Source organism: Nostoc sp. UHCC 0251, from assembly GCF_034932245.1.
Lineage (GTDB): Bacteria > Cyanobacteriota > Cyanobacteriia > Cyanobacteriales > Nostocaceae > Nostoc.
Genome location: NZ_JAYGHD010000012.1, coordinates 1 through 49,324 on the forward strand (window position 1 = coordinate 1; position 49,324 = coordinate 49,324).

At 41.8% G+C, this 49,324-nt stretch carries 40 protein-coding genes and 2 pseudogenes; 22 read left to right on the top strand and 20 right to left on the bottom strand.

Features of this window, described 5'->3' with window-relative positions:
- The 5 genes and pseudogenes from VB740_RS02895 to VB740_RS02915 form a co-directional block, all read left to right on the top strand.
- Nucleotides 1-194: hypothetical protein (locus VB740_RS02895; protein WP_323198579.1), on the top strand; the 194-nt coding region annotated here is incomplete at its 5' end.
- Nucleotides 195-257: 63 nt separating this feature from the next.
- Nucleotides 258-875 carry a Uma2 family endonuclease gene (locus VB740_RS02900; RefSeq protein ID WP_323198580.1) on the top strand — a complete coding sequence of 206 codons (618 nt, stop codon included), beginning with the start codon at nt 258-260 and terminating at the stop codon, nt 873-875.
- A 12-nt stretch (nt 876-887) separates the two neighbouring features.
- Nucleotides 888-1,949 (top strand): tRNA lysidine(34) synthetase TilS, encoded by a 1,062-nt coding sequence (gene tilS / locus VB740_RS02905; RefSeq protein WP_323198581.1) that lies wholly within the window; start codon nt 888-890, stop codon nt 1,947-1,949.
- Nucleotides 1,950-1,979: 30 nt separating this feature from the next.
- Nucleotides 1,980-2,278: pseudogene (locus VB740_RS02910) on the top strand (type II toxin-antitoxin system HigB family toxin).
- A complete protein-coding gene (locus tag VB740_RS02915) occupies nt 2,262-2,663 on the top strand; it encodes a hypothetical protein (protein ID WP_323198582.1) in 402 nt (133 codons plus the stop codon). Before VB740_RS02910 ends, VB740_RS02915 begins: the two are co-directional and overlap by 17 nt.
- 56 nt (nt 2,664-2,719) lie before the next feature.
- On the opposite strand, the gene hmpF is transcribed toward VB740_RS02915, so the two are convergent.
- Nucleotides 2,720-4,480, bottom strand: a complete 1,761-nt coding sequence (gene hmpF / locus VB740_RS02920; RefSeq protein WP_323198583.1) for a pilus motility taxis protein HmpF — start codon at nt 4,478-4,480, stop codon at nt 2,720-2,722.
- 392 nt (nt 4,481-4,872) lie between these two features.
- Between hmpF and VB740_RS02925 the strand changes: the two genes are divergently transcribed.
- From VB740_RS02925 to VB740_RS02955, 7 genes are all read left to right on the top strand, one after another.
- On the top strand, nt 4,873-6,051 hold the full coding sequence (locus VB740_RS02925; protein WP_323198584.1) for a response regulator: 1,179 nt from the start codon (nt 4,873-4,875) through the stop codon (nt 6,049-6,051).
- A 250-nt stretch (nt 6,052-6,301) separates the two neighbouring features.
- Nucleotides 6,302-6,667 carry a response regulator transcription factor gene (locus tag VB740_RS02930; protein ID WP_069073698.1) on the top strand — a complete coding sequence of 122 codons (366 nt, stop codon included), beginning with the start codon at nt 6,302-6,304 and terminating at the stop codon, nt 6,665-6,667.
- Nucleotides 6,668-6,680: 13 nt separating this feature from the next.
- Nucleotides 6,681-7,211, top strand: coding sequence for a chemotaxis protein CheW (locus VB740_RS02935; RefSeq protein WP_190891733.1), 531 nt, complete (start codon nt 6,681-6,683; stop codon nt 7,209-7,211).
- On the top strand, nt 7,208-10,156 hold the full coding sequence (locus VB740_RS02940; RefSeq protein WP_416289093.1) for a methyl-accepting chemotaxis protein: 2,949 nt from the start codon (nt 7,208-7,210) through the stop codon (nt 10,154-10,156). The genes VB740_RS02935 and VB740_RS02940 overlap by 4 nt, the downstream gene beginning before the upstream one ends.
- A 146-nt stretch (nt 10,157-10,302) precedes the next feature.
- Nucleotides 10,303-16,281 (top strand): response regulator, encoded by a 5,979-nt coding sequence (locus VB740_RS02945; RefSeq protein WP_323198585.1) that lies wholly within the window; start codon nt 10,303-10,305, stop codon nt 16,279-16,281.
- A gap of 719 nt (nt 16,282-17,000) precedes the next feature.
- A complete protein-coding gene (locus VB740_RS02950; protein WP_323198586.1) occupies nt 17,001-17,585 on the top strand; it encodes a hypothetical protein in 585 nt (194 codons plus the stop codon).
- 1,186 nt (nt 17,586-18,771) lie between these two features.
- Nucleotides 18,772-19,116 (top strand): DUF1815 family protein, encoded by a 345-nt coding sequence (locus tag VB740_RS02955; protein ID WP_323198587.1) that lies wholly within the window; start codon nt 18,772-18,774, stop codon nt 19,114-19,116.
- A gap of 434 nt (nt 19,117-19,550) precedes the next feature.
- Here the strand turns inward: VB740_RS02955 and VB740_RS02960 are convergent, their stop codons facing one another.
- Nucleotides 19,551-21,620, bottom strand: a complete 2,070-nt coding sequence (locus VB740_RS02960; protein WP_323198588.1) for a CHAT domain-containing protein — start codon at nt 21,618-21,620, stop codon at nt 19,551-19,553.
- 116 nt (nt 21,621-21,736) lie between these two features.
- On the opposite strand from VB740_RS02960, the gene VB740_RS02965 reads away from it, so the two are divergent.
- A complete protein-coding gene (locus VB740_RS02965) occupies nt 21,737-22,237 on the top strand; it encodes a thioesterase family protein (protein ID WP_323198589.1) in 501 nt (166 codons plus the stop codon).
- A gap of 96 nt (nt 22,238-22,333) precedes the next feature.
- Here VB740_RS02965 and VB740_RS02970 read toward each other — a convergent pair whose 3' ends face one another.
- Nucleotides 22,334-22,531 (bottom strand): hypothetical protein, encoded by a 198-nt coding sequence (locus VB740_RS02970; protein WP_323198590.1) that lies wholly within the window; start codon nt 22,529-22,531, stop codon nt 22,334-22,336.
- Nucleotides 22,532-23,012: 481 nt separating this feature from the next.
- On the bottom strand, nt 23,013-24,209 hold the full coding sequence (dxr, locus tag VB740_RS02975) for a 1-deoxy-D-xylulose-5-phosphate reductoisomerase (RefSeq protein ID WP_323198591.1): 1,197 nt from the start codon (nt 24,207-24,209) through the stop codon (nt 23,013-23,015).
- Between the two features lie 434 nt (nt 24,210-24,643).
- Here dxr and VB740_RS02980 point away from each other — a divergent pair, with 434 nt between their 5' ends.
- Complete coding sequence (locus tag VB740_RS02980; RefSeq protein ID WP_323198592.1) at nt 24,644-25,951, top strand: mannosyltransferase family protein; 1,308 nt, start codon at nt 24,644-24,646, stop codon at nt 25,949-25,951.
- Nucleotides 25,952-25,982: 31 nt separating this feature from the next.
- Entirely contained in the window at nt 25,983-27,914 is a 1,932-nt protein-coding gene (locus VB740_RS02985; protein ID WP_323198593.1) for a DMT family transporter, read from the top strand.
- 56 nt (nt 27,915-27,970) lie between these two features.
- Here VB740_RS02985 and VB740_RS02990 read toward each other — a convergent pair whose 3' ends face one another.
- On the bottom strand, nt 27,971-29,509 hold the full coding sequence (locus VB740_RS02990; protein WP_323198594.1) for a glycosyltransferase family 39 protein: 1,539 nt from the start codon (nt 29,507-29,509) through the stop codon (nt 27,971-27,973).
- A 250-nt stretch (nt 29,510-29,759) separates the two neighbouring features.
- Between VB740_RS02990 and VB740_RS02995 the strand changes: the two genes are divergently transcribed.
- Together VB740_RS02995 and VB740_RS03000 are read left to right on the top strand one after the other, a co-directional pair.
- Nucleotides 29,760-31,001, top strand: coding sequence for a DNA cytosine methyltransferase (locus tag VB740_RS02995; RefSeq protein WP_323198595.1), 1,242 nt, complete (start codon nt 29,760-29,762; stop codon nt 30,999-31,001).
- Complete coding sequence (locus tag VB740_RS03000; RefSeq protein WP_323198596.1) at nt 30,974-31,951, top strand: Bpu10I family restriction endonuclease; 978 nt, start codon at nt 30,974-30,976, stop codon at nt 31,949-31,951. The genes VB740_RS02995 and VB740_RS03000 overlap by 28 nt, the downstream gene beginning before the upstream one ends.
- 72 nt (nt 31,952-32,023) lie before the next feature.
- On the opposite strand, the gene VB740_RS03005 is transcribed toward VB740_RS03000, so the two are convergent.
- The 8 genes from VB740_RS03005 to rimI form a co-directional block, all read right to left on the bottom strand.
- On the bottom strand, nt 32,024-32,293 hold the full coding sequence (locus tag VB740_RS03005) for a hypothetical protein (RefSeq protein WP_323198597.1): 270 nt from the start codon (nt 32,291-32,293) through the stop codon (nt 32,024-32,026).
- A complete protein-coding gene (locus VB740_RS36720) occupies nt 32,241-32,402 on the bottom strand; it encodes a DUF6972 family protein (RefSeq protein ID WP_416289099.1) in 162 nt (53 codons plus the stop codon). Before VB740_RS36720 ends, VB740_RS03005 begins: the two co-directional genes overlap by 53 nt.
- Nucleotides 32,403-32,488: 86 nt before the next feature.
- Nucleotides 32,489-33,316 carry a hypothetical protein gene (locus VB740_RS03010; protein WP_323198598.1) on the bottom strand — a complete coding sequence of 276 codons (828 nt, stop codon included), beginning with the start codon at nt 33,314-33,316 and terminating at the stop codon, nt 32,489-32,491.
- A gap of 234 nt (nt 33,317-33,550) precedes the next feature.
- Nucleotides 33,551-33,820, bottom strand: a complete 270-nt coding sequence (locus tag VB740_RS03015) for a type II toxin-antitoxin system YafQ family toxin (protein WP_323198599.1) — start codon at nt 33,818-33,820, stop codon at nt 33,551-33,553.
- Nucleotides 33,820-34,026: a hypothetical protein gene (locus VB740_RS03020; protein ID WP_323198600.1), complete on the bottom strand. Its 207-nt coding sequence runs from the start codon at nt 34,024-34,026 to the stop codon at nt 33,820-33,822. The genes VB740_RS03015 and VB740_RS03020 overlap by 1 nt, the downstream gene beginning before the upstream one ends.
- 67 nt (nt 34,027-34,093) lie before the next feature.
- A complete protein-coding gene (locus VB740_RS03025; protein WP_323198601.1) occupies nt 34,094-34,366 on the bottom strand; it encodes a hypothetical protein in 273 nt (90 codons plus the stop codon).
- A 212-nt stretch (nt 34,367-34,578) separates the two neighbouring features.
- Nucleotides 34,579-37,047, bottom strand: a complete 2,469-nt coding sequence (locus VB740_RS03030; RefSeq protein ID WP_323198602.1) for an ATP-dependent Clp protease ATP-binding subunit — start codon at nt 37,045-37,047, stop codon at nt 34,579-34,581.
- 544 nt (nt 37,048-37,591) lie between these two features.
- Nucleotides 37,592-38,143, bottom strand: coding sequence for a ribosomal protein S18-alanine N-acetyltransferase (gene rimI, locus VB740_RS03035; protein WP_323198603.1), 552 nt, complete (start codon nt 38,141-38,143; stop codon nt 37,592-37,594).
- A 92-nt stretch (nt 38,144-38,235) separates the two neighbouring features.
- Between rimI and lysA the strand changes: the two genes are divergently transcribed.
- From lysA to VB740_RS03050, 3 genes are all read left to right on the top strand, one after another.
- Nucleotides 38,236-39,645, top strand: a complete 1,410-nt coding sequence (gene lysA, locus VB740_RS03040) for a diaminopimelate decarboxylase (protein WP_323198604.1) — start codon at nt 38,236-38,238, stop codon at nt 39,643-39,645.
- Between the two features lie 101 nt (nt 39,646-39,746).
- A complete protein-coding gene (cdaA, locus tag VB740_RS03045; RefSeq protein WP_323198605.1) occupies nt 39,747-40,670 on the top strand; it encodes a diadenylate cyclase CdaA in 924 nt (307 codons plus the stop codon).
- Entirely contained in the window at nt 40,667-41,416 is a 750-nt protein-coding gene (locus VB740_RS03050; RefSeq protein WP_323198606.1) for an isoprenyl transferase, read from the top strand. Before cdaA ends, VB740_RS03050 begins: the two co-directional genes overlap by 4 nt.
- A gap of 1 nt (nt 41,417) precedes the next feature.
- Here VB740_RS03050 and VB740_RS03055 read toward each other — a convergent pair whose 3' ends face one another.
- Nucleotides 41,418-41,726 carry a type II toxin-antitoxin system RelE/ParE family toxin gene (locus tag VB740_RS03055; RefSeq protein WP_323198607.1) on the bottom strand — a complete coding sequence of 103 codons (309 nt, stop codon included), beginning with the start codon at nt 41,724-41,726 and terminating at the stop codon, nt 41,418-41,420.
- Nucleotides 41,723-41,995, bottom strand: a complete 273-nt coding sequence (locus VB740_RS03060) for a ribbon-helix-helix domain-containing protein (RefSeq protein WP_323198608.1) — start codon at nt 41,993-41,995, stop codon at nt 41,723-41,725. Before VB740_RS03060 ends, VB740_RS03055 begins: the two co-directional genes overlap by 4 nt.
- Nucleotides 41,996-42,252: 257 nt before the next feature.
- Here VB740_RS03060 and VB740_RS03065 point away from each other — a divergent pair.
- Nucleotides 42,253-42,831 (top strand): annotated as a pseudogene (locus tag VB740_RS03065) (N-acetylmuramoyl-L-alanine amidase family protein); the annotation flags it as partial.
- A 43-nt stretch (nt 42,832-42,874) separates the two neighbouring features.
- On the opposite strand, the gene VB740_RS03070 reads toward VB740_RS03065, so the two are convergent.
- The 5 genes from VB740_RS03070 to dnaK form a co-directional block, all read right to left on the bottom strand.
- Nucleotides 42,875-43,147, bottom strand: a complete 273-nt coding sequence (locus VB740_RS03070; RefSeq protein WP_069071493.1) for a DUF3143 domain-containing protein — start codon at nt 43,145-43,147, stop codon at nt 42,875-42,877.
- A gap of 37 nt (nt 43,148-43,184) precedes the next feature.
- Entirely contained in the window at nt 43,185-43,706 is a 522-nt protein-coding gene (locus VB740_RS03075; protein ID WP_323198614.1) for a J domain-containing protein, read from the bottom strand.
- Between the two features lie 222 nt (nt 43,707-43,928).
- Complete coding sequence (locus tag VB740_RS03080; protein WP_323198609.1) at nt 43,929-44,753, bottom strand: DUF3800 domain-containing protein; 825 nt, start codon at nt 44,751-44,753, stop codon at nt 43,929-43,931.
- Nucleotides 44,754-44,853: 100 nt separating this feature from the next.
- Nucleotides 44,854-45,852 carry a DnaJ C-terminal domain-containing protein gene (locus tag VB740_RS03085; RefSeq protein WP_323198610.1) on the bottom strand — a complete coding sequence of 333 codons (999 nt, stop codon included), beginning with the start codon at nt 45,850-45,852 and terminating at the stop codon, nt 44,854-44,856.
- A gap of 121 nt (nt 45,853-45,973) precedes the next feature.
- Nucleotides 45,974-48,055 carry a molecular chaperone DnaK gene (gene dnaK, locus VB740_RS03090; RefSeq protein ID WP_323198611.1) on the bottom strand — a complete coding sequence of 694 codons (2,082 nt, stop codon included), beginning with the start codon at nt 48,053-48,055 and terminating at the stop codon, nt 45,974-45,976.
- A gap of 277 nt (nt 48,056-48,332) precedes the next feature.
- On the opposite strand from dnaK, the gene VB740_RS03095 reads away from it, so the two are divergent.
- Nucleotides 48,333-49,181: a M28 family peptidase gene (locus VB740_RS03095; protein ID WP_323198612.1), complete on the top strand. Its 849-nt coding sequence runs from the start codon at nt 48,333-48,335 to the stop codon at nt 49,179-49,181.
- The last annotated feature ends 143 nt before the right edge of the window (nt 49,182-49,324 follow it).

Below are 49,324 nucleotides of genomic sequence, written 5' to 3' on the forward strand. Positions count from 1 at the left end.
GGGGAAAATTCAAAGTCTCTCTCCTTTTAGGAGAGAGATTTAGAGAGAGGTTTTCTAGATGCCGTGAAAAGTCAGACGCAGAGAGTATTGCAAAATTATTACTTTGTGTTCAAGAATTGCCTAAAATAAGGCAACAGACACAAACCTGGAAATCCAGATTGAATCTGACTTTCAAAAATTACGAATTACGTTAGCAATTTAGGAGCGTCATTATCAATTACAAATTACTTTAAGTCCTTTTTTAGCAAGTGAACAATATGGTTCAGACTCCAGTTAAAAAACTAACTTTTGAAGAGTTTCTAGAGCAATACCCTGATGGTGGCATTTACGAACTGATCAACGGAGAGATTATACCAGTGGAGCCAACTAGAGCGCATAAGAATGTGGCAAGGTTTTTAATGCTTGGCTTCAATGATGAAATTAGGCGCTTGGGACTAGATTATATTGCTGATAAAGATATCATTGTTAGGACGTTTACTGATACTGGGGAAGAACGAGGTAGAAATCCAGATGTAAGTGTAGTTAATGCATCACAGTGGAATACCAATGTTCTCGCATACGGTGCGCTGATTGAGCCTATCCAACTTGCTGTAGAAGTCACCTCAACAAACTGGGATGATGATTACGTTGACAAGCTAGATGAGTATCAGCGACTCGGTATCTCTGAATATTGGATTGTAGATTATCTAGCGATCGCTTCTCGCGCTTATCTTGGTAATCCGAAACTCCCCACAGTTTTTGTTTACCAATTGGTCGAGGGTCAATACCAAGTCCAAAAGTTTACAGGCAATGACCGTATTATTTCTACTACTTTCCCCGAACTAGCGTTAACTGTTAAACAAGTTGTGGCTGCAAGTCAAATCCAAAAACTATGAGAAGTTCTAAAAATGGCATGGACTCCTCTACACGCAAAAATTCATCGCACAATCCGATCGCGCCACTTATTTGAACGCAACCAGCGTCTATTAGTCGCTGTCTCTGGCGGACAAGATTCTCTGTGTTTAATAAAATTACTTTTAGATTTACAATCCAAATGGGGATGGCATTTAGGTATTGCTCACTGCGATCATCGCTGGCGTTCTGACTCTGAAGTTAATGCTCATCATGTCGAAAACTTAGCTAAAACTTGGGGTACATCCTTTTATTTAGAAACAGCGAACGAACCGATAAATAGTGAAGCTGCTGCACGCGATTGGCGCTATCAAGCTTTAAGTGCGATCGCCAAAGCAAATAATTATCAATATATAGTTACAGGACACACCGCAAGCGATCGCGCCGAAACTCTCCTCTACAATTTAATTCGCGGTACTGGTGCTGATGGCTTACAAGCCCTAACTTGGCAACGCCCCCTAACTACAGGCATTATGCTAGTGCGTCCACTGTTAGAAATTACTCGCTCACAAACAGAGCAATTTTGTCAAGAATTTAAATTGCCAATTTGGGAAGATTCTACCAATCAAGATTTGCAATATGCCCGCAACCGCATTCGCCAAGAGTTAATACCATATTTGCGGGAAAATTTTAATCCTCAAGTAGAATCAGCCTTAGCTCAAACAGCAGAACTTCTCCAAGCAGAAGTAGAATATTTAGAACAAGCTGCCCAGCAGTTACGGAATGGGGCATTGGGCATGGGTGAGAATGAAAAATTACCTCTTTCTCCTCTGCTCCCTGCTAAGAGTTCGCCTGCTTTTTCCTCATCTCCCCTACTCCCCACTCCCTACTCCCCACTCCCCTTACGCTTAAATCGTCGGGTATTGCAGAAAGCACCATTGGCACTGCAACGTCGGGTGATGCGTCAGGTGTTGCAGCAAATACTTACTGATGCGCCCAGTTTTGAACACATCGAGAAATTAACGGCTTTAATTATAGCGCCAAACCGATCGCAAACTGATCCATTTCCTGGTGGTGCGATCGCTCAAGTAGAAGGTGACTGGATCTGTTTTAAATAGTTATTTAAAGTCTTTTTGTTATCAGGGACGATGCACATTATTAGTTTCAGAATCTTAAGAGAATATGCAGAAAATCATTCATATTGTCAGGAAGCATTAAGCAATTGGTATAAGGTTGCTACCAAAGCGAAATGGCAAAATTTAGTTGAAGTACAGCAGGTTTTTTGAAAGCTGAAGCTGTTGGTAATTTTACAGTTTTCAATATTAAAGGAAATAAATATCGCTTGATTGTTAGTATAGATTATCAAGGACAGTTAATTTATATTAAATATATCCTCACCCATGCGGAATATGATAAGGATAACTGGAAAGATGACCCTTACTTTTAATCCAGATAAATACAAGGAATTATTAACAGCTTATCTTCCCAAACTGATAAAAAGTGAGCTTGAAAATGAGCAAGCTTTAAAGATAGTGGAAGATTTAATGCACCGGGAACGTACCCCAGAAGAAGACGAACTTTATCAGTTATTAATTACTTTAATTGAGAAGTTTGAACAAGAATATTATCGGCCAATTCAACAGAATAATCCTGTATCTATGTTGTTATTTATTTTAAATGAATCTGAAAGAAGTAGAGATGATTTAGTAGCGGTTTTAGGGACAGAAGATTTGCTTAATAATATTTTAAATGGACAAGAGAAGATAAATACAGAACAAGCGCGTAAGCTGGGAGAGTTTTTTCATATAGAATCTAGCTTATTTATGGAATAATAACTCAGCTTATAGTTCGTACTGGGGCTTTAGCTTGGCTAAAGCCCCAGTACTTGTTAAGACGCTAGTAATTCTGGCTGAGGCATTAAACTCTGGAGAGTATGACGCATCTGAGCGATCGCTTGGACTTGAGAATCACCAGTTTCCTGGAATTGATCCAAAGATTCTGCAATTCCTTGCAGCTTTTGCCGTAATCCATCTAGAGAATCCTGAATCGGTTGTAGTGCTTCTTGATAGAGATTCACTCGACCACAGCATTCAGCAGTTGTTCTTCTTAGAGATAGCAAGTTTTCCTCAATTGCTTTCAGTTCTTGGCGCTTTTCATCCAAATCGTGGGTTTGATTGTCAATCATTCCCTGATTTAGTTCAACACCAGAACGAATCTGCTCAATCTCACGTTCCAGCTTTTGGATTTCTTGTGAATATTGTTGTCGCTGGGTTTCAATCTGTAACAGAATCGGTTCTAAATTAACTTTATTACCTTCTTCTTCATCAACAACAGTATGCCCTTGTCGCCGTAGCAATACAGCTTGGTGTTGCTTAAGAAACTTCTGATGCTGTAGCATATTGCGGCGTTGTCCCACCAAACTGGAGTTTAGCATCTGATAAAGGTCTTTTTCATCATTTAGTTCCAGTTCCAAATTCATGTGGTCATGGTCAGATGCATTATTTATTTTAGTTTGTAGCTCTTCTATAGCTTCTTGTTTATATTTCAGTTCTTGTTCTTGATCGTGAACAAAGCTAGCGTCTATTTCTAACTTATATTGCAAATCTTGCACTATCTTTTGTAATTCTTCTAAAGACATTTTATTCAAAGCTTCCACATCAGCTTGCTGTCCGAGAACTACATCACCAGATGTCGCAGCTAAAGAGTGAATTTGTTGATATAACTCTTCGGCGTTTCGTAACTGCTCTTTGATTAACCGAGCATACTCTTGCTTACTAGTGAGGTCTGCTGTATTTATCTGCAATTGGGCTGTTTGCTGAACTAGAGAATTTTGTGCTTCTTGCAATGCATTTTGGCGATCGCTAAATGTTTGTGACAAACGCTCAACTTCTTCTTGTTGTTGTGCGATCGTAGTTTTTTGCTCCTCCAGTTTTTGCCAGTGTGGAGCAAGAGTAACTTGCTGCTTTTCGACCAATTCAAAGGCCAGATGCAACTGTTCTCTGACAGTCTCCGTGGGAGCAACACGGCTAGATAAGCGATCGAGTAACTCACTCATTACCCGACTTTGCTCCTCATCTAAAACCGTCCCCTGTTGAAAATCCGCTTGACGTTCCTCCAGGCGACGCTGCTCACCCCGCAAATGCTCCCAAGCGCCTTCCAATTCTAGGCGGTTGCGTTCAACTTCTGTTTGTAACCGTTCAATTTCCTGGCGGGATGTGTCAACTTCCTGTTTTTGCTCCTCTAGTTGTTGCAACTCATCCTCTAATTGTTGCAACTGTTCTGAGCGTACTTCCATGTCCATTTCACGGCGATTCAACTCTTGCGCCTGAAACGTCAGCGATTGCTTCCACTGATCAATCTCATCTTCCTTGAGCTTAAATTTCTCCAATTGGCGGGAAAAATTCTGCAAAATGTTGACTAGTGGCCGTCCTGCTTCTTGAATCCGCTGCACTTGACGATTCGGATTCAGTTCAACCAGTACCAAAGCACCATCATTTAATTTGCTTGCGTCCTCAGCGGCAATCACTTCTTCCGACACAGTACTCCAATTCTGGTCAGTTCGCTGACAAGCTAGCAGTTTCAGTTCAGTTTTGGCACCGCCACTGAGTAAACCACCTTTCTGTTTTTGTACTTCTGCTAAATACAGCACACCGTTAGTCCTTTATTGATGCACTTAAAGTTCGTGTTTTGGGATATACCTTAAATAATTCTGTTAACTTGTCTCACCGAACCGAAGTTTAGGAGAACAAGACAGACAAAACTATAGACGCGAGATATTACGTCTTGATACTTATAAAAGCGAGTTAGTCGCGCCTTTATATTTTGTACTGATGACAGTGATGATGACTTCCGTGTTAACACTAGCTTTGTCGAAGTGTATTACGAAAAATTAAGGTTTATAACTGAATCTATTACTTAATGACAACAAGGAACAGGGTAAAAATCTTGGCAATACTCCATAATCAATACTTAAAGAAGAAGTCAGAATTCAGAATTCACAATTCAGAATTCAGCAATACCGAAGGAGCACTTTTTAGATAAATGCAGGGAAATCTAAATGAAATTGATATTTGCAGTATCCTGCAATTGATCGAGTTGGGACAACGAACTGGGCAACTATGGGTGAGAGCTACTAGCTCTCACCATAACAACAAACTGGGTGGAGACGGAGCAAGCATTTATCGCCCCAAACAACAGTCTTGGTTCGTCTTTTTCCTTAATGGTCAAATTATCTATTGTCAAGAAGGCGAGAGTAGTTTATCTAGAATAAACGATTATTTACGTCATTACCGAGTTGAGATGCGACTCACCGACAAACAAATTGCCTCCTTACCATCAACCGACGCGCCAGAGTATGCCTATCTTTGGGCACTTTTGGAGCGGAATATTATCAACCCCAAGATCGCTGGTAGTATCATTCACAGCTTGGTGTATGAAACCCTCTTTGATCTGCTGAGTTTACACCAAGGTAACTTCATTTTCCATCAGGGTGCGGCACTTGCCCCACAATTAAACACTTTCGAGATTGCTCCCTTTGTTACAAAAATTACGAAGCAGGTGCAAGAGTGGAAGCAGCTATATCCACATATTCAGTCTCCAGAACAATTGCCAGTGCTCTCTGACAAAGTTCAGCTACAATCATCGCTACCAGAAGCAACCGTAAGTAAGCTACAACAGTGGGCTGATGGTAAAACATCCTTGCGTCAACTGGCTCGCTATCTTAACCGAGACATTTTAACAGTCGCTAAGGCAATATATCCATATGTGCAGCAGAGTTGGTTACAACTAGTATATTCAACCACAGTTAAATCAGATACCCATACTGATAGCTGGGAATTGCAAGGAAAATCCAAGGGGCGGGTAGTATGTATTGACGATGCGATCGCCATCGGTGAGACTATAAATTCGATCTTACAACCACAAGGTTATGAAGCGATCGCTCTCACCAATCCTTTAGAGGCACTGAGTCTGGTTTTTCAACTCAAACCGGATTTAATTTTATGCGACATTGCCATGTCGCAATTGGAAGGATACGAGGTTTGCGCCATGCTGCGACATTCAACAGCATTTCGGCTCATACCGATTATTATGCTCACTGGTAAAGATGGATTTATTGATCGAGTCAAAGCTAGTATGGTCGGGGCAACAGATTATTTAACAAAACCATTTACAGACACTGAGTTACTTATGCTTGTGGAGAAATATATCAACAACCAATGAAAATAGGGCATTGGGCATGGGGCATTGATCATTTCTCCCTCATCTATGGAGCATATAAAGAGATCGAAGATTTGTTGATCTACTAAAAGATCAGGTAAAAGATGTTATCACAGAGTCAGCCATCTCAGTAAAACGTCAATATCCAGGAAAATAGTGAAACTCTAGAATTAATTTATACAGTTAATATTTGCGGAGGAATCAGGGAATGTTCCAAATAGGAACGTTTACATCAGGAGGTAAATAGACATTTATGAGTACAGTTCTGATTGTGGAAGACAGTATCGCGCAAAGGGAGATGATTACAGACCTCCTGAAAGCAACTGGCCTAACAGTAACCCATGCCAGCGACGGATTAGAAGCATTGGAGGCAATTCAAATAGCACCTCCCGATTTAGTGGTATTAGATATTGTCATGCCCCGGATGAATGGCTACGAAGTTTGTCGGCGGTTAAAATCCGATCCAAAAACCCAAAATGTCCCTGTGGTTATGTGTTCTTCCAAAGGCGAAGAATTTGATCGTTATTGGGGCATGAAGCAAGGTGCAGACGCCTACATAGCCAAACCATTCCAACCAACCGAGTTGGTGGGAACAGTCAAACAACTGCTGCGAGGATAAGGATAAAAGCAATATGGTCAGCAAACCGGACTTTTTAAGTGGCAGTGGTCAAGACCATTTCCGACCAGAATTACAAGTAGAAAGTCCTGAAGGTGAGTTACATTTGAGGTTTTACATTCCCTCGCATCAGGAGTTTGCACTACAAGCAACTGGCATCCGGGAGGTAATTGAACTAAGTCCTGATAGAATCACCCCGATTCCTAATGCTTCTCCTTTACTTTTGGGTACTCTAAATTTACGAGGTCGAGTTATTTGGGTAGCTGATTTGGGTCAATTTCTTGGGGAAGCAAGTGCATTAAACACAGATAGAGCTGAAATTCCGGTGATTGCTATTGAAGAGCAAGACACAATAGTAGGTTTAGCAGTAGAGGAAATCGGTGGTATGCATTGGTTGGATGTCCAGAATCTCATGCCACCAACTAGTGTTCCAGATACTATGGCTCCTTTTTTACGTGGAGAGTGGTTATTAGGTGCTAAAAACAATCAGTGTCTACGGCTGCTCGATCAAATGGCAATTTTACGGAGTGCTAGGTGGGCAGGATGAAATTGGAGGAGGAAATGGCAGCAAGTATTGATAATTACGAGCCAACATATCAACAGGCGATGACCGCCTATGTTCAAAGGAATTATGAGGTTGCCGCCACTTTAGTTGACCAAGTGGTGCAAAATTTACCAAATGACCCCAACTCCCATTTGTTACGGGGTCACATCTACTATGTTTTGCAGCAGTACGATGTAGCAAAAGAAGAATATCAACAGGTATTAAGCTTGACTGACGATCAAGAAATTATTGGTTTTGCCAATAATGGAATTGAGAATATCAATCAATATTTAGAATCATTCAGTGGGCAGATTGATACATCAGAAAGCCAAGAGCAAAATTCCTCAGAGATGTCTGATGCACTAGCATATAGTGAACAAGAATTAGAAAATTTAGGCGCTAGTCAGGAGTTTGACAGCAAAAATCTTGATTTGAGCTTTTTTGTAGAGCAAGAGCATCAAGAAACTGTAAATGGCATTGAAGAAATATCTTCAAAAAGCCCATTTGACATACCCACAGAAGATAGTATTGGAACGAGAAAAATATCAGATTCTTCTATAACTTTTGGTGACGATCCTTTTGCCTTCAATGAAGAACTACAGGAACAAGAGTCTAATAGCAGCAGTTGGGAAGCGAAAACAGAATTAGAGTTGCCCGCTTTCTGGCAGGAAGATGGATCAGAAGATAGCCATGAAGAATCATTAGGAAATAGTCATTTTTCAGATAATGGGATAAATTCTGAGCACGGTAATTTAGCTATTGACAATCATAACTCTTCATCTAATGCACAAATTAGGAATGACGAGAATAATTTTTCTGATTTTTTGAGTGAGCCAAAGTCTCCAGAACTTAGCCTTGAAAAGTTAGAATATACAAAATCTAATTTGGGAGACGAAACTTTACTGATTGTTGAAAAAGAACTTAATGATAGTTATTCAACAAATAATAACAGTCAATATGATTTACCTGAAACCGAAGAAAATGATTGGTTAAAGGCAAAAAAAATTGGAGAAGAAGAAGCTTTTGTGCCGGAGTTATATGATGATGCTTCACATTTTAGCAGCAATCTCCCTCTGAAAGAAAAGCAGTTTAAATCAGGTGAAGTCATCGGTAAAAATAGCTTTGATGACGATGATAATTTTGATATGGAAGCATTTGAGTCTGCCTTTGGCTCAGAGGGGATAAGTCCTTATGAAGACTCAAACAATATACTGAATGGAGAAAATTCTAAGAGCAATATAGAATTTTTAGATGACTTTGAGGAATTTGATGACTTAGGCAGCATTCCAGGGTTTGACCTGATCGAAGGAGATTCTAACTTCGGTGATCTAGCAATGCATTCTGCTCCGCTAGAAACTAGTGGCAGTGGACGCTCTCAAGTCGTGGAGGCTTCTGCAAGTAATGCAGCTGATCGCGATGAGGAACTATTCTCGATGACTGGTTCCCATGAAGCAGTTCCAGTCTTTAGCCAGACAGATGTCTCGAAACTAGAACCCAACGTCAGCATTGAGCAAGGATGGTTAGCACCATTAGAGAATGCCTCCATCGAAAGGAAACAATGGTTAATTGCAGGAAGTGTGGGCATTGTCTCGGCGCTCGTTGTAGCCACTGTTAGCTTTGTCGCCACCACATTTTCGCCACCCCAACAACGAGAATCAGTACGAAACACAGGTTGGGCAATGTCACTCGCGGCTGGGATTGCAGGTTTTGCTACCGCAGGCTTTATGGGGAATCTTGCCCTTAAACAAATTCGGCGCACAACTAATGATCTGCAAGCTCAGTTTGAGGCTGTACGTCAAGGAAACTTGAATGCTCAAGCTACAGTGTATTCTGAAGATGAATTGGGGCATTTATCCACTGGCTTTAATGAAATGGCGCGGGTAATTTTCACAACCACAAGTGAAGCCCAACGGAAAGCCGATGAACAAGAGGAAGCCAAAGAAAACCTACAACGCCAGGTGATTCGCCTCTTGGATGATGTGGAAGGAGCTGCCAGAGGCGATTTAACAGTCCAAGCTGAAGTGACAGCTGACGTACTAGGAGCGGTAGCTGACGCCTTTAACCTGACAATTCAAAACCTGCGGGATATTGTGCAACAGGTAAAAGTGGCAGCGAAGGATGTAACAAAAGGTGCAACCAACTCCGAAACCTTTGCGAGAGCTTTATCTAGTGATGCTTTGCGCCAAGCCGAAGAGTTGGCAGTGACGCTGAATTCTGTACAGGTAATGACCGACTCGATTCAGCGGGTAGCAGAGGCGGCACGGGAAGCTGAAACCGTTGCCCGTGATGCTAGTACGATCGCTCTCCAAGGTGGCGAAGCAGTAGAAAATACTGTGGCGGGGATTTTGGAAATTCGAGAAACCGTTGCCGAAACCACTCGCAAAGTGAAGCGGCTGGCGGAATCTTCCCAAGAGATTTCTAAAATTGTGGCGTTGATTTCTCAAATTGCTTCCAGAACAAACTTACTGGCACTCAATGCTAGTATTGAGGCGGCAAGGGCGGGAGAAGCTGGACGCGGGTTTGCGATCGTTGCAGACGAAGTGCGCCAGTTAGCAGACAAATCTGCTAAATCCCTCAAGGAAATTGAACAGATTGTGATGCAAATCCAAAGCGAAACAGGCTCTGTAATGACCGCGATGGAAGAAGGCACACAACAAGTGATTAAAGGTACAAAATTGGCAGAAGAAGCCAAGCGATCGCTTGAAAACATTATTCAAGTAGCGAATCGCATCGATATTCTTGTGCGCTCAATTACCAGCGACACTGTGGAACAAACTGAAACCTCCCGCGCTGTCGCTCACGTAATGCAATCAGTAGAACTCACCGCCCAAGAAACTTCCCAGGAAGCACAGCGAGTTTCAGGTGCCCTACAACACTTAGTAGGTGTATCCCGTGACTTGATCGCTTCCGTTGAACGTTTCCGAGTCGAAACTATGGAAACCAGGTAAATTGTCATTTGTCCTTTGTCCTTTGTTATTTGCTAATGACCAATACTTCTCTACGAGAGGCTGCGCTCAGTATCAAGTAACCAATGACTAATGACTAATGACTCATAACTAATGACTAATGACTAATGACTCTTGACTAAAAAACTATGCTGCCGGAACAACAACAGCGGATTTTGGGTTACTTTATCGAAGAAGCCAGGGATCACCTGAATACCATTGAACAGGGGTTGCTGAATCTAGAAGGTACCCTGAACGACCCGGAAATGATCAGTGAAGTCTTCCGGGCGGCTCACTCCATCAAAGGAGGAGCGGCGATGCTTGGATTGACTAGCATCCAGCATACCTCCCACCGTCTGGAAGATTGCTTCAAAGTTCTCAAAGAGCATCCGGTTCAGGTTGACCAAAAGTTAGAGTCTTTATTTCTTGGTGTATCTGATACCCTTAAAGCGCTGTTAGAGCATTTAAGCGGGCCATTTGGCCTTTCTGAAGATGCAGCTAATACTTTGATGTCAGAAACTGAACCAGTCTTTCAATGGCTAAATCAGCATTTGGAACTACTTGTAGAACAAGGAAACAATGCAGTAGCCAGCGCAACAGAAGTACACACAACCTCTGTAGAAAATGTCTCCACACTTACAGAACTTTTTCTGCGGCGAGATATTCCCGGTTTGCCAGAAGACACCCATCAGGAATCTCCAGAAATATCCTTCTCAGTAGCACCCCAACAGGTACGAGACGCTAGTAGGCTTGCTAAAGCTGCGCTATCGCCAACCACCGCCAAAGAAAATAATAATTGGGGCGAGTTCCAAGCCCCAGTGCTGCAACGACTACGGGAAATGTTGCAACTGTTTAAGCAAACCACAACACCCTCAACTCGACAAAACCTTCAGCAATGCTGTTACCAGTTAGTCAAACTTGGTGAGACTTGGAATTTGCCCAAGTGGTGTGGTTTGTGTCAAGCAGCAGCCAGTGCGATCGGCAATCCTGAAAATACCTATCTCACGTTAGCTAAAATTGTTATTACCGAAATCAAGCAAGCTCAAGAATTAGTCCTGCAAGGTAGGGAAGCCGAAATTGCAATTAGTCAGCAACTAGAAGCACTTTTGAGCTTTGCAGAAATTGAGTTATTAGAAGTTCCCCCTGATTTGTTTGACGAACAGTCTGCGGCTTTGGCAAAATCATCCATTGTGTCAGAGCCAATTCTATTTGGTAATACCGAGTCGTTAGTCATAACTAACCTAGCCCAGACAACTGAAGAACTGAATCTAGACGAGGATACTAGCGTTCGCCCCTATCTTCAACAAGGGACACCACTAAACGCTGCAACTCACACTAGTCTTACTTTCACCACACATGACGAAGCACATCCAATCAGTAGCAATCTTGACCCCAATGGGCCAGAAGTAGGAATAGCTGAGTTAAATACGCTTGCCGATTTATTTGAAGGTGATACTCCCGAACTAGATGAAAGCTGGCATCAAGAAGAAACCTTAGATATTGCTGCCACTGATGATTTTGGGATTGATTTCAGCAGCACTGATGCTGAGGATGCTAATAGCGATTTATCCGATTTCCTCTCCTTTGATGAAGACACAAGCAACGAGCAGCATCTAACAAACATAGCCAAGACAGAAGATTTCTCCCTGTTATTTGGCGACAATTTCCTAGAAAAAGAGAATTCAGAACTACAAAATCAACAAACGTCACCTACAACTTTAGAGTTGAGCGATGTTAACGTACTTGATATAAATTTAGACTCTTCTTCTGCCGAAAATTTACCAGAATTTATTGATATTCCTAGTGATATAAACCAGCCTCCTGAGGAGATTGTCCAAAATAGTGTTAACAAAAACGATGTAGCTGAAGATTTATTGACACTGGCACTAGATGATAGTGAATTATTAACTACAGGCGAAGTAACTCAACCAGAAACTGAGACGTTCGCCAGCGTGGAACTATCTACTAATCAGCAAAACAGTTTTGATAACTTATTCTTAGAAGCTAGAAATGCAAATTGGGTAGAAGAAATTACCCCTAGTGACTACATAGAATTACCCCAGCAAACAAGCTTATCTTTAGATAGCCTATTTGCTGAAATGGAAGAACAGACACTACTGCCTACAAGTGAACCAGAACTTGGTGATTTGTTTGATACATCTCCAGCAACAGCACCTGAGTTTTCTCAATCAGAAAATGATCTGAGCAACTTCTGGAACCAGGAAACCACAGAGGAACAGGACGAATTCGATTCCTTAATTGAGCAAAATGTGGAAAGGGCATTAGAGGAGAGTTTATTTGCTGCGGCTGATGACATTTTTGCCGAGAGTCAGCAGGTAATGCCTTCTCCTATAGCCAGTTTTGACATAGAGGAAGATTTTGATATCAATTTCCAGCAACAAGAACAGCTAGATTTGATATTATCAGATTCTGGAGATGATTTATTTGATGAGTTAGCATTGAGTAACTCAACTATTTCCCTTGCAATCAACGATAGCATACAGTCCTCCACGCCTGAAACGCCTTTGTTCGCGCAACATGTAGGGGAAGAAATTATTAAGCGATCGCAACAACCAGAAGCTTTAGATTTTGTTCCAGAATTTACTAATCAGCCCCCAGACATATCTACTGTTGCTCTGGAAGTTGATTCGTTCGGCTCTTTCGATGAAACTCCACAACTACTGTTTGAAGATGTAGCTACATCCACCTATATTCAGATGGAAACCACAGATAATTCTGTGGATGAACTATCGGCTACAGAAACTTCTTTAGATATTAGTTCTGGGGAAACTTTAGATTCAGCATCATCTCAAGCACAGCCAGAGGATTTGTTCGGCTCATTCGATGAAAATCCACAACTGCTATTTCAAGATGTAGCTACATCTACCTATATTCAGATGGAAACCACAGATAATACTGTGGATGAATTATCAACTACAGAAACTTCTTTAGATATTAGTTCTGGGGAAACTTCAGATTCAGCATCATCTCAAGCACAGCCAGAGGATTTGTTCGGCTCATTCGATGAAAATCCACAACTGCTATTTCAAGATGTAGCTACATCTACCTATATTCAGATGGAAACCACAGATAATACTGTGGATGAATTATCAACTACAGAAACTTCTTTAGATATTAGTTCTGGGGAAACTTCAGATTCAGCATCATCTCAAGCACAGCCAGAGGATTTGTTCGGCTCATTCGATGAAACTCCACAACTGCTGTTTGAAGATGTAGCTACATCTACCTATATTCAGATGGAAACCACAGATAATTCTGTGGATGAACTATCAGCTATAGAAACTCCTTTAGATAGTAGTTCTGAGGAAACTTCAGATTTAGTATCATCTCAAGCACAGCCAGATGATTTGTTCGGCTCATTCGATGAAAATCCGCAACTGCTATTTGAAGATGTAGCGACATCTACTTATATTCAGCTGGAAACCACAGATAATGCTGTGGATGAACTATCGGCTATAGAAACTCCTTTAGATATTATTTCTGGGGAAACTTCAGCATTCCTCCAGATAAGCCCAGAAGTTGTAGGTACTGAGCAGAACAATAACTTAGAAATTGGCATCGAGTTACCAGAAAACACAGCTTTTGAAAGTACAGACCTGAGTTCGGTAAATGATTTATTGTTTACAGAAACTGCTCTATTAGAAGCAGAAAACCAGGAAGAATTAGGAGAAAGTGCGACAGATGTCAATGACTTGACACAAACGGTTATTCAGGAAAGTGTAGAAACCGATTTGTGGAATCTAGCAGAGACATCTGAATCTGTACCAGTGTCAGAGGGCGAAAACGCTATTGTTACCTCAACTGAAGAATTGGTAACAACAGAAAACGTTGAAATAGTTGCTCCAGAAGATGACTTTTCAGACTTGGAAGCATTACTAGGAGAGGAAGTAGCACTTAGCCCCAAAGCTAAGGAGATACCAGAAGTAGATTTTGCAGCTCTAGAAGAATTGCTAGCTACAGATAACGCCAGCGATGTCTACGATGGGCTACGCCAACACCAGCCCTTCAACACTCAACCAGTTTTGGCGAAAAATGCCATTCCATCACCAGCTATAGATGAATTTGGTGACTTAGAGAAGTTGCTGGCAGAAGCGGATCAAACAATATCCCATTCACCATCAGTAAAATCTAACACCAACAAAACTGCCCGTCCCTCTACTCGTAGGGCTGCGAGATTTGAAGAAACCATGAAGGTTCCAGTTAAGCAACTGGATGATATGAGTAATTTAGTTGGGGAGTTGGTAGTAAATCGCAATACCTTAGAGCAGGATCACGAACGGCTGCGGCAGTCATTAGATAACTTGCTGATTCAGGTACAACAACTTTCGGATGTGGGCGCAAGAATGCAAGAGTTGTACGAGCGATCGCTACTAGAAGCTTCTCTGTTAGCTGGACGCAAAAACAAAGACTCCGGCTTACAAGCGCCTGATTCCAATGCCGATAGGGGTTTTAGTGAGTTAGAAATGGATCGTTTTACTCCCTTCCATACCCTGTCCCAGCAGATGATTGAACGCATTGTGCGAGTGCGTGAGTCGGCAAGTGACATTGATTTCGTTACCGAAGAAACCGAGCGCGTAGCAAGGCAATTCCGCCAAGTAACCACCCAGCTACAAGAGGGATTAACAAGAGCGCGAATGGTGCCTTTTGCCCAAACTATCGATCGCTGGCGGCGAGGAGTGCGCGACAATGCCATTAAGTGTGGCAAACAAGTAGAGTTGGTGATCGAAGGTGGTGATACCCTAATTGACAAGATGATTTTGGATCATCTGACCGATCCGTTAACTCACATGCTGAATAATGCGATCGCTCACGGTATTGAAACGCCAGAAGAAAGGCAAGCTGCTGGAAAACCACCCGTAGGAATCATTACTATCCGTGCTTTTCACCAAGGCAACCAAACGATCATTTCTGTAGGCGATGATGGTGCAGGTATTGACTCAGCAAAGGTTAAGGCTAAGGCGGTGAAGATTGGCATGATTACAGAAGCGCAAGCAAAAGCCATGTCTCGCCTGGAAGTCTACGATCTGCTGTTCCAGTCTGGTTTTACAATCAAAGACCAAGCAGATGAAATTTCCGGTCGTGGTGTGGGTATGGACGTAGTGCGCTCCGAGATTAGCGAAATTCGGGGGACAGTGAACACCGATTCTGCGATCGGTAAGGGAACCACTTTCACCATCCGTCTGCCACTGACTCTGAGTATTTGTAAAGCTCTCTGCTGCGTCTCCGATCGAGCCAGAATTGCTTTCCCGATGGACGGTGTAGAAGATACGCTGGATATACCAGTCAAAAATATTCAGCACGATGCCAATGGAGAATCATTTATTTCCTGGCGCGATACGGTGCTGCCATTCCGTCCCCTGAAGGAACTTTTAACCTTCAATCGCCAAATCAGTCGCGGCAATGTCTATGGCGGCACTAGAGATGATGATATGGTTTCTGTGGTCGTGGTGCGATCGGCAAATACCTTGATTGCTCTACAAATTGACCTAGTGTTGAGCGAACAAGAAATTGTAATTAAGCAATTTGAAGGGCCAGCGCCTAAACCCATTGGTGTAGCCGGTGCCACAGTCCTGGGTGATGGTCGGATTATGCCCATTGCTGACGTACTAGAAATAATTGACATCTTCCAAGGACGAATTTCTACGCAAATTGGTGGCAATTCTTGGCAACAGAAAGGGATTCCTGTAGACACTTCTCCTGCGAAGATTGACCCGACAGTGCTAATCGTCGATGACTCGATTACAGTCCGAGAGTTGCTCTCCCTAACGTTTAATAAGGCAGGTTATCGCGTAGAACAGGCGCGTGACGGACAGGAAGCTTGGGATAAACTCCGCTCTGGTCTGCCTTGCGATATTGTATTTTGCGACATCGAAATGCCCCGTTGCGATGGTCTGGAGTTACTCTCTCGCATTCAGAAAGACTCTAACCTCAACCACTTACCGATCGCAATGCTCACCTCACGAGGTGCAGACAAGCACAGACAAATTGCAGCTCAACTCGGCGCTAGTGGCTACTTTACCAAGCCTTATCTCGAAGAAGCTCTACTTGAAGCTGCGGCGCGGATGTTGAAAGGGGAAAAACTTGTTAGCAGTACGAGTAATGTTTAAGAGGGCTATATAAATAAAGTGCAAAACTGGTGACAAGGCATAGTAGATTGAATTCGTGAGTTTGGTGGGTGCGGAATGTGGGTTCCAAACCTAGTTCAATTCCTTCTAACAATCTCTGACGGATACCAAATCGCTCAACAGAAGACATAATGTTTCTCTTGGGCAATTGTGCTCTTTTTACAGAACCAAAAGTCAACTAAAGTTTATACCTCGGGAAAATTGTGTTTTCCACCCCGTTTTTGGCAATATTTTAAGCAGTATTATTCATTGATAAATTATTGATGACCGTTGACGGTTAACAGTCAACGTGAAATCCCATCCCATAAAAGGTGATGCGATCAGCTGAAATCAAAGTAATCTCCCTAAAGGAAGAATTCATTTCAGATTTCATAGTACTTAAGAAAGAAGTATTGTTAAGCGAATAACTTTATCTTTAATATAGGGACAAGTAAAAGACCTCTTCAAACAGATCATCTAATGTCCTGTCTACACTTAGGCACAAGGTAAGAAGAAAGATACTAAAGTACTATCTAGATCTACATAATATAACGAGCAATTAAAAACACAGATATTTACTTTATTTGCAGTCTCCCTCCACCTGAACTTGAGTGTTGTCTGGATTTCAAGTAGAACTACTGGACTTTAGTTCCAAATAGATACTAACTGTACTCCTTGATTGCACTCAATAGTCAACCAATATAGTACAAAGGAGCAACGATATGGATTTGCTGATCAGCAGTCTGAGCAACAACATGCTTAGTACTCCACTGGTAAGTTTAACTTCTACCACATTTGATATCCTGACGGGTACTTCGATAAATTCTCAAGTTGTAGGCACAGATGGTTTAACTTCGATAAATTCTCAAGTTGTAGGCACAGATGGTTTAACTTCTACCACACTTGATATCCTGACGGGTACTTTGATAAATTCTCAAGTTGTAGGCACAAATGAAAGCTTAATCAACATCAATAGTAACGGTAGCTATAACAAGACAATCATCACTGGTGACGGCAACGATTACATTAATGCCGGAATGGGGAATGACACGATTACTAGCGGTGCAGGATCTGATATTTTCGCCTTTGGTTCACCATTAGAGGGAGTCGATACGATCACAGATTTCTCAAGTGAACAGGGAGACAAGATACAAATCTCTGCGGCTGGATTTGGGATTGGCGCAAATGATTTTGGTCGCTTTGCCTATGACGCAGCAACGGGTGGACTCTATTTTGACAACACTCAACTTGCCACCTTGCCCCTAAATTTGCCATTTGATAGTACTACAAATATCACGATTGTCTAACCTCATCCCTTATTAGGAGTAGTCTTGGGGATTTACCCTATAAGCGACTGCTGTTAGCATTAGCGTTAACGTACCCTTACGGGGAAGCAAGCTACGCCCAGCATCTCTTAGAAAAGAACGAGCGTCACCCCGAAGGCTTGCCGCAGGTGATTAATAAAAAATAATTACTCAGTTTGAATAAATAATCGAAATATACTATACATACATTTTTTTTGGCAAAACCAAACTAACGGTAAGGGGCTTTGCAAATTTCTGTGCTTTGGTTAGTACAACTTTTTGTCGTTAATCCCAAAATAGTTGAAGATATTGCCTAAATGGCAACATTGCTCTGCCGAGTTTAGGTATTGTCAGTGTTGAGTTTATCCATTGTGGATTCTACACTCAAACTTTTCTATTAATTACGTAAAGTTTGTATAAAGGACTAGAACTAACCTGCTTTTAGTACTATTCATCGAATTTACATTGTCATCTGCCCAACTTTATATATACCTACAGTGTACACACAAGCCCTAAAATCCTTGCCTGATTAAGATACAAGTCTTAGTAGGGAAAGTTTTGAGTTGATGAAGCTAATTATCAATAGTGTGAGCTTATTGATATAGCCGTAACGGAAAATCAAGGATTTTAAAAATAATTTCCCGTTCTTTTCCGTCTATTTGATTCCCAACTCAACTTGTGTGTACACCGTAGCTTTATATATACAGAATGGGCAAATTTGGTATAATTAATTTTTTGTATATACCAAAATCTACGTTAAAAAGAGAACAAAGCAAACATCTAAGCAAAATAGACTATAACGATGCAAAACTACGTTATAGTCTCTAAGAATAATCATTTGGGCTGCATGTCGCTAATAAAAGCGAAATATGTAGCTTTTCTGTAGTTGACTAGTGCTGGATTTAAGTTAGTCTTAAAGCGGATCCCTTCTTGCAAGAATCTACCCTGACAGAAGTGTATAAAGATATAGTTAAATTTAACAATTCTGTCCGAGATTTTTCATTTGCAAACTGAATAGTTTGATACGGCGCTCAAAATCCTGATCCACTACCCTAAACAAGGTAGTCAATTAACGACTCAATATCATCTGTCTGGTAATTGTAGTGAATAGTTTACAATACCAATGGGTGAGAAAATCTAAAGAAAATATAAAAGAAACTCAAATGACTGTGGTGTCTGGAGGACAAAAGTGTTTCTGAGACTAGCACATCAACATCGACAATTCGTCCAAGACTTGGTAATGAACCTGCAAGCCTTGGCGGTTGTATTAGAGCGGCGCGGCTATCCTGCGTCTTGTTACACCTGTGGCGACCAAATGAACAGTGCATCGTTTATGGTTAGCTTGGGTGATAACCACCTGATTCGGTTTTTGGTGTCCGATTACGGGATTACTTGGACGGAAATGCGGGATGACCGCGAATTAATGAAGCTAGAGGGTGCAGAGGCAATTAGCCAATTAGACGAACTGGCCGATCTTATCAAGCAATCTATGCAAACTGATACAGGCTCTAAAACTCTTGCTAAGAAGTATTAAGGTTCTAAAGGTCGATCGCAAATTAGAAATTGATTATTGGTAACTGGTAATTGGTAATAGTGGCTTAATTAGCGATCGCTCTTACCTATTCTCCATTACCATTACGTGATTGCTTCATAGTTAAGCTGATCGCACATTTTTTCATCTGTCAAAACCTTACGAGCCGGATTTTTAGCCTTTAACTGGAAGGTTGATAACAGGCAATGGTAATCACAATCAAGATAATTAGTAATTACTAATTCATAATTCATAATTAAAAAATTCTGCAACTATCAAGCAAATAACCCAGTTTCGCTTGGGTCTAAGTCTGATTACATAATGCAATTATGAATTATCAATTATGAATTATGAATTTTTAATGAATTTTCTAGTTGACACATCAGCCAGAAGCTTGACAAAGGCATCCTTTGACAAAGGTGGGGAAAGGTCAACACCTAAAGTCCATTGCCAATCAAAATAAAGGATGCCCAGTAGTACGGGTGACTAAAATCACTAACTGCTGCCACGGGTACATTGTGACTTCTTACCTTCCAGTCCCCAGTAATTAATGAAACTTGAGCTTGTTGTAAAGCTTCAGTTTTAGTCAACTTATCAGTCAAAAGGATACCATAAAAAGCACTCATGAGTGCTTGTGTACCGCCATCATCCACAGACCACAAAGAGGCGATCGCAGCTCTTGCGCCTGTTTGTTGCATCTGATATCCAAAGCCCAAAATCTCCTCACCGTTACCTAGCTTACCTCCCAAGCCGGTTTCGCAGGCGCTCAACACTACCAAATCCACATTGGGAAGTGACCAAGTGGCAACATTTCTAAAATTAACGCGATCGCCATTCCCAAATAAAATAAAGGAATCTTCTGGTTTACCTACGACAAAGGCTGCATGAGTGGCTAAATGGACAATTGTATAATCATCCATTTGGGGTACAGTGGCTCTGGGGTTAAAGGCATCGTTTAAAAGCTTCGTAGTTTCAGGAACCGTAGCTGCTAAACTTTCCACTTCCCGTGTTGCAAAGGGTAAGCCAGCAAAAGCAACCTGTCGATTCCCAACTTTGATTTGGTAATTACCTTTAGTAAAAGCACCTGCTAAAACCCGCAAGGTAGATTGTTGTGGGGTATTTAAATTAGTCAGGCTGGCAGATGTAATGTGATTGACAGCCAAGCGCTGCACTAGCCATTGTTTGCCATCATATAAAGCAGTTAAAGGAATGTAGCGTAACTGGTCATCTGGAGCGTAAATCAGAGTTTGTGTACCTGATAGCTTCAAGTCTTTTTCTATCGGTTTAATTAACCAGTCATGCAATTGGCGTGCAGGTGCTTTGATATTTCGACTGGGATTGATTAAAGCTTGGCGGAAAGCAGCAATTGTTTGATAAAGGTCTTCACGTTTTACGGCAACGGTGCGATGAATTGGTGGAGATTCAGGAGTTACCAGTACTAATTCCAAGCTATCTTTTAAAATCAGTGGGTAGAGCAGTGCCGATTTTTGAGGTAATCGCGCTAAATTATCCCGAAGTTCGTTGAGACTCTCCAAATCCAAATTTTGCCGCCTAGCTGTACGGCTAATTTGCTCTATCTGCGCTTTCACTAAAGGACTATTGATAAATTCGTTAAATTTATCCAGGAGTTGCTGTTGATTTAAGACTAATTGCTCTATGCGTTGTTTTTGTTGGAGCGATCGCTCTTTGGGGGAAATTTTCCGTAGTGTTGTCAGTTCTTTACCCAGCACAACAGCATTATCCACGGTTTGATCCAACTTTTGTTTAATTGGTTTTTCTGTTGTCGCTATATTAATACCTTTAACAGTACGTTGATTACCTGGCACAGCCTGGAGATATTCTTCTAGTTCTTCAACTTTGAGTAAATCCATTGTCCTTTGTGCTTCAGCAACACGTTCCTGTTTGAGCAATCGTTCACCCAAAATGCGATATGTCTGGCTAACAGTTATGCTGTAAGCATTTGGTTGTGGCGCATTAAGCGCTGATGGTTTCAAGCGAGCTTTCTCACGATTAATCAAGCAATGCTTGTAGAAAAAAATTGCTAGCTCTGGTTGATTTTGGATATCGAATAAGTAACCTATGTTACTGTAGGTTTTGCCAAGTTTAACGAGATCCCCAAGTTCTTTGTTAATTAATAGGGCTTGCTGATAAGATTGAAGTGCTTCAATATACTTACTTTGACTTTGGTAAATTCTGCCAATGTTGTTGAACGTTACCGCTTCCCAAGAGCGCTCTCCAAGTTCTCTGCTGATGGCTAATGCTTTTTGTAGTCTCTGCAACGCTTCTTTTGATTGACCTTGGCGAGATTCTTTGATAGCTTCTTCATTGAGCTTTGCAATTTCTGAGAGCTGATTATTCTTGGGTAAAGCTTGAGCTTTTTCTCCAGAGTCGTACCTCAACTTTGCATTTGTCCTTACCTGTTTATTGTCTGGGTATGCCATCCCAAAACCTAGTAAACTAAGTAAAGTCAAAGTTATAAAACTAACATACCGGAGATTAGGCTGCATGACAAAACACTCCCTATACTCGGAAGGTAAATATTAAATCAATAAGTCCGGCAACGCAATTAATTTTTATGCTATTCAATAATTTGGAAAATTTATAGGTACTGAGAAATTTGAAGATGTCACAAGAAAAACCCAGCCAACCAAAATTACCACCAACCAGCGCCCTTGACAATCCATCAACTGATGAATTTGGGAGTTGGTTTGAATATCCTATTAGAGTACAACCCCACCAAACGGATTATGCAGGTGTTGTTTGGCACGGTTCTTATCTAGCTTGGATGGAAGAAGCGCGGATTGAATGCTTGCGATCTATAGGGATTGAATTTGCTGATTTAGTCGCTATAGGTTGCGATTTACCAGTTGTAGAACTCTCGGTGCGCTATCACCGTTCAATTCAATTGGGAATGGCAGCTGTGGTAAAAACGCGCATGGCTGAGGTGACTGGTGTCCGAATCAATTGGGATTATGCCATTGTCTCAACTGATGGACAACAATTGTACGTCACGGCCAAGGTAACTTTAGTGGCTTTAGATCGCGAAAGAGGCAAGATTATGCGTCAGTTGCCGCCGAGTTTTAAGGATGCCTTAGCCAAGATTTCAGCATTAAATAATGTTTGACCAAAAAAGGTTTTAAAAAACACAGAAACTGTTACACGACTAGCGTCAAATATTTTATACTTCACCTTGTTATTCGCAAAAGTGAAGTATAGATTTTCATTTGCCAGTTTGGATCTGCGATAGGTTTTGAGCAAACTGGATTACATAATGCCAAATATCTTTTGGAGTAATGCCAAAACCAATATTTAATAAAACAAGGATTGCCGCAATAGTCAATGCATTGCTCACAGTTGTTTTCAACAACTTCCACAATATTATAAAGACCATCCAAGCTACAATCAGCATAGCAATCATATATATTAATTCCTTAAGAATTGTCCTTGTCTGAGAGTGAGTTTATTCAGAAAAGGTAAGTTTTGGTTTTGGTAACAATCACTGGTATAAAAGATGCCCGACTTAATTTATAATATTCTGTATAATGGAGTTTTTTGTGATAGTTAGCCTGGGGACATTTTACCTAAAAATAAGATAATTATTTCTGTTAGATGGCGTTTTTTTTGCAAAGTTTTTGTAAAGATTTTTGCTTTTTATTGATGGATAAATTATAGATATACAGAAAAATGATAGCTGCTCCGGAAGCCAACGACTATCTTCAAGAGAGTTTAATTTCTTAGTTTTTTGTAGTTCGGCTAGTACCGCAAGGCGGAAGTTAAAAGTCAAAAGTCAAAAGAATTTTATTCTAAGCTTTTGCGCCATTTGAAATGGTATGTTTATTTCCGCCGTGTTGTACTAGGGATAAATTTTTAATCACCAGTCCAATCTGAACTGAAGGTTTTTATCGCACAGAGATTATCCGCGAGTGAGTTTCTAAGTTTTCAGTCGCTGTTAAAACTTCTTGCCTTGCCCATTTATCTGCTGCCAAAATGTCATCTAAAGAGGGATTAGCACGGTTATCATTTTGATGGCGATCGCACACCGATTCGATACATCGGGGAATATCTAAAAACCGAATTTTTTCTGATAAAAATAAAGCCACAGCTTGCTCATTTGCGGCATTCAACACAGCTGGCATCGAACCGCCTGCTTTACCCACAGCATAAGCTAACTGCATACAAGGATACTTCTGGTGATCTGGTTCACGGAAGGTTAAATTTCCAGCTTTGACTAAATCTAGCCGTTCCCAATCGGTGTAGATGCGCTCCGGCCAAGATAGAGCATACAGTAACGGTAAGCGCATATCCGGCCAACCGAGTTGGGCTAAAACTGAAGTATCTTGCAGTTCAATTAGCGAGTGAATAATGCTCTGGGGATGAATGACAATTTCGATATTGTCATAATCCAACCCAAACAGAAAGTGAGCCTCTATTACTTCTAGTCCTTTATTCATCAAAGTAGCAGAGTCTACTGTGATTTTCCGCCCCATCGACCAATTAGGATGCTTGAGAGCATCAGCAACAGTTACATCTGCTAACTTCTCTACATCCCAATCTCGGAAAGCCCCACCAGATGCAGTGAGTAAAATTTTCCGCAAACCTCCCTTTGGTACACCTTGGAGACATTGAAATATTGCGGAATGTTCGGAATCGGCTGGGAGTAATTTTACACCGTGTTTTTCAACTAGGGGTAGAACCACAGGGGCCCCAGCAATCAGGGTTTCTTTGTTCGCTAAGGCAATATCTTTACCAGCTTCAATAGCTGCGATGGTAGGTAGCAAACCAGCACAACCAACGATACCAGTTACAACCGTTTGAGCATCGCCGTAGCGAGCGACTTCTATCACTCCGGCCTCACCCGCCAGTAAAATCGGTTGGGGATCGAGGTCAATGAGTGCTTCTTTGAGCGCTGGTAATTTATCTTCTGAGCAAATGGCTGCTATTTCCGGTCGAAACTGCCGAATTTGAGCAGCCAACATCTCTACATTGTTCCCAGCTGCCAATCCCACAATCCGAAACTGATCTGGGTACTGAGTGACAATATCTAAAGTCTGAGTACCAATAGAACCCGTGGAACCAACAAGAGTAATCGCTTTCACAATTGCTTAAGGATTTACAGACAACTCCCACTATAAATTGCTGAGGACTCTTTAATAACAGCAATCACTATAATCGATACACTGGCGACGGCGAGTAGAGACGCAAAGAAGGGAAATTTACCTCTGTCCTCGCTGCTACGCCCTAATCCGTTAATTTCAACTCAATAGACTGCTAGCCATACAGTACTAAAGTTGCTCAATTTACATATAGCTAGACAAGGTTTGTATTTATAAATACTATGTTTTTAAAGATAAATTCCGATAAAATTGCCAAAAGTAACCAAATAAGAAATAATTTCAATTAATTGCTAATTTGTCCAGTTTGCTAATTATGTTGGTGGAGGATTTAATATGCAGAATATTACTTATAAACTGCTGTGTTGCAGCTATAGGTAGAAGGATGCATATAGGAGTTTTTTGAAATACTCAAGCTTATGGTTAAAGTTCAGATAGTTAGAAAAAAAGTTTTATGGAAAAATGATTTCCTGTTTCCAGCAGCAATATGGCTTGCCAGCCGAATATTCATCTGGACTGTTATGTTCCTGGTTGCGCCAAAACTACCGTTACCAGCAGAAGAATTTGTACCACATTTTGGCTGGGGGGTTGTTGATGGATGGGATAGTATGCATTACCGAGCGATCGCTACTTCTGGATATGAATTTGTGAATGACGGCAAGCAACATAATCTCGCCTTCTTTCCCCTGTTTCCCATCAGCATTTGGGTTTTTATGAAGTTGGGCTTACCCTTTGAATTAGCAGGTACGTTAGTCAACAACTTGGCATTTTTCGCAGCGCTTTACTGTTTGTACTTTTGGATCAAAGAGCATTATGACATCAATGCAGCGCAGTGGACTACTGCTGTGGTTTCTTTGTATCCATCTTCCATGTTTACGGGGGTGATTTACACAGAAGGGCTGTATTTGTTTTTGAGTACGGCGGCTTTGCGGGCATTTGATCAAAAACAGTATGGCTGGACTGCTCTTTGGGGAGCAATGGCGACAGCAACACGTCCTACAGGTATGGCACTAATTCCAGCATTTGCGATCGCAGCTTGGAAAGAACGCCGACCAGCCATTGCCTATATTGCTGGTTTTGCTACTGCTATTGGCATACTTCTATTCAGTTTGTATTGTGCGATTTATTTTGGTAGCCCTTTAGCATTTATCGAAGCACAGAAGGGATGGCGACCAACTCTGGGGTTTGATTGGCAGGGTTGGTTAAATATGCTGATGCAAATTGTAGTTGGCACAGAAAATTGGCAATATGGTTGGATTCAAAAACCATCTGGCGGAATTCAAGACCCCTGGTATCTCTTGTTGTTTAGCGTAATTGTTGCCAGTAGCTATCTTTTATGGCGTTTCCGTCAACGTTTTAGGTCTTTGAAATTATTCTATGGTTTTTATGCTTTAGTCTTATTTTTGTTGATTCTGGCGAATGAAGAGTGGATTAATAACTTACTTAACTTGTTCATGGTCTTGGGTGGTGGCTATGTGTTGTGGCGCTTACACACGCAACTAACGCCAGTGACAGTTATTTACGGGTTTTGTGGTATTGGTTTGCTGCTAGCCTCTGGAGGTACTATCTCTTTGAGTCGTCTCGCCTACGGTATTGTGCCTCTAAATATAGCCATTGGTGTGCTGCTCTCTCGCCATCCTCGCCAAGGATATTTAATATTAGGGGCTTTTGTGACATTACTAGCCAAAATAGCTGTAGGATTTGCCCAAGAGCGTTGGGTTGGTTAGAGAGTTTGATCCTATATATTTAAATTTGCGAATGAATGTATCCAATCAAACGAAGATAGCGATCGCTTCATTATTTGTAGGTGTAGGTGCAATTTCTTTTGGCTCTATTTTTATGAAATTGAGCGAAATGGAACTTAGCCCGAATGCCACTGTATTTAATCGCTTTTGGCTGGCTAGTGTGGTTTTCTTGCTCTGGCATGGATACAAGGCAATACGGCAACGATTTTCTTCAGACAAATCTGTAGATCAGCAGACCTACACCAGCCAGGATCTGCTGCTATTTTTAGGTGCTGGTATTCTTTGGGCTGCTACTTTAGGCTTTTTGGCTTGGTCGCTGACTCAAACTAGCGTTGCGATTTCTAGCGTGTTGCATAACCTCGCGCCAATATTTACTAGTTTAGGGGCGTGGCTGTTATTTCGTGAGCGTTTTGAGAGCCAATTCCTGATTGGGATGGTCATCGCGCTTGGGGGAGCGATCGCCATTGAATTTGAGGAACTGCAAATCGCTACAGGCGAAGTTCAAGGGGGGTTTGCTGCGATCGTTTCTGCGGTTTTCTTGGGTGCATACCTGCTAATCGTAGAAAAATTACGAACCAAATTTTCTCCCGCCACAATCCAGTTATGGATCTGTGCGATCGCGGCTTTAGCCATCTTCCCCATACTTTTGTTCACTCAAGATCAGGTTTTCCCCTCTACAGTCAGTGGGTGGCTTTGGGTCATTGCTCTAGCTTTGATTTGCCAAGTTTTAGGTCATGGGCTTTTGACTTATAGCCTTGCCAGATTTTCCTCTGTGGTTGTCTCCTTAGTGCATCTATTAGAGCCAGTATTTGGTGGCATTTTCGCTCTTATAATATTTTCAGAAAAATTAACTTTCTCAAATTGGGTAGGTTTTGCTGTAGTTTTAATGGGTTTATACTTAGCCATATCTAGCCAAGCTACTCTTAATTTGCCGTTGCAGGAATCTGTCAAAACTATAATTAACACTTTCGTTAAAAGTATGACGCTAAAACTGTCATTACTAAAGCAACAATTCTCCGAAACACCAGCTTTATTAGGAGCTATCTCATTATTTGTTGCCCTAATTCCCATATCTTTAGCACCATCTCTGGCAAAATTGTGTCAACAAGAAATTGGTGCAAATGCTGTGGGATTTCATCGCAGTTGGATCGCCGCAGTCGTCTTTGGTTTGTGGAATGGATTTGAAGCTTTGCGCCGCCAACAATCTGATCATCAACCTATAGAACAAAAGCCTTTTACAAAACAGGACGTGTGGCTGTTATTAGCAATGGGAAGTGCTGCAACTACCTCCCTATTGTTGTGGGCTTGGTCGCTAAGTCAAACTAGCGTTGCTAACGTGGCTTTACTGTCTAATTTGAACCCCTTATTTGTTGCTGCGGCTGGGTATTTGTTATTAGGTCGGCGCTTCGATAACAGATTTGTCATTGGTATGGTCATAGCGCTTTTAGGAGCGATCGCCTTTGAATTTCATAAGATGCAATTTGCAACTGACCAAATACTTGGTGATGCGCTAGCATTTTTAACCGCGATTTTTATTGCCACCTATTTGCTGCTGATAGAACAACTCCAAACCCGATTTACTACCGCAACTATAATGCTCTGGCGTTGTGGTGTGACTACAATGTTTCTCTTGCCTATCCTCCCATTCATCGAAGAGAGATTATTTCCCTATTCTTGGATGGGGTGGTTTTTCATCATTTTTCAAGCTCTCTTCTGCCAAGTGTTGGGTCAAGGACTTATAACTTATAGTCTCAGCAGACTCTCATCAGGCATCGTCGCCGTTACCCTTCTTCTCAATCCAGTCCTGTCTTCGATTTTTGCTTGGTTCATTTTTTCAGAACAGGTAGGTTTGTTTGACTGGGTAACTTTTGCCGTAGTTTTAGCGGGTATCTATCTAGCGCAATCTAGTCAATTCACAGTTCAAGTAACGAACGAAGGCTCGTAGTAAAGAAATCAAATTTCTCTTTGCCTTTTACTTTCTAAGATATCCAGATGTTTAACTTATGGTGAAATCAGTGTAAATCCTTTAGCTGTTCCTATGATTTTACTACCAGTTAAATCGATTTGCTGTAAAGCCGCATCGTCTAATAGCAAATAAGATTTCTTAGATAACATTTGTTGTAAAATTGGCACAGTCGCAGCAGTTACCTTGTGATCGCTATAAAAGTCCAAGCTCGGACGATTATAAGCAAAAGAAGTGTAAATTTCTTTTCCTGGTGGAACATTTGCTCGAATTAAGTCCGCGACTGGTTTAACTGGGAAAGCTTCATTTAATTCCCAAATCCATGATTGCGAACTCATCAACAGTACTAAAACTAAGTACATCCCAGAAAATAACACTGGAATAAAGTTGCGATCGCGCTGTTTAACTAGCCATGCTGCGATGCCCATACTTATTGCTAAAACAATACTCATGACTATTAAAATAGGTTCTTTTTTAATAAAAAAGTAAACACAACCTCCTAAACCAGCAATAGAAATAATAGCCAGAAATATTGTCAAACTTCGTCCTTTAAAATGGTCATCCTGCCAAATTTCGCTAAGTTTAGCACCAATTGCTAAAGCTAAAAAGGGATATACAGGCATAACATACCACGGCAGCTTAGTTCTCATTAAAGAGATAGTTAATAAATAAACAATTGTGCCAATAATTACTAGGAGACCCCAGGTTGTTTGACGTTTTTTCCAAGCTAGATAAAAACCTCCAGGCAAGAACAATAACCAAGGACAACTATACTTAATTATCTCAATTAAATAGTACCAGGGAGGGCCACTATGACCTTCAACAGATTGTGTAAGGCGAGCAAAAGTTTGTGCTTGAAAGTTAACTTGGAAGAAATTTCCCCCATAATATTGCCATTGAGCAGCAAACCAAGCGATCGCAGGTATATTTCCTAAAAACAGTCCTACTAATAAATAGGGGCTGGTTAACAAAGCAAACTGCCGATCTGCAATGAGAAATAAAAGAGCGATCGCTCCTAGCGGCAAAACCATCATCCCTTTAGTGAGAGTGATTAACCCTAGACAAAATCCCACACCGAGAGCATACAGACGATTTTGACGCGCTTTTAACAAACAAAACAACAACAGCAAAAAAAAGGTAATAGTTGCACCATCTAGCATTGCTAACCGTCCGTGACGCACCACAGGCAACATCGTCAGGTAAACTAAAGCGGCAAACAGAGCTGGTAAACTTTGTTTAAACAGCAAACATCCCACCAAGAACAGTAAAGGCACTCCCAAGGCAGTTAACACTGCACCCGGTAAACGTGTTGTCCACTCATTCACCCCTCCGATGGAGTAACTCCAGGCAATTAGTAAGTGCATCAGGGGTGGCTTATTATGATAAGGTTCACCTCCCAAGGTGGGGAAAAGCCAACGCATTGAACCAAGTGGGGCACGCCAAATTTCACGGGCAACCTGTGCCACAGTACCTTCATCCCAATCTCGTAAAGGGGAATTTCCCAAAAATATCAGCCATAAAACTAGAGATATTACCAGTAGGCTAAATAAGCATTCTTTTTCTCGGAATAGACGCATATAAAATCGGGATAATCATCTCAAAGGCTGTAAGGCGGTATTTTACCCCAGATTATGCAATGGAAGTTTGGTGACTTTTTAAAAAAGGCGTTTATATGGTGCGATCGCTCAAAATGCCAGAATACTAAAAATTACTTATAGCCAGGATACTTTGACTAAAACAACTATGTGGCAGGTTGACAAAGCGATACAAACGTATGATCTTAGAGTGTTTAGAAGGTAAACAGATGAGTAACCACATTAAGAGTCTATGCTAACAGCACGACCTATCACTATTGATTTGTTTGCTGGGGCTGGCGGTTTTGGTCTAGGTTTTGAGATGGCAGGTTTCTCTGTTCCTTTATCCGTTGAGATTGATGCCTGGGCTTGTGATACGTTGCGCCATAACCGCCCTAATATGACAGTTATTCAACAGGATATTCGTTATTTAAACACTGCAAGTAGCGTTAAGGATATCTGTCCCTTCAAGCCGGATATTGTTATTGGTGGGCCTCCATGTCAAGGCTTTAGTATTGCCGGGCCAGCACAAAAAGATCCTAAAGACCCTAGAAATAGTCTATTTATTAACTTTGCTGAGTGGATATGTTTTCTCGAACCTAAAGCTTTTGTAATGGAAAATGTTAAAGGTTTACTTTCGCGCAAAAATATTGAAAGTAGAAAAGTAACAGATATCATTAAAGAAACTTTTAAAAATCTCGGATATTTTGTAGAAGTCTGGTCATTAAATGCTGCTGAATATGGTGTGCCACAAATTAGGGAGCGTATTTTTATTGTTGGGAATAAAACAGGAAAAGAATTAGGTACTCCTCCAAAAACACACTCCTTAGATTTATTGCATATAAATAGCTCTCAATTATCAATATTTGCCTGCATGGGTCTACTTCCTGCCATAAGCTTGTGGGATGCTATATCAGATTTACCACCACTGAATGCACGTGAAGGTGAAGAAGAACAACCTTATATTTCAGAACCTCTCAATAACTATCAACGCTGGATTAGAAATGACAGTAAAACACTTTACAATCATGTTGCAATGGATCATTCCCAGAGACTTGTAGAACGCTTCAAACATATTAAATGGGGTGAATCAAGTTCAGACGCACCAAAAGAACATGGGGCTAGACGGCGTAGTGGAAATGGTGAGTTATCTGAGATAAATTATGACCAAAATAACCGACGTTTAAATCCATATAAACCATCACATACAATAGCAGCTTCATTTTACGCTAATTTTCTTCATCCTTTTCAGCATCGCAATTTGACAGCCCGTGAAGGGGCACGTCTTCAATCTTTTCCTGACACTTATCGTTTTCTAGGGAAGAAGACTGTTGTATCTCACAAATTATTACATCGAGAAGAGAGATTCGACGAGAAGTTTCTTTGCCAGTACAATCAGGTAGGTAATGCTGTACCACCTATTCTTGCTAAAGCGATCGCACTTCATCTTCAAGAGAAATTAGAGCTATGCCCAAAAGCGATCGGAACCCTTTAGTTCACGGCTCTAATCTTGAACAAAAGGAGAATCACCGGACAAAATACAGAGATGTTGATAGTAAAAAATATCTCACTGAAATTAGAACTGAGTATGATACGTGGCGTTCAGCTAATCTCGAATTAGTTGGGCCGACATCAACACCTACTGCTCAAGATGACGCAATTATTGCTACTAGGGTAGAACTTCTATCAAAATATAAGGATTTTTTAGATCAGCAGCACTATGCTGAGAAGTTTGATTCTAGATCGAATCTTCACTCTAGCGTGCTGGAGGAATTTCTCTATTATCTGTTTAAAGATTTAGTCAGAGACTTTGGAGAAAATGCTCTCATCGGCAAATCACATACGTTCAAAGATATTTTCTTTGTGCCGCCAAAATACTCTGAGATGCTGAAGCGACCGTATGCACGTATTGAAAAGAAAGATCATGACTTTGTAATTGGAGCCACTATTCAAGTATCATTTGAAGCAGCAACCCCACCGGAGAAAGATGAAAATCCTGGTGAAATACTCCCACTTCTTAAAGAGGAACCGGAAAACTACTCTGAAGTTACAGTTACAGGAAACACCGAAACGCATATTTTCGATATTCCAGTTGTTGCAATTGAATGTAAGACATATCTGGATAAAACTATGCTCGAAGGTTCATCACGAGCAGCAGAGGACTTAAAGGCAAGAAATCCAAACAGTTTATATGTTGTACTTATGGAGTGGATCAAGCTGACCAGTGATGTCAATCTTCGCAAGTACAAGGTTGACCAAATTTACGTACTACGTCAGCAAAAAAACACTGACCGAGAATTTAGATATGAAGAAAAATATGTTAAAAATTCAATTAATCCAGTTGTAGTTCAACATCTATTCTATAAAGTGCGGAAGCATCTGAAAATGGATTGGACTGGCGGAATTGAACACGGCATAGAGCGTGGATGGCTAATTGACGAGTAGCTACTGACCTTAGTCGGTGTTTGTGATTTACGGAAGTGTCTCAATCATATTATCTAAAAACTCTTTAGTAACTTAAACTAACGCAGTAGCTAAAAGCCTACCTTCAATTGGTTCATACTCATCTTCTAGTAACCATAACTTGGCTGCATTATAGTCATTACTAGAAAATACAATTTTATAACCCTGCGCCGGATCATAAACTTGACAGTTATCTTCACTGTCGCAAAGCAATAAAAGAATATATGGAGGCGATAACATGGGATCTATCCATACTTGTGTAAATTCCCAGTTATTCTTCACTCGGTCTTGTGCAGAGGATGACGTGGTATTGGTCGTCTGCATTGATTTTTATCTCCCCATAGTAAAGTAGAATACGGCTACCATCTGGACTGATTCTATAACCTATTGGTTCATCAATAAACATCCCATAACGGTCATATCCTCTAATCATTCCGGTGAACGATACCTGAAATCAGATGCGAAAAACGATCGCATCTTTGTTGGTGCATCTTAACTCTCAATAAAATGCTCCAACTTTTACCAAGGGTTTATATTTAAATGGACTTCAGAAAGATTATTAATCACCGGGATAAATTGTCCAGAGTCAACATGATACTTTGCTAGCATATTCTCTAAATCATCATAAAATCGCACCTCGATTCCACAAGCGTGAGAAATCCACTGAGCGTTATCAAAATATTGTTGTATTGAGAAATCCTGAGCAGGATAGGTACAACACCAAGCTGACCATCCAATTGTCCTCCAGCGATAGCCTTCAGCATTGAGCAAGTCTCTTATTGCGTAAGTGCCGTTTTGCTCAAGGTCAGGTGTGGAATTCAAGTTGTTTTGTACCCAAGATTGCACATAATTTAACTTTTCAGTTTGGTACTCTTGAAATGATATGTATTCAGTACATTCAGCTTGATAGAAGTTATCAACATTAAGGAAATTTTGCTCAAACTGGTTTTTTACTTTTTCAAGTAAAATCTGTTTTTCTGCTTTCCATTTTTGTGCATCTTTTGCTTCTTGCTCACTTCGGACTAATTCAAAAATTTCTTGACGAGAAATAGGAGGTGAGATATTGCTAAATTTCCTAATAAATTGTTCTTTTTTATATCTAAAAATTAATCCATCTCTATATTCTACCTCGATTGACATTTCTGATGTTTCTAGTTCATGTACTGCGTAAACTTTTCCCTGAGTATAATATTTTACTCCTGATATGTTTCGTTTTTGATCTTTATATTTAACTTCTTCTTTAAGGCGACTAACTTCTTTTTTATGCAGCAGTCTCCAAAATTTATCGTTATCGCCAATTGCTTTGACAAAGCTTTGAACATTGTCAATCTGTAAATTATTATCCATACTCTCTGCTTTACTCTTACTCAACTGTTTGCAGCGACTTAAGCACCTATTCTCAGTTTTCCCGCAGACAGAGCATAATTAACAGCGAAGCAAAAATTATAGAAGAAATAAGGTTAGATTCATCTGCTGTTTGTGTTTTTGTCGTATTGATAGACAACAAAAAAACGGTAGATAAGTTTTGTCTTCTACCGTTTTTTAAATATTGATTTTTCTCTGCTTATTAATAGATTTTACCTAGTAAACATCATCGTGACTACCAATATCTACAAACACAACATCCCCATCATCTGTAAAGTAAAAAACTACTCTTTCGTCATAATCTACACTAAAACTCCATAAGTCTTTAAGCTTACCTGACAATTTGTGAGTTTTCAAACCCTGGTCAAATGGATCTGCTGTAAACTGCTCCAACTTTTGCCAAAATCGTGCTTCTAAATCTACATTCCTTTGAATTCGCTTTTTAAAAGCACGTTGAAATGAAGAACTGAAACTTACTTTAATCATCACTCTTCTATCAGTTGTCTCAGTTCATCCATATTTGAGGAAAACTTTAGTTCACTATTTTGCTGTTCTACTTGCGCCGTCTGAAAATTTTGATAAATCTCTTCACGCCTTTCTTCTCGTAGATACTGCTGCAATAACAGTTGAATTTCTAACTTTTCTTCGCTGGAAAGGCTTTTAATTGCTTCAACTACATCACTGAAGGTCATAACTTAGAACACCTTTTAGTGCTTATCAGATTAAGTTAACATGGTAACGATAAAGCTAGACTATAAATCACCGATAATCGCGCTCCATGTCACCACTGAAGGAAACAGCGACTTTATAACCAATGCGAATACCAAAAAGTTGAGCAAATGGACGTTTATTACGTAAATATCGTGCCGATTCTAAGCCTGTTTTATTAATTCCATATTCACCTGTTTCTATATCGATAATCACCATTTTACCGATGTTTTCTTCTCGTTCCACTTGTTGACGAATGCTATTTTCATATAATTCTTTCGCACGTCGTCCAACTTCTTCGCGGCTTAAAAGTATGCTTTGCACGTTCTTGCCCTTTGTTCATTTTGTATCCTAATTCTACTACCAAGCTATAATACAAGGCGATTTAGTGAACGATATACTACCGCAGACCAAATGCTACTAGATCCAAATTTGAAGCAGTTAATGAATATTCAGTGAATAAAAAACGGTAGAGCAATTAATACTCTACCGTTTTCTAATTTTCTATTTGAGACTTAAATCCCAAACCCTAAATCTTACTCAACACCTTGGGGTAACAATTCCCGACGCTGTTGAGAACTAACTTGCACAACGCCATTTTCATCCACATCAACAAGGGCTGTATCGCCATCCTTGATACGACCAGACAGAATTTCTTCTGCTAGGCTATCTTCTAACAGGCGCATAATTGCCCGACGTAATGGCCTTGCGCCGTAGCTGGGACTGTAACCTTCAGTGATCAAACGATCCTTGAAGCGGTCTGTGACTTCTAAGGTGATACCTTTTTCCGTCAGACGACCAAATACTTCCTTGAGCATAATTTCGGCGATTTGGGTCACTTCCGGCTTGTTCAACTGACGGAAGACGATAATTTCATCGAGTCGGTTGAGGAACTCTGGACGGAAGTACTGCTTGAGTTCTTCGTTCACCAAAGAGCGAATCCGGTTGTAAGTTGACTCGCTGGCATCTTCGGAGAATTCAAAGCCGATACCGCTACCGCCTTTTTCAATTACCTTAGAACCAATATTGGAAGTTAAAATCAGCAAGGTGTTCTTGAAGTCTACCGTGCGACCTTTGGCATCAGTTAACCGACCGTCTTCCAAAATTTGCAGCAGCATGTTGAATACATCGGGGTGGGCTTTTTCGATTTCGTCGAACAACACCACGGTGTAAGGACGCCGCCGCACGGCTTCAGTTAGCTGACCACCTTCGTTATAGCCAACATAACCTGGAGGGGAACCAATCAGCTTGCTGACGGTGTGACGCTCCATGTATTCGGACATATCTAAGCGGATCATCGCTTCTTCGGAACCGAAGAAGTAAGCAGCTAAGGACTTCGCCAACTCGGTTTTACCTACACCAGTAGGCCCAGAGAAGACAAAGCTAGCTATGGGTCTATTGGGATTTTTCAAACCAACACGAGCGCGGCGAATTGCTCGTGAAACTGCTTTCACAGCTTCGTCTTGACCAATTAAACGCTGATGCAAGGTGTCTTCCATGTGCAGCAGCTTTTCAGATTCAGATTCGGTGAGTTTGTTCACCGGTACTCCAGTCCAGGAAGCGACAATGTGAGCAATGTCTTCTTCTGTAACTACAGGTTCTTCACCTTCTGTGCCTGTTGCATTGGTCTTGCTTTGAGCGATCGCTCGGATTTCAGCTTTGATTTCCATTTCGCGATCACGCAATTCTCCAGCTTTGTCAAAGTCTTGAGAACGCACCGCGTCATCTTTTTCTTTTAATATCTGACGCAGTTCTTTATCTAACTCTTTGGCTGCGGGTGGCAGTTGGGAGTTAATCAAGCGCACCCTAGAACCAGCTTCATCAACTAAGTCGATGGCTTTATCTGGGAGGTAGCGATCGCTAATGTAACGGTCTGATAATTTCGCCGCCGCTACCAATGCTTCGTCGGAAATTTTCAGTTTGTGGTGTTGCTCGTAGCGTTCGCGCAAACCATATAAAATTTCAATTGTTTCATCAACTGTAGGTTCGCCAACCATTACTGGTTGGAAACGTCGCTCTAGCGCTGCATCTCGCTCGATGTGCTTCCGGTACTCATCTAGGGTTGTAGCACCGATACACTGCAACTCACCTCTGGCCAAAGCTGGCTTGAGGATATTTGCTGCGTCAATAGCACCTTCTGCTGCACCCGCACCAATTAAGGTGTGTACCTCATCAATCACGAGAATGACATTACCCGCCGAGCGGATTTCATCCATGATTTTTTTCAAGCGTTCTTCAAATTCACCCCGGTACTTGGTTCCTGCTACGAGCAAACCAATATCCAAGGTGACGACGCGTTTATCTTCGAGGATGTCAGGGACATCTTTGGTGGCAATGCGTGAAGCTAAACCTTCAGCGATCGCTGTTTTACCAACCCCTGGTTCCCCAATCAGCACTGGGTTATTTTTTGTTCGGCGACCCAATATCTGGATCACTCGCTCAATTTCTTTAGCGCGTCCCACCACTGGATCGAGCTTATTGTCTATTGCCATCTGAGTCAGGTTTGAGCCAAATTCATCCAGAGTCGGGGTTTTTGTGCGCCCGGATGAACCGCCTGGTGAAACTTCGGCAGTTTCTCCCAACATGCGGATGACTTGGGTTCTTACCTTAGATAGATCCACACCGAGGTTTTCTAGCACCCTGGCTGCGACGCCTTCCCCTTCGCGGATTAGGCCCAACAGCAGATGCTCGGTGCCAATGTAGTTATGCCCCAGTTGGCGTGCTTCTTCCAAGGAGAGTTCTAAAACTCGCTTTGCCCGTGGCGTAAAGGGAATTTCCACAGCAACAAAGCCTGATCCCCGTCCTATAATTTTTTCAACTTCAATTCGGGCATCTTTGAGATTGACGCCCATTGATTTCAGCACCTTTGCAGCCACCCCAGTGCCTTCGCCAATCAGACCCAAGAGGATCTGCTCGGTTCCAACAAAGTTGTGACCTAAACGGCGGGCCTCTTCTTGGGCCAGCATGATTACCTTAATGGCTTTTTCAGTGAAGCGCTCAAACATGGCTTTATCCCATCATCTGCGGTCGTGCCGGTATGCTGATTTTAGCACAGGCAAAGCTTTTGGATGCCTGTATAACAGATTATAGACATCCTGAAGCTATGACTTGAGTTGATGGGCTAATTGTTAACTATTGACTACTTTTATCTGGCTAGTGTACTGAGGAGCTTTAGTTCACCAGCCTTTTTGGGATTTATTACAAACAGTTCACTGCTTACATTGAGAGTTTATTCACTCAATCCCAAACATTTATATTTAACATATATATTTTTTAATATCAAGTAAAAAGATTTAATATATACTTTGATTATAGGAAACGTTTTTTAGATAAGATATTTAAATAAAATAAATACGACAAAGTTACATTTTTTTGCTGAAGCCGATCGCAAGCCCCAATAATTCAAAATTAATCATGCCCAACTCATGTAAGGCACAAATAAACCTAACCATATAACAAAATATAAAAATTTACAAACCCTTCCGATTGCTTCACTTCTCTTGGCTTTGTTCGCAATCACAATAGTTATAAATTTTCTCGCCTACCTACTTACTTAAAAAGCAAGTGCCAAGAGGATTTTTCGAGGCGATCGCTAACAATGGAATACCATTGGTCTAAAGTTGCTTGAAATTTGCGCTGTTGTAAATCTGGGAGCCAAAGGATTAGAGCATCCTCATCGTTATCTTGGTAGTAACGCCGCCGCCGCCCAGCTGTTTTGAAGCCAAATTTTTGATATAAAGATATTGCCGCCAAGTTAGAAGCTCGGACTTCGAGGGTAGCTCGCTCCATTTTGCGATCGCAAGCTGTCTTAATGAGTGAATATAATAAAGCCGCACCCATTCCTTGACGGTGATATTGAGGATGAACCGCCAAAATTGTAATGTGAGCTTCATCTAAAATTGACCAAAAGCAACCCATTCCTAGCAAACTTGTGCTGGAGGAGGGAGAAAATAAACCGAGTAAATCGCTGTTGGGACTATCCAATTCTCGTTTGTAGCCGTCCAGAGTCCAAAGTCCGCCAAAACAAGCTTGATCGAGTTCCAGAATAGCACTGAGATTTTCTAATGTCAGTAATTTAATTTCTAAGTCTAATGAGATCACATTTATTGAATAACGTTACAAACCCTTTGTACACTGGGAATCGGGAGACAAATTCAAAGCCCGTAATTTGAACAAGGAAAATTTTTATAGTTATGGTATCGACTCACCCCACTGGGGTTCAACATTCTGGAAGTCAATATTTACCTCAAAGGCACGACACCAAGGCAAATCCATCGCCCAATCAGGAACTTTTACCCTTAACTGCTAGAGTCCATAATCATGACTCCCTGAAAATTGGTGGGTGTGATGTTACAACCTTAGTTGAGCAGTTTGGTTCACCTTTATATATTTTAGATGAAGAAACCCTGCGTTCGGCTTGTCAGCAATATCGAGATGCTTTTAAGCAATACTACAAGGGTGAATCTCAAGTATTGTACGCCTCAAAAGCTTGGAATTGTTTAGCAGTTTGTGCGATCGCAGCATCAGAAGGTTTAGGAATTGATGTTGCATCAGGCGGTGAACTTTACACCGCGCTGCAAGCAGGTGTAAATCCTGAGAAAATCTATCTTCATAACAACAATAAATCTCGTGAAGAACTGATTTTTGCCACTGAAGTCGGTTGCACTATTGTCGTGGATAACTGGCACGAGTTACGCACTTTGGTAGAAATTGTTGAAAGTGCAAATTCAACCACCGTACAGCCTCGATTCTTGTTGCGCTTGACTCCGGGTATTGAATGTCACACACATGAGTATATCCGCACGGGGCAACTAGATAGTAAATTTGGCTTTGATCCAAATGAGTTAGAGGAATTATTTACTTTTGTCAGCAAAAAGTCTTTCCTTAACTGCGTAGGGTTACATGCTCATATTGGTTCCCAAATTTTTGAACGCCAACCGCATCGAGATTTAGCAGCTTTGATGGTAAAGTGGTTACGTGATGCGGCGAAGTATGGTTTACATTTGACAGAGTTAAATGTCGGCGGTGGTTTAGGGATTAAGTATATAGAATCAGACGATCCCCCTAGCATTGAAGAGTGGGTGAAGCCGATTTGTGAAGTGATCCAAGAAGCTTGTGCAGCTGAAAATCTGCCTTTGCCGAAGTTACTGTGTGAACCGGGGCGATCGCTAGTTGCTACAGCTTGCGTCACTGCCTATACTATTGGATCATCCAAAGTTATCCCAGAAATTCGTACCTACGTAGCGATCGATGGGGGAATGTCTGATAATCCCCGCCCGATTACTTATCAATCAGTTTATCGGGCAGTTGTTGCCAATAAAATGTCTTCTCCTTTAACCGAAACAGTCACAATTGCTGGTAAACATTGTGAATCAGGAGATATTCTGATTAAAAATGCTCTACTCCCAAAGACTGAACCAGGAGATATTCTCGTAGTTATGGGAACTGGTGCGTACAATTACAGTATGGCATCTAACTACAACCGCTTGCCCCGACCGGCAGCAGTTGTAGTGGCGAATGGCGAAGCAAATTTAATTTTGCAACGTGAAACTTATCAAGATTTAATTCGGCAAGATCGCCTACCAGAAAGACTGAAAATGTAGTCATTAGTCCTTGGTCATTAGTCATTAGCCAGGAACTAGTGACCAATGACTAATGACTAATGACCAAATGTAATTAGAGGCAAAAGTGTAATCCAGATGTCATGAGAGATTGGTGGAAGCAATGGCTGATAAACCTGGGATGGTCACAGTCCTTGCTACTTGGGACTCTGGATATTGTGTTAGTGCTGGCGCTGACTTACATGATACTAGTTATTATTAGTGAGCGCCGGACACTGTGGATGGTGCGAGGATTCATTATCTTAATGCTAGCCTCAGCACTAAGTGGCAGACTAGGACTACCTCTGCTCAGTTTTGTACTAGAAAAATTGGTAATTGGTTGTGCTGTAGCGATGGCAGTTGCTTTACAGTCAGAGTTTCGACGGTTTTTAGAACAATTGGGGCGTGGCGAATTCCGCCAGCTATTTCAACCCGATCGGCTGGCAATTCCCAAATCTGATAGTGTAATTGATGAAATTGTTGAGGCTGTTAAAGAATTGTCAAAAAACCGCATTGGAGCTTTACTAATTGTGGAAACCACAGGGCCAATTGATGAGCGAGATTTCTCTGTGCCAGGAGTAAAGCTAAATGCGGAGGTTTCTAAAGAACTAATCCAGACAATTTTTCAGCCGAAAACTTTGTTACACGATGGAGCGACATTAATTCGTGGTTCACGAATCATATCATCGGGTATAATCTTACCACTTTCGGGACGCACAGCCTCGCGCCAGTTGGGAACACGCCACCGGGCGGCAATGGGAATTACTGAGCGGGTCGAAAATTGCATTTGTGTCGTTGTATCTGAAGAAACGGGTTCTATTTCCTTAGCGGAACGGGGAACCCTAAATAGACCACTAACGATTAGGAAGTTGAAAGAGTCATTAGAGGCTCTTTTGTCCCCAACCGTGGATAGGGAAGCTGTTGCTCCTGGTCTGTTAAGTTTTGTTCATCGGATAGGTAGGAAGGCACTAGCATTGGGTTCACGTTTACTCGGATTACCATCGACCGCTTCTCGAGATAAAAAATGACAGCACAACAAACTAAACTGCAAGATTTGCCTACTGACTTAAAACGAGAACTATTGCCCCAGCACGTTGCAGTGATTATGGATGGCAATGGTCGATGGGCTAAACGTCAGGGTCTACCTCGGATTATGGGTCATAAGCGAGGGGTAGATTCTCTCAAAGATTTACTTCGCTGTTGTCAAGATTGGGGAATTCAAGCGCTCACAGCTTATGCTTTCTCAACGGAAAACTGGAAAAGACCGCAGGAAGAGGTGGATTTTTTGATGACTCTGTTTCAAAGAGTTTTACGCCAAGAATTGCGGGAAATGGTCGAAGAGAATGTTCAAATTAAGTTTGTGGGAAATTTGCAGGACTTGCCGCGATCGCTCCAACAAGAAATATCCCGTTCAATGGAAGAAACTAAGGATAATCGGGGTATCCGATTTTCAGTAGCTACTAATTATGGCGGACGGCAGGAGATATTACAAGCTTGTCAAGCGATCGCAAAACAAGTTCAACAAGGTCTGCTACAACCCAATGAAATTGATGAACAGGTGTTTGAGAGCCACTTGTACACAGCAGGAGTTAGTGACCCCGATTTGTTAATTCGCACCAGTGGAGAAATGCGCCTCTCAAATTTCCTTCTCTGGCAAATGGCTTATGGAGAAATTTACATCACTGATGCTCTTTGGCCCGATTTTGACCGGGCTGAGTTTCACCGCGCCTTATGTGCTTACCAACAACGCGAACGGCGATTTGGAAAAGTGTAAATCAAGAATCAGAGTCGTGAAATAGGGCTTTGATATCTCGATAACCACTGACAACACGAAAAATCTCCACATCTTGCACTATGGGCATGTAGAGGATGAGGTAATTGTCTATTGAGAGGCTACGGATACCAGGTAAAATTTCATCACGCTGTCGTCCGAGACGAGGGAACTGAGCAATTTGGGCAAATTTCGCGTCCAGCTTACTTAAAAAATCCTCAGACTGAGCCAAGCCAGATTGTCTAGCAATGTAATCCGCTATCTGCTCAATGTCTTGAATTGCGGGTTTGGTAAGGCGAAATTGTGGTGTCATGCTTCGTCTGAAACACCGTAGCGCGATCGCACATTGGCGCGAATTTGAGCCATTGCAGCTGAACCATCAACAACTTCGCCCTGCGCGGATGCTTCCCACCCAATACGCGCTTCTTGTTGCAAGTCTTGTAGTCGTCCTTGATAGATGTCTTCTTGCTGTTCCAGGAGTTTTATGCCTGCAAGAATAACTGCGATCGCGTTCTGATACTTACCGCTAGTGATTTGGCGTTGAACTAGGGCTTCTACTTCAGGTGGCAGAACGATTTGCATAGATTTTTGTCAAAGTAGGAGTAACTTTAATTGTAAGCGATGTCTATCGACAAGCCGCTACGCGTCTACGCTTTGGATGGGCGTTTTTGTGAGCTATACCTACTTTCAGTAAAACAAAAAGCTTTTCCCGATTGTTCATTTTATACATAGCAGTGCAAGCTGATTTCATATAGGAGTCTATATCAGTGAAACCAATTTTAGGTTTAGCGATCAGTTGCATATTCATTTCTTCACCAGCTTTTGCACAGGTACAATTACAACCATTATCTGGGATCAAGATTTTAGTTAACCCAGGACATGGAGGGCAAGAAACTGGCGTGGCTGGGCCAACAGGATACTTAGCTAAAGATGTCAGCCTGACAGTATCTAAGTTGCTGCGTGATGAACTGGTTTTAAGAGGCGCGTTAGTAGTGATGACGCGAGAAGATGACAGAGAACTAGCTTTGTCTGTTCGCCAAGCCATGATCGAGCAACAACAACCAGCGATCGCTCTCACTATACATTACACAGCAGTACCTGATGACGGAGATGCAGAGAATACCAAGGGCATTAGAACTTTTTGGTATCATTCCCAAGCCCATAACCTAGCCGTTTTTCTCCACAATTATCTAGTTAACCAGCTAAGGCGTTCATCAATGGGAGTGTTTTGGAATAACTTGGCGCTAACTCGTCCCTCTACAGCACCATCAGTGGTAATGGAACTGGGTTTTATGACCAACCCCGAAGAATTTGAATGGATAGCCAACGCCGATGAACAAAAAAAATTAGCGCGAGTCTTGGCAGATGGTGTTGTTGAGTGGTTTCAGGGTGCAATCACTTTGCGATCGCTTAAGTAGCTCGATGTAAAGTTAACTGGAGAGGATCGTACTCAGCAATTCTTTATGGCCCAGAAAACACCGCTTGTTCTACATCATCCCGACTAAGAGAATACTTGAATGAACGTTGGATATCTTGCCCATTTTCCCCAGATTGGACATATCGCACTACGATTTGCTCAACATCGAGCCATAGTTCAGCTTTCCAACTAGGGCGCTGTACATGCCAGCAATGCCTCTGGGTGTCGTCTTGTTGACAACCTTGGTCTTTTAGCCACTGCTCAATTTGTGGCAGTGGATGATTATATAAAGGGGTATCAGAGGGAAGAAGAGGCATAGGGATTGGGGATTTTTGATTTTGGATTAGGAAATTTTTAGTTTTTAATTACTATACGGGTAATTAGTTGAGACAGATAAGTAATTTGCTGTTGTACAGATGAAGTTGGCTGTAGCAAAGGCGCTTGGAAAGCAGCCTCACCACGAGTTAAACCAATGGCAACTGCTAGTAGCAGACAACCTACAAATGTTAACACCAGCATAAATAAAGCAAAAATTTCGCCAGATGAGAGGGGGCGATCGCTAGGATCGAGATAAGCTGATTTTGACCAGTCATGATGCGAGACGGGACGGTTCAAGTCAGGGGGTGGTTGAATCACCGCAAAGCGAGAATAGCCAATTTTGGAATCGTAGCTTAATCGGCGTTCTGGATGGCTAAGGGTTGCGTAGGCTTCGTTGATTTGCTGAAATTTGAGAGTGGCGATCGCAGTAGGCAAATCTGTAGTATCAGGATGATAGCGTTTGCTCAATTCCCTATAAGCACGACGAATGTCCATTACCGATGCCGAGGGATGCAGTCCTAGCAGGGAGTAATAAGTTGGTTTACTGCTTTGTGGCATTGCCCCGTTGTGATTCACAGCTGTTTGAGTCACCTTGCAATCAAGTTTTTTCTAATATTGTAAACCTCTGCCCATTCCACAGAGGAAAAAATGGCTGCTGAGATTCTGGCATCATGCCCAAGCCTTTTATCGGTGAGGACTTGAATGGTTGTATTTATATACTGTACAATAGTATTCAGAGGGGCGAACGTCGGCTTCATGCCGTGTGTCCGAGTAGAAATTCTACTTAGACCTAGCCCCTTTTAGCTTTTCAAGAGTTAATATATTGCGATCGCCATACCATTCTCCATAAGGTTTGTTGCGATTATCGTCCAAGTCCATAATGAGTCTATATTTGTTTGCAAGGGGCAGAAAAAACTGGTCATCGTCGCGTTCATAACATCGCTGGACAGCCCACAAGTAATAGTCGATGACTTGTAAACCAGCAACCTCAGATGGATAAGTAGGCTCAATGATAATTGAACTATTTGAACTAATTTTCCATTGAGACTCAAAGTTTTTCTGAGCTTGATTGATAGCTTGTTCCAGTGCTTCTTCGCGTACTGCCTTACCGCGTCTAGCAATAGCAATATGGATAACATCTGCTTTATGCAACAGATTTTTGAACACCCGTGTTATGAGATCGTCATAAATTGCGTTCTGCTGAAGCTTTGTACCTAAGGTCTTAAAGTTTGCTTTTGCTGATTCTGCCATATCAGCTTTACTCCGAATTGCAATGAGAACTTTGATATCGAAAGACTGCATCAGTTCAAAAACCTTTTCACGAATTTCGGGATGGTCGTCCTTGGCGTGAAAGGTAATCGCAGTCTTTTTCGCTTCAGGTTGCATGGAGGGAATATTTTTGAAGCGAGGATGAGTCATCAAGCTGGCGCGGAGTGCATTCAGTTCCCAGGTAACTTGTTCTGGATCAGAAATTTGAGCAACACCAACCATGAAAAATTTAGATGCTCCAGGTTGACCTACGATGATGCGTCCCTTTTTATCGAAGAATGTAAGATCACCTGCTTCGTCAACAAAGTAGTGACGAAATTTAATTTCTGCTGACATCCACTGGAAAATAAGCTAGATTTGACCTATTTTAAGTCAACCTGAGATAATAGCCTTTAATTGTGCGATCGCTTCATCTTCAACAGCATTGGCTTCATCTTTAACTCAGTAAATCAGCACGGGGTTTAAAGGTTTCAATTTGCCGTAACTTTTCGTACAGTTCTCGTTCTTCTTCACTAATATTTTTCGGGGTAACTATTTGAATTTCCACTAATTGATCGCCACGTTTACCGTCATCGCTGGGATAGCCTTTATTTCCTAGCCGGAATTTTTGACCAGACCTAACTCCTTGAGGGATGGTCATTTTTACAGGGCCATCCAAAGTTGGTGCTTCTACCTGTCCTCCCAAAACTGCCTCAGTGGGAGTAACTGGTACTTGGCAGAGGATATTTAAACCATCTAGCTTAAATAATGGATGAGGATTAACGGTAATTTTCAAGTATAAATCACCACCACCAACGCCTTGGTTCCGTAAACGGATGGTTTGACCTGTTACCATACCTGGTGGCATATTAACTTCTAGCGATCGCCCATCTTCCAAACGAATGCGTTCGTTACCACCTTGATAAGCTTTTTCTAGTGGAAGCGTTAATCTGGCTTCTATATCCCGGCGGGTAGTGCGAGGTGGAGTGTTAACGGTGTAGGCAACTTTTGTTCTGGGGGAACGAAACGGATCGCTAGTAGTATTGCCATTATTGGACTTACTTGCGCCACCCTTATTTTTGACACCGATAACTTGATTAATAAAGCTTTCAAAATCAGAGAATTGGCTTGGATCTACATCCTGATTGCCGTTGCGATCGCTAGGGTTACTCTGCCAGGTTTTAGCTTTTGGCGCTTGTTTATTGCCCGCAAAGCCTTTTTGCTTCCAGTAGCGGCTAAACTGGTCGTATTGCGATCGCTTGGCTGAGTCTGAAAGGACTTCATAAGCCTCGCCGATATCCTTGAATTTTTCCTCCGATTCTTTGTTACCCGGATTGAGATCGGGGTGATATTGCCTTGCTAACCGCCGATAAACTTTTTTAATTTCCTCGCCAGAGGCGTCTTTAGATACTCCCAAAATCTCGTAGTAATCTCGAAAGTTCGGCAAATTTTGCATAGTTAGTTGTTTAAATTTTAGATTTTGGCTTAATTAAGAGTAGAGACGCGATTAATCGCGTCTGTACAGGAGTTAGGAGTTGAAAGATTTAATTTTTAACTCCTCACTTTTATTAGGAGTATTACAACCAATCATTGTCTTCTTCATCATCCCAGTTATCTTGGTAGCTGGGACGGGATTTGCGTGGCGGACGGCTTTGGCTTTCGTATGAGGAACGACTGTCTCGGCTATAGTCTCTGCCATAGTCTTTACCGTAATCTCTGCCATAATCCTTACTGTATGAGTCGCGTTCCCGATATGTATCTCTGGGAAAGTCGCGTTCTTTATCTTTATCACCAGTAAAGATGTCACGGATTGTACCAAACAAGTCGTCATCTTCATCTTCAGCATAAGTTTCCCTGACCTCCCGATTTAGCTCATAGAGAGCATCTTGCAAATCGGCGTAGGCTTGGTCAATACCGCGATCGCTATTTTCCTTAAGACTCTCTTTTAAGTCTCGACAAATATTATCAATTCTTTGGCGGCGGTTTCGGGCAAACTGCATACCAAATTCTAGTGCTACTTCTCTAAGCTGTCGTTCTGCTTGGAAAATCAACGCCTCTGAACGAGTCCGCTTTTCTACCCGTTCTTTACGTTCGCGATCAACATCGGCGTATTTCTGAGCATCCTGAATCATTCGATTCACTTCTGACTCGTTCAAGGTGGAAGCGCCTTGAATAGTGATACTCTGTTCTCGCCCAGTAGTTCTATCTAAGGCTGTTACCTGTAAAATCCCGTTAGCATCAATATCAAATGACACCTGAACCTGGGGAATTCCTCGTGGCGCTGGTGGAATGCCATACAGCTTGAAACGTCCTAAAGACTTATTGTTTGCTGCCATTTCCCGTTCGCCCTGGACTACGTGGATTTCCACAGTATTCTGGTTATTTTCGGACGTGGAAAAAATGTCAGAACGACGGACTGGGATAGTAGTATTGCGGGGAATAAGTTTTTTCATTACGCCGCCAATGGTTTCCAATCCCATAGAAAGGGGTGTAACATCCAAAAGCAGCACATCTTTGAGTTCGCCTGCGAGAATTCCGGCTTGAATTGCTGCACCCACTCCCACTACTTCATCAGGGTTGACGTTTTCGTTAGGTTCTATGCCAATTAAATCTCGTACTAGCTGCTTCACCATTGGCATCCGTGTAGAACCGCCAACTAACACCACTTCTTCAATGTCCCTGGATGAGAGTCCGGCATCTTTGAGGGCGCGTTTCACTGGTGTCCGCAATCGCCCCACCAAATCACCACACAAGCCTTCAAATTGAGAACGCGTTAGACGAGTTTCCAGGTGTTTGGGGCCTTCCTGATCGGCAGCAATAAAAGGTAAGTTAATTTCGGTGACGCTGACAGCAGAAAGCTCAATTTTGGCTTTTTCCGCCGCTTCCATCAGACGTTGTAAAGATTGTCTCTCGCGTCTTAAATCTACCCCTTCGACTTCCAGAAATTGCTCTGCTAGCCAATCTACTATTACTTTGTCAAAGTCGTTACCACCAAGTTGCGTATCTCCGCTGGTAGCTTTAACTTCAAATATGCCATCGCCTACTTCTAAAATCGACACGTCAAAAGTGCCACCACCCAAGTCAAATACTAAGATAGTTTCCGTGTCGCCTCGATCCAATCCATAAGCTAAAGATGCAGCAGTTGGTTCATTGAGAATCCGCAGCACCTCTAAACCGGCAATTCTGCCAGCATCGCGGGTTGCTTGCCGTTGAGAATCGTTAAAATAAGCGGGTACTGTAATTACTGCCCCTGTCACAGGTTCACCCAAATAGCGACTAGCATCGTCGGCCAATTTCTTCAGCACCATTGCCGAAATTTCTTCTGGGGCGAAATCCTTATTAAGGCGGGGACAGGCAACTTTAATATTACCTACTTCGTCCTTGCGGATGGTGTAGGGTACACGCTTGGAATCTGGACTAAGTTCGGCATATTTGCGCCCAATGAAGCGTTTAACTGCAAAAAAGGTATTTTGGGGATTAAGGACGGTTTGTCGCCGTGCCATTTGCCCAACTACCCTTTCGCCTTCTTTGCTAAAGCCAACTACGGAGGGGGTTGTTCGCATTCCTTCTGCATTGGCAATCACCACCGGCTTGCCACCCTCCATAACGGCGACTACTGAGTTGGTTGTACCCAAGTCGATGCCGACTACCTTGCCCATGCGTTACTCTTCTCCTAAAGTGTCTTATATATTTATTATGATTGGGCGGAACTACCTCTAGCTTTGTGCTATTGGATGAAAACACCTCAATGGTATAATAGTCTTCATTAAGGCAGTAAGCTAAGAAGTGCAGCTAGAGGAGATAGTTGCAAGACTAGGATAGCATTGACGATGATTGGTGTGTCCAAGCAGCCTCAATTCTTGTTATCTGGCTACTTCTCTTTACGGTATCTGCAAGTTTGGAAATGCACCTTAATATTGCCACTATTTTAAAAATTTGAATTTAACACAGCGATTACAAACTTCCCTGACTGCGATCGCGCGAGAACGTGATCCTTACATGGCAACGGCTGGACATTTTTTTGTTCAAGAATACATCCGCCAGGAATTTTCTCAATGGGGGAGTGTGGAAATCCACACCTTTGAAGTCAGGGGTAAAGCTTGTAAGAACTTGATATTAAATTTACCCTCCCAAGCCAGACGGCAAAAAAAGGATTTGCCACCGATTTTAATTGGCGCTCATTATGATGGCGTTCCGGGAACAGTAGCGGCTGATGATAATGCCACCGGGGTGGCGGTGTTGCTGGAATTGGCGAGAAAGTTTGCTGCCCAAGCTGTAAGATATCCCTTAAGGCTGGTTGCTTTCGATATGGAAGAATATGGCTTACTGGGTAGCGCTGATTATGCAGCCCTGTTGCACGAACAAAAGCAACAGCTACGCTTAATGATTTCCCTAGAAATGCTGGGCTATACCGATTTTACGCCTGGTTCCCAAAATTACCCCCCTCCTCTGGAACGCTTCTACCCAGACAGAGGTGATTTTATTGCTTTAATTGGCAATTTACGGACATTACCCGATTTAATTGGCATGAGCCGTAATATTCGCAAAGCTGGCGTACCTAGTCAATGGCTACCTGTGCCAAATCGAGGTTTAATAGTTCCTCAAACCAGACTTAGCGATCATGCACCTTTTTGGGATTTGGATTATCCGGCAATGATGGTGACAGATACGGCATTCTTGCGAAATCCCCATTATCACAAAGCTAGTGATGCGATCGCTACTTTAGATTTAGATTTTCTTAGCGGTGTATGTGAAGGGTTAGAAATTGCGATTCGGCGGTTGTGAAAAATATTAGATATCTCCAAAACTTAAACGTTATCCAAAACCCTTGTAGAGACGTAGCAGTGCTACGTCTCTACATTCTGTTTCCCCATTCCCCATTCCCCATTCCCCATTCCCCATTCCCCATTCCCCATTCCCCATTCCCC

Excerpts from the sequence above, each read along its gene's own strand:
- dnaK (WP_323198611.1), bottom strand. The coding sequence starts at position 48,055 with ATGGGCAAGGTAGTCGGCATCGACTTGGGTACAACCAACTCAGTAGTC.
- VB740_RS03020 (WP_323198600.1), bottom strand. The coding sequence starts at position 34,026 with ATGACCTTCAGTGATGTAGTTGAAGCAATTAAAAGCCTTTCCAGCGAA.
- VB740_RS02940 (WP_416289093.1), top strand. The coding sequence starts at position 7,208 with ATGAAATTGGAGGAGGAAATGGCAGCAAGTATTGATAATTACGAGCCA.
- VB740_RS03070 (WP_069071493.1), bottom strand. The coding sequence starts at position 43,147 with ATGCCTCTTCTTCCCTCTGATACCCCTTTATATAATCATCCACTGCCA.
- VB740_RS03085 (WP_323198610.1), bottom strand. The coding sequence starts at position 45,852 with ATGCAAAATTTGCCGAACTTTCGAGATTACTACGAGATTTTGGGAGTA.
- VB740_RS02965 (WP_323198589.1), top strand. The coding sequence starts at position 21,737 with ATGTCACAAGAAAAACCCAGCCAACCAAAATTACCACCAACCAGCGCC.
- VB740_RS02900 (WP_323198580.1), top strand. The coding sequence starts at position 258 with ATGGTTCAGACTCCAGTTAAAAAACTAACTTTTGAAGAGTTTCTAGAG.
- VB740_RS03015 (WP_323198599.1), bottom strand. The coding sequence starts at position 33,820 with ATGATTAAAGTAAGTTTCAGTTCTTCATTTCAACGTGCTTTTAAAAAG.
- VB740_RS03010 (WP_323198598.1), bottom strand. The coding sequence starts at position 33,316 with ATGGATAATAATTTACAGATTGACAATGTTCAAAGCTTTGTCAAAGCA.
- VB740_RS03000 (WP_323198596.1), top strand. The coding sequence starts at position 30,974 with ATGCCCAAAAGCGATCGGAACCCTTTAGTTCACGGCTCTAATCTTGAA.
- VB740_RS02960 (WP_323198588.1), bottom strand. The coding sequence starts at position 21,620 with ATGCAGCCTAATCTCCGGTATGTTAGTTTTATAACTTTGACTTTACTT.
- VB740_RS02980 (WP_323198592.1), top strand. The coding sequence starts at position 24,644 with ATGGTTAAAGTTCAGATAGTTAGAAAAAAAGTTTTATGGAAAAATGAT.
- VB740_RS36720 (WP_416289099.1), bottom strand. The coding sequence starts at position 32,402 with ATGATTAGAGGATATGACCGTTATGGGATGTTTATTGATGAACCAATA.
- VB740_RS02970 (WP_323198590.1), bottom strand. The coding sequence starts at position 22,531 with ATGATTGCTATGCTGATTGTAGCTTGGATGGTCTTTATAATATTGTGG.
- VB740_RS02925 (WP_323198584.1), top strand. The coding sequence starts at position 4,873 with ATGCAGGGAAATCTAAATGAAATTGATATTTGCAGTATCCTGCAATTG.
- lysA (WP_323198604.1), top strand. The coding sequence starts at position 38,236 with ATGGTATCGACTCACCCCACTGGGGTTCAACATTCTGGAAGTCAATAT.
- VB740_RS02915 (WP_323198582.1), top strand. The coding sequence starts at position 2,262 with ATGACCCTTACTTTTAATCCAGATAAATACAAGGAATTATTAACAGCT.
- VB740_RS03030 (WP_323198602.1), bottom strand. The coding sequence starts at position 37,047 with ATGTTTGAGCGCTTCACTGAAAAAGCCATTAAGGTAATCATGCTGGCC.
- VB740_RS03005 (WP_323198597.1), bottom strand. The coding sequence starts at position 32,293 with ATGCAGACGACCAATACCACGTCATCCTCTGCACAAGACCGAGTGAAG.
- VB740_RS02985 (WP_323198593.1), top strand. The coding sequence starts at position 25,983 with ATGAATGTATCCAATCAAACGAAGATAGCGATCGCTTCATTATTTGTA.
- VB740_RS02945 (WP_323198585.1), top strand. The coding sequence starts at position 10,303 with ATGCTGCCGGAACAACAACAGCGGATTTTGGGTTACTTTATCGAAGAA.
- VB740_RS02990 (WP_323198594.1), bottom strand. The coding sequence starts at position 29,509 with ATGCGTCTATTCCGAGAAAAAGAATGCTTATTTAGCCTACTGGTAATA.
- VB740_RS03055 (WP_323198607.1), bottom strand. The coding sequence starts at position 41,726 with ATGACACCACAATTTCGCCTTACCAAACCCGCAATTCAAGACATTGAG.
- VB740_RS02930 (WP_069073698.1), top strand. The coding sequence starts at position 6,302 with ATGAGTACAGTTCTGATTGTGGAAGACAGTATCGCGCAAAGGGAGATG.
- VB740_RS03050 (WP_323198606.1), top strand. The coding sequence starts at position 40,667 with ATGACAGCACAACAAACTAAACTGCAAGATTTGCCTACTGACTTAAAA.
- VB740_RS03075 (WP_323198614.1), bottom strand. The coding sequence starts at position 43,706 with ATGCCACAAAGCAGTAAACCAACTTATTACTCCCTGCTAGGACTGCAT.
- VB740_RS03060 (WP_323198608.1), bottom strand. The coding sequence starts at position 41,995 with ATGCAAATCGTTCTGCCACCTGAAGTAGAAGCCCTAGTTCAACGCCAA.
- VB740_RS02995 (WP_323198595.1), top strand. The coding sequence starts at position 29,760 with ATGCTAACAGCACGACCTATCACTATTGATTTGTTTGCTGGGGCTGGC.
- VB740_RS02935 (WP_190891733.1), top strand. The coding sequence starts at position 6,681 with ATGGTCAGCAAACCGGACTTTTTAAGTGGCAGTGGTCAAGACCATTTC.
- VB740_RS03080 (WP_323198609.1), bottom strand. The coding sequence starts at position 44,753 with ATGTCAGCAGAAATTAAATTTCGTCACTACTTTGTTGACGAAGCAGGT.
- VB740_RS02950 (WP_323198586.1), top strand. The coding sequence starts at position 17,001 with ATGGATTTGCTGATCAGCAGTCTGAGCAACAACATGCTTAGTACTCCA.
- tilS (WP_323198581.1), top strand. The coding sequence starts at position 888 with ATGGCATGGACTCCTCTACACGCAAAAATTCATCGCACAATCCGATCG.
- cdaA (WP_323198605.1), top strand. The coding sequence starts at position 39,747 with ATGAGAGATTGGTGGAAGCAATGGCTGATAAACCTGGGATGGTCACAG.